General features: G+C 64.5%; 56 protein-coding genes (2 of these 56 running past the window's edge). 31 read left to right on the plus strand and 25 right to left on the minus strand.

Going from position 1 to position 56,787, the window contains the following annotated elements; all coding sequences use genetic code 11:
• On the minus strand, window positions 1-402 hold the 5' portion of the coding sequence (locus CHB96_RS29960; RefSeq protein ID WP_245865536.1) for a thiamine pyrophosphate-dependent dehydrogenase E1 component subunit alpha. The gene continues 627 nt to the left of window position 1, outside the view; only the first 402 of its 1,029 coding nucleotides appear in the window; its start codon is at window positions 400-402; its stop codon lies beyond the left edge, outside the window.
• A 206-nt stretch (window positions 403-608) separates the two neighbouring features.
• Between CHB96_RS29960 and CHB96_RS12210 the strand changes: the two genes are divergently transcribed.
• Window positions 609-2,156, plus strand: a complete 1,548-nt coding sequence (locus tag CHB96_RS12210) for an AMP-binding protein (protein WP_089246770.1) — start codon at window positions 609-611, stop codon at window positions 2,154-2,156.
• A 23-nt stretch (window positions 2,157-2,179) separates the two neighbouring features.
• Window positions 2,180-2,779, plus strand: coding sequence for a histidine phosphatase family protein (locus CHB96_RS12215; RefSeq protein ID WP_089246445.1), 600 nt, complete (start codon window positions 2,180-2,182; stop codon window positions 2,777-2,779).
• A 14-nt stretch (window positions 2,780-2,793) separates the two neighbouring features.
• On the opposite strand, the gene CHB96_RS12220 is transcribed toward CHB96_RS12215, so the two are convergent.
• On the minus strand, window positions 2,794-3,807 hold the full coding sequence (locus CHB96_RS12220; RefSeq protein ID WP_089246447.1) for an NADP-dependent oxidoreductase: 1,014 nt from the start codon (window positions 3,805-3,807) through the stop codon (window positions 2,794-2,796).
• Window positions 3,804-5,528 carry a PEP-utilizing enzyme gene (locus tag CHB96_RS12225; protein WP_089246772.1) on the minus strand — a complete coding sequence of 575 codons (1,725 nt, stop codon included), beginning with the start codon at window positions 5,526-5,528 and terminating at the stop codon, window positions 3,804-3,806. The genes CHB96_RS12220 and CHB96_RS12225 overlap by 4 nt, the downstream gene beginning before the upstream one ends.
• A 158-nt stretch (window positions 5,529-5,686) precedes the next feature.
• Here CHB96_RS12225 and CHB96_RS12230 point away from each other — a divergent pair, with 158 nt between their 5' ends.
• Window positions 5,687-6,463: an SDR family NAD(P)-dependent oxidoreductase gene (locus tag CHB96_RS12230; protein ID WP_089246449.1), complete on the plus strand. Its 777-nt coding sequence runs from the start codon at window positions 5,687-5,689 to the stop codon at window positions 6,461-6,463.
• Between the two features lie 33 nt (window positions 6,464-6,496).
• Entirely contained in the window at window positions 6,497-7,291 is a 795-nt protein-coding gene (locus tag CHB96_RS12235) for a maleylpyruvate isomerase family mycothiol-dependent enzyme (protein ID WP_089246451.1), read from the plus strand.
• On the opposite strand, the gene CHB96_RS12240 is transcribed toward CHB96_RS12235, so the two are convergent.
• The 5 genes from CHB96_RS12240 to CHB96_RS12260 form a co-directional block, all read right to left on the minus strand.
• A complete protein-coding gene (locus CHB96_RS12240) occupies window positions 7,284-8,087 on the minus strand; it encodes a ThuA domain-containing protein (RefSeq protein WP_089246453.1) in 804 nt (267 codons plus the stop codon). The genes CHB96_RS12235 and CHB96_RS12240 overlap by 8 nt on opposite strands.
• Window positions 8,088-8,106: 19 nt before the next feature.
• Complete coding sequence (lpdA, locus tag CHB96_RS12245) at window positions 8,107-9,507, minus strand: dihydrolipoyl dehydrogenase (RefSeq protein WP_089246455.1); 1,401 nt, start codon at window positions 9,505-9,507, stop codon at window positions 8,107-8,109.
• A gap of 7 nt (window positions 9,508-9,514) precedes the next feature.
• Window positions 9,515-10,276, minus strand: a complete 762-nt coding sequence (locus tag CHB96_RS12250) for an SDR family NAD(P)-dependent oxidoreductase (protein WP_089246457.1) — start codon at window positions 10,274-10,276, stop codon at window positions 9,515-9,517.
• A gap of 72 nt (window positions 10,277-10,348) precedes the next feature.
• Window positions 10,349-11,056, minus strand: coding sequence for a histidine phosphatase family protein (locus CHB96_RS12255; RefSeq protein WP_089246459.1), 708 nt, complete (start codon window positions 11,054-11,056; stop codon window positions 10,349-10,351).
• Window positions 11,057-11,117: 61 nt separating this feature from the next.
• Complete coding sequence (locus tag CHB96_RS12260; RefSeq protein WP_089246461.1) at window positions 11,118-11,759, minus strand: TetR/AcrR family transcriptional regulator; 642 nt, start codon at window positions 11,757-11,759, stop codon at window positions 11,118-11,120.
• Window positions 11,760-11,875: 116 nt separating this feature from the next.
• On the opposite strand from CHB96_RS12260, the gene CHB96_RS12265 reads away from it, so the two are divergent.
• From CHB96_RS12265 to CHB96_RS12280, 4 genes are all read left to right on the plus strand, one after another.
• Complete coding sequence (locus CHB96_RS12265) at window positions 11,876-12,646, plus strand: TetR/AcrR family transcriptional regulator (protein ID WP_245865539.1); 771 nt, start codon at window positions 11,876-11,878, stop codon at window positions 12,644-12,646.
• A 76-nt stretch (window positions 12,647-12,722) separates the two neighbouring features.
• The gene (locus CHB96_RS12270; RefSeq protein WP_089246776.1) at window positions 12,723-13,472 is read left to right on the plus strand and encodes a ThuA domain-containing protein; all 750 of its coding nucleotides are present in this window, start codon (window positions 12,723-12,725) and stop codon (window positions 13,470-13,472) included.
• A 99-nt stretch (window positions 13,473-13,571) separates the two neighbouring features.
• Window positions 13,572-13,877 carry a hypothetical protein gene (locus CHB96_RS12275; RefSeq protein WP_089246463.1) on the plus strand — a complete coding sequence of 102 codons (306 nt, stop codon included), beginning with the start codon at window positions 13,572-13,574 and terminating at the stop codon, window positions 13,875-13,877.
• Window positions 13,874-15,262, plus strand: a complete 1,389-nt coding sequence (locus CHB96_RS12280; RefSeq protein ID WP_089246465.1) for an aromatic ring-hydroxylating oxygenase subunit alpha — start codon at window positions 13,874-13,876, stop codon at window positions 15,260-15,262. Before CHB96_RS12275 ends, CHB96_RS12280 begins: the two co-directional genes overlap by 4 nt.
• Before the next feature lie 72 nt (window positions 15,263-15,334).
• Here CHB96_RS12280 and CHB96_RS12285 read toward each other — a convergent pair whose 3' ends face one another.
• From CHB96_RS12285 to CHB96_RS12295, 3 genes are all read right to left on the minus strand, one after another.
• Window positions 15,335-16,783, minus strand: coding sequence for an MFS transporter (locus CHB96_RS12285; RefSeq protein WP_089246467.1), 1,449 nt, complete (start codon window positions 16,781-16,783; stop codon window positions 15,335-15,337).
• Window positions 16,780-17,073 carry a hypothetical protein gene (locus tag CHB96_RS12290; RefSeq protein WP_089246469.1) on the minus strand — a complete coding sequence of 98 codons (294 nt, stop codon included), beginning with the start codon at window positions 17,071-17,073 and terminating at the stop codon, window positions 16,780-16,782. The genes CHB96_RS12285 and CHB96_RS12290 overlap by 4 nt, the downstream gene beginning before the upstream one ends.
• 116 nt (window positions 17,074-17,189) lie before the next feature.
• Window positions 17,190-17,393: a cold-shock protein gene (locus tag CHB96_RS12295; protein WP_019665340.1), complete on the minus strand. Its 204-nt coding sequence runs from the start codon at window positions 17,391-17,393 to the stop codon at window positions 17,190-17,192.
• Window positions 17,394-17,540: 147 nt separating this feature from the next.
• Between CHB96_RS12295 and CHB96_RS12300 the strand changes: the two genes are divergently transcribed.
• On the plus strand, window positions 17,541-18,263 hold the full coding sequence (locus CHB96_RS12300) for a GNAT family N-acetyltransferase (RefSeq protein WP_089246471.1): 723 nt from the start codon (window positions 17,541-17,543) through the stop codon (window positions 18,261-18,263).
• Window positions 18,260-19,267, plus strand: a complete 1,008-nt coding sequence (locus CHB96_RS12305) for a glutathione S-transferase family protein (protein WP_089246473.1) — start codon at window positions 18,260-18,262, stop codon at window positions 19,265-19,267. The genes CHB96_RS12300 and CHB96_RS12305 overlap by 4 nt, the downstream gene beginning before the upstream one ends.
• Here CHB96_RS12305 and CHB96_RS12310 read toward each other — a convergent pair.
• Together CHB96_RS12310 and CHB96_RS12315 are read right to left on the minus strand one after the other, a co-directional pair.
• Window positions 19,249-19,641, minus strand: coding sequence for a VOC family protein (locus CHB96_RS12310; protein ID WP_089246475.1), 393 nt, complete (start codon window positions 19,639-19,641; stop codon window positions 19,249-19,251). The genes CHB96_RS12305 and CHB96_RS12310 overlap by 19 nt on opposite strands.
• Window positions 19,638-20,477 (minus strand): helix-turn-helix domain-containing protein, encoded by an 840-nt coding sequence (locus CHB96_RS12315; RefSeq protein WP_176444264.1) that lies wholly within the window; start codon window positions 20,475-20,477, stop codon window positions 19,638-19,640. Before CHB96_RS12315 ends, CHB96_RS12310 begins: the two co-directional genes overlap by 4 nt.
• Window positions 20,478-20,559: 82 nt before the next feature.
• On the opposite strand from CHB96_RS12315, the gene CHB96_RS12320 reads away from it, so the two are divergent.
• The 6 genes from CHB96_RS12320 to CHB96_RS12345 all read left to right on the plus strand — a co-directional run bounded on the left by CHB96_RS12320 (window position 20,560) and on the right by CHB96_RS12345 (window position 31,711).
• The gene (locus CHB96_RS12320) at window positions 20,560-21,276 is read left to right on the plus strand and encodes a YbdD/YjiX family protein (RefSeq protein WP_089246477.1); all 717 of its coding nucleotides are present in this window, start codon (window positions 20,560-20,562) and stop codon (window positions 21,274-21,276) included.
• Between the two features lie 34 nt (window positions 21,277-21,310).
• Window positions 21,311-22,156, plus strand: coding sequence for an LLM class F420-dependent oxidoreductase (locus tag CHB96_RS12325; RefSeq protein WP_089246479.1), 846 nt, complete (start codon window positions 21,311-21,313; stop codon window positions 22,154-22,156).
• Window positions 22,157-22,194: 38 nt separating this feature from the next.
• Window positions 22,195-23,241, plus strand: a complete 1,047-nt coding sequence (locus CHB96_RS12330; RefSeq protein WP_089246481.1) for an ABC transporter ATP-binding protein — start codon at window positions 22,195-22,197, stop codon at window positions 23,239-23,241.
• Complete coding sequence (locus CHB96_RS12335; RefSeq protein WP_089246483.1) at window positions 23,238-23,993, plus strand: hypothetical protein; 756 nt, start codon at window positions 23,238-23,240, stop codon at window positions 23,991-23,993. Before CHB96_RS12330 ends, CHB96_RS12335 begins: the two co-directional genes overlap by 4 nt.
• A 38-nt stretch (window positions 23,994-24,031) precedes the next feature.
• Window positions 24,032-27,829 (plus strand): ABC transporter ATP-binding protein, encoded by a 3,798-nt coding sequence (locus tag CHB96_RS12340; protein ID WP_089246485.1) that lies wholly within the window; start codon window positions 24,032-24,034, stop codon window positions 27,827-27,829.
• A gap of 111 nt (window positions 27,830-27,940) precedes the next feature.
• Window positions 27,941-31,711 carry a multifunctional oxoglutarate decarboxylase/oxoglutarate dehydrogenase thiamine pyrophosphate-binding subunit/dihydrolipoyllysine-residue succinyltransferase subunit gene (locus CHB96_RS12345; RefSeq protein WP_089246487.1) on the plus strand — a complete coding sequence of 1,257 codons (3,771 nt, stop codon included), beginning with the start codon at window positions 27,941-27,943 and terminating at the stop codon, window positions 31,709-31,711.
• A gap of 247 nt (window positions 31,712-31,958) precedes the next feature.
• Here the strand turns inward: CHB96_RS12345 and CHB96_RS12350 are convergent, their stop codons facing one another.
• Entirely contained in the window at window positions 31,959-32,600 is a 642-nt protein-coding gene (locus CHB96_RS12350) for a TetR/AcrR family transcriptional regulator (RefSeq protein WP_089246489.1), read from the minus strand.
• A gap of 69 nt (window positions 32,601-32,669) precedes the next feature.
• Here CHB96_RS12350 and CHB96_RS12355 point away from each other — a divergent pair, with 69 nt between their 5' ends.
• The 3 genes from CHB96_RS12355 to CHB96_RS12365 are packed head-to-tail and all read left to right on the plus strand — an operon-like array spanning window position 32,670 to window position 36,008.
• A complete protein-coding gene (locus CHB96_RS12355; RefSeq protein ID WP_089246491.1) occupies window positions 32,670-34,238 on the plus strand; it encodes a flavin-containing monooxygenase in 1,569 nt (522 codons plus the stop codon).
• Window positions 34,235-35,065, plus strand: coding sequence for an SDR family NAD(P)-dependent oxidoreductase (locus CHB96_RS12360; RefSeq protein WP_089246493.1), 831 nt, complete (start codon window positions 34,235-34,237; stop codon window positions 35,063-35,065). The genes CHB96_RS12355 and CHB96_RS12360 overlap by 4 nt, the downstream gene beginning before the upstream one ends.
• A 4-nt stretch (window positions 35,066-35,069) precedes the next feature.
• Window positions 35,070-36,008 (plus strand): alpha/beta hydrolase, encoded by a 939-nt coding sequence (locus CHB96_RS12365; protein WP_089246495.1) that lies wholly within the window; start codon window positions 35,070-35,072, stop codon window positions 36,006-36,008.
• Here the strand turns inward: CHB96_RS12365 and CHB96_RS12370 are convergent.
• Complete coding sequence (locus CHB96_RS12370; RefSeq protein WP_089246780.1) at window positions 35,964-36,827, minus strand: glycine betaine ABC transporter substrate-binding protein; 864 nt, start codon at window positions 36,825-36,827, stop codon at window positions 35,964-35,966. The two genes, CHB96_RS12365 and CHB96_RS12370, sit on opposite strands and share 45 nt — an antisense overlap.
• Window positions 36,828-37,014: 187 nt before the next feature.
• Between CHB96_RS12370 and CHB96_RS12375 the strand changes: the two genes are divergently transcribed.
• Genes CHB96_RS12375 through CHB96_RS12390 form a run of 4 tightly spaced genes read left to right on the plus strand, consistent with a single transcriptional unit; the run spans window position 37,015 to window position 40,527 of the window.
• Window positions 37,015-37,962 carry an ABC transporter substrate-binding protein gene (locus CHB96_RS12375; RefSeq protein ID WP_089246497.1) on the plus strand — a complete coding sequence of 316 codons (948 nt, stop codon included), beginning with the start codon at window positions 37,015-37,017 and terminating at the stop codon, window positions 37,960-37,962.
• 46 nt (window positions 37,963-38,008) lie between these two features.
• Complete coding sequence (locus CHB96_RS12380; protein WP_089246499.1) at window positions 38,009-39,169, plus strand: ABC transporter ATP-binding protein; 1,161 nt, start codon at window positions 38,009-38,011, stop codon at window positions 39,167-39,169.
• Window positions 39,169-39,828 carry an ABC transporter permease gene (locus CHB96_RS12385; protein ID WP_089246501.1) on the plus strand — a complete coding sequence of 220 codons (660 nt, stop codon included), beginning with the start codon at window positions 39,169-39,171 and terminating at the stop codon, window positions 39,826-39,828. Before CHB96_RS12380 ends, CHB96_RS12385 begins: the two co-directional genes overlap by 1 nt.
• A gap of 3 nt (window positions 39,829-39,831) precedes the next feature.
• Window positions 39,832-40,527, plus strand: a complete 696-nt coding sequence (locus CHB96_RS12390) for an ABC transporter permease (protein ID WP_089246503.1) — start codon at window positions 39,832-39,834, stop codon at window positions 40,525-40,527.
• 422 nt (window positions 40,528-40,949) lie between these two features.
• Here CHB96_RS12390 and CHB96_RS12395 read toward each other — a convergent pair whose 3' ends face one another.
• The 3 genes from CHB96_RS12395 to CHB96_RS12405 all read right to left on the minus strand — a co-directional run bounded on the left by CHB96_RS12395 (window position 40,950) and on the right by CHB96_RS12405 (window position 43,455).
• On the minus strand, window positions 40,950-42,146 hold the full coding sequence (locus CHB96_RS12395) for an NAD(P)-dependent malic enzyme (RefSeq protein ID WP_371829007.1): 1,197 nt from the start codon (window positions 42,144-42,146) through the stop codon (window positions 40,950-40,952).
• A gap of 189 nt (window positions 42,147-42,335) precedes the next feature.
• Complete coding sequence (locus tag CHB96_RS12400) at window positions 42,336-42,596, minus strand: hypothetical protein (RefSeq protein WP_245865542.1); 261 nt, start codon at window positions 42,594-42,596, stop codon at window positions 42,336-42,338.
• 4 nt (window positions 42,597-42,600) lie between these two features.
• Window positions 42,601-43,455 carry a PHP domain-containing protein gene (locus CHB96_RS12405; protein WP_089246507.1) on the minus strand — a complete coding sequence of 285 codons (855 nt, stop codon included), beginning with the start codon at window positions 43,453-43,455 and terminating at the stop codon, window positions 42,601-42,603.
• A gap of 100 nt (window positions 43,456-43,555) precedes the next feature.
• Here CHB96_RS12405 and CHB96_RS12410 point away from each other — a divergent pair, with 100 nt between their 5' ends.
• Window positions 43,556-44,653 carry a magnesium and cobalt transport protein CorA gene (locus CHB96_RS12410; RefSeq protein ID WP_089246784.1) on the plus strand — a complete coding sequence of 366 codons (1,098 nt, stop codon included), beginning with the start codon at window positions 43,556-43,558 and terminating at the stop codon, window positions 44,651-44,653.
• Here CHB96_RS12410 and CHB96_RS12415 read toward each other — a convergent pair.
• Window positions 44,650-45,246, minus strand: coding sequence for a suppressor of fused domain protein (locus tag CHB96_RS12415; RefSeq protein WP_089246509.1), 597 nt, complete (start codon window positions 45,244-45,246; stop codon window positions 44,650-44,652). The two genes, CHB96_RS12410 and CHB96_RS12415, sit on opposite strands and share 4 nt — an antisense overlap.
• Window positions 45,247-45,279: 33 nt before the next feature.
• Between CHB96_RS12415 and CHB96_RS12420 the strand changes: the two genes are divergently transcribed.
• The 4 genes from CHB96_RS12420 (at window position 45,280) to CHB96_RS12435 (ending at window position 48,834) form a co-directional block, all read left to right on the plus strand.
• On the plus strand, window positions 45,280-45,993 hold the full coding sequence (locus tag CHB96_RS12420; RefSeq protein ID WP_089246511.1) for a metallophosphoesterase family protein: 714 nt from the start codon (window positions 45,280-45,282) through the stop codon (window positions 45,991-45,993).
• Window positions 45,983-46,840, plus strand: a complete 858-nt coding sequence (locus CHB96_RS12425; RefSeq protein ID WP_089246513.1) for a chromosome partitioning protein ParB — start codon at window positions 45,983-45,985, stop codon at window positions 46,838-46,840. Before CHB96_RS12420 ends, CHB96_RS12425 begins: the two co-directional genes overlap by 11 nt.
• Before the next feature lie 110 nt (window positions 46,841-46,950).
• Window positions 46,951-48,480 (plus strand): MFS transporter, encoded by a 1,530-nt coding sequence (locus CHB96_RS12430; RefSeq protein WP_089246515.1) that lies wholly within the window; start codon window positions 46,951-46,953, stop codon window positions 48,478-48,480.
• Window positions 48,481-48,570: 90 nt separating this feature from the next.
• Window positions 48,571-48,834, plus strand: a complete 264-nt coding sequence (locus tag CHB96_RS12435; RefSeq protein WP_089246517.1) for a hypothetical protein — start codon at window positions 48,571-48,573, stop codon at window positions 48,832-48,834.
• 62 nt (window positions 48,835-48,896) lie between these two features.
• Here CHB96_RS12435 and CHB96_RS12440 read toward each other — a convergent pair whose 3' ends face one another.
• The 6 genes from CHB96_RS12440 to CHB96_RS12465 form a co-directional block, all read right to left on the minus strand.
• Window positions 48,897-50,066: an ABC transporter ATP-binding protein gene (locus CHB96_RS12440; protein WP_089246519.1), complete on the minus strand. Its 1,170-nt coding sequence runs from the start codon at window positions 50,064-50,066 to the stop codon at window positions 48,897-48,899.
• 5 nt (window positions 50,067-50,071) lie between these two features.
• Window positions 50,072-50,905, minus strand: coding sequence for a carbohydrate ABC transporter permease (locus CHB96_RS12445; protein ID WP_089246521.1), 834 nt, complete (start codon window positions 50,903-50,905; stop codon window positions 50,072-50,074).
• Entirely contained in the window at window positions 50,905-51,846 is a 942-nt protein-coding gene (locus CHB96_RS12450) for a carbohydrate ABC transporter permease (RefSeq protein WP_089246523.1), read from the minus strand. The genes CHB96_RS12445 and CHB96_RS12450 overlap by 1 nt, the downstream gene beginning before the upstream one ends.
• A complete protein-coding gene (locus tag CHB96_RS12455; protein ID WP_089246525.1) occupies window positions 51,843-53,165 on the minus strand; it encodes an extracellular solute-binding protein in 1,323 nt (440 codons plus the stop codon). Before CHB96_RS12455 ends, CHB96_RS12450 begins: the two co-directional genes overlap by 4 nt.
• A 174-nt stretch (window positions 53,166-53,339) precedes the next feature.
• Window positions 53,340-53,831: a YflT domain-containing protein gene (locus tag CHB96_RS12460; RefSeq protein ID WP_089246527.1), complete on the minus strand. Its 492-nt coding sequence runs from the start codon at window positions 53,829-53,831 to the stop codon at window positions 53,340-53,342.
• A 17-nt stretch (window positions 53,832-53,848) separates the two neighbouring features.
• The gene (locus CHB96_RS12465) at window positions 53,849-54,799 is read right to left on the minus strand and encodes an HpcH/HpaI aldolase/citrate lyase family protein (protein WP_371829009.1); all 951 of its coding nucleotides are present in this window, start codon (window positions 54,797-54,799) and stop codon (window positions 53,849-53,851) included.
• A 68-nt stretch (window positions 54,800-54,867) separates the two neighbouring features.
• Between CHB96_RS12465 and CHB96_RS12470 the strand changes: the two genes are divergently transcribed.
• The 3 genes in view from CHB96_RS12470 to CHB96_RS12480 are tightly spaced (at most 20 nt apart) and all read left to right on the plus strand, a layout consistent with a single transcriptional unit that may run on beyond the window.
• Window positions 54,868-56,142, plus strand: coding sequence for a magnesium transporter MgtE N-terminal domain-containing protein (locus tag CHB96_RS12470; RefSeq protein WP_089246531.1), 1,275 nt, complete (start codon window positions 54,868-54,870; stop codon window positions 56,140-56,142).
• Window positions 56,143-56,162: 20 nt separating this feature from the next.
• The gene (locus tag CHB96_RS12475) at window positions 56,163-56,696 is read left to right on the plus strand and encodes a DUF1003 domain-containing protein (protein ID WP_176444276.1); all 534 of its coding nucleotides are present in this window, start codon (window positions 56,163-56,165) and stop codon (window positions 56,694-56,696) included.
• A gap of 11 nt (window positions 56,697-56,707) precedes the next feature.
• Window positions 56,708-56,787, plus strand: partial view of a lytic transglycosylase domain-containing protein gene (locus tag CHB96_RS12480; RefSeq protein WP_089246535.1) — the 5' end (the start) only. 904 nt of this gene lie beyond the right edge of the window; only the first 80 of its 984 coding nucleotides appear in the window; its start codon is at window positions 56,708-56,710; its stop codon lies beyond the right edge, outside the window.

Here is a 56,787-nt window from a genome sequence, read left to right on the forward strand (position 1 = left end):
TCCGTTCGCGCCGAGCATGCCGATCGACAGGTCGTTGATGTGCATCGAACCACCACGACCTTTGCAGTAACCGTCGACGCGGCCGAACAGTTCGGCGAACATCTGCCGAAACTGAGCACCCTTCGCAACAGCATGTCCATGCCCGCGGTGAGTCGAGGAGATCTGGTCCGAGTCGCGAAGATTGCTCATCGCTCCCGCTGCAACGGCCTCCTGACCGACGTAGAGATGGAGGAATCCGGGAAGCTTGCCGCCCTCCATGAGTCGACCTGCTTCGGTTTCGAACTGCCGGATACGAACCATGCGTCGGTGCAGATCCAGAACGATTTCCCTGCTGGGCGTCGGATCTTCGGATCCCACCGGCTCCACGGCCTCACGGCCGACATTCGTCGCGGTTGCAGTCACCACGTGCACCTCATCCTGATTCTCGGAAGGAGTTTGTTGACTTCACGTTCAGTATCACCCAAACACTAGCCCAGTGTAAGTAGAATCACTATGGAGTTAGTGGCCCAATCGGGCAAAAGTTTCTTACTTGACTTGATGTCCAGTAAAACGCACGATGAGCCCGGGCGGCGAACTCTCGTAGAACCTACCAAGTGGAGGACATCCAGATGCTCGACCGAATACGAGATCGAGCGGCCGCGGAACCCGACGGCGTGGCGCTTGTGGACGACTACCGTTCGCTGACCTGGGCCGAGGTGGCGAACACACTCGACGGTCTCGGAGATCAGCTTCTCGAACTGGCCCCGCACTCGGACGACCGAGTCGCGGTCGTCGGCGAGAACACCGTCGAAACACTGCTGTCGCACGTCGCGGGCATCGCGCGTGGCGTGGGAACCGTCGCAGTATCACGACAACTCAAACCACACGAGATGGCCGACCAACTGCTCGACTCGGGATCCGTCGCACTCGTGACCGGCCCCGGCGGCTTCGCTTCGTCCGCCCGAGCCGGTTCGAAGGTCGGGCTTCGAGCGGTCGTGGTCCACAATCACTCCGCCGACAACGGCACCGTGCCATGGTCGGATCTTGTTGTGCCGCTGAGCAACCAACCGAATTGCGAAGCTTCGAATGCTCGCCGTGCGCGACCGCCCTTGGTCTACACCTCCGGCACCACCGGCCGGGCGCGCGGAACCGAAGTGCGCTGGCTGCCTGCCCCGGCACAGACAGCGCAAGAATTCGCCGACGCCGTGTCGGCACGATCGGGGTATCCGGACGGCGTGCACCTGGTCGTCGGGCCGCTGCAACACAATGGCCCCTTGACCTCGGTTCGGCACCTGCTGTCCGGCCGCCCCGTCGTCATCATGGGCCGGTTCGACGCCGAACGCACGCTCGCACTGATCGACGCCCACCGCGTGACATCCACGCTGATGGTTCCCACTCACTTCCAACGCCTGCTGGCGCTCACCGACGACGTGCGATCCCGCTACGACGTGACCAGCCTGGACTACGTCGCGCACACGGGATCCGCGTGCGCTCCCGACGTCAAACGGTCGATGATCGACTGGTTCGGCCCCGTGCTGATCGAGTCGTACGGCGGCAGCGAGATCGGAACGGTCTGCCGGATCGACTCGACCGAATGGCTGGCACACCCCCGCTCGGTCGGCCGGACCGTGCCACCGTTCGAGGTTGTCGTCGTCGGATCCGACGGCGTGGAACTCGGCCGCGGGGAGGTCGGGGTGCTGGGATTCAGAACGCCACCCGATCGACGCGTCGAGTACCACGCCGATCCCGAGAAGACCGCCGCCGCATACATTCTCCCGGACGTAGCCACCCTGGGCGATGTCGGATACGTGGACGACGACGGATACGTGTTCATCACCGACCGAGTGGCCGACATGGTGGTCTCGGGCGGCGTCAACCTCTACCCGGCCGAGAGCGAACGCGTTCTGGCGGCCCACCCCGACGTCGCCGAGATCGCGATCATCGGGGTACCGGACGACGATCTGGGCGAATCCCTTCTGGCGCTCGTGGTCCCGCGACCCGGCTCTACGCTGGACGTCGACGGCCTCGCCCGTTTCGCGAAAGACGAGATGGCGTCGTACAAATGCCCGAAGAGGTACGTCGTCGTCGAGGAGTTGGCGCGCAACGTCATGGGCAAGCTCGACAAGAAAGCACTGCGTGCTCCGTATTGGAGTACCGATCGCACCATCGCCGGCTGATTCGGCACTCACGAGAGGCACACATGATCGAGGTTCTGTTCGTCCGGCACGGTCAACCCGTGTCCCATGTCCGTAACCCCGCCCTTGCACCTGCGGGAATCGCCGATGCCCGTCGACTCGCCACCTGGTTGCGTCACGAGCAGATCGACGCGATCGTCTCCAGCCCGTTCGTCCGCGCTCGACAGACTGCCGACGAGCTGGCGGCCGGGATGGAGCGCACCGTCGACCTCGTCCTGGAGGATCTACGGGAATGGGACGACGACATCAGCCCGGAGAACTACATGGCCCTCGAGGACATGGACCCGGACAACCCGCAACTGCGGGCGGTGTCGGAGGGTCGCTTCGAGGACTACGTTCCCGGCCTCGATCTGTCCAAGTTTCGCGTGCGGGCACGGTCGGCGCTCGAGCAGATCTTCGATCTATATCCGACGGGGCGAGTCATCGCCGTCGCTCACGGCGGCATCATCAATGCAGCTGTAGCCGACGTACTGGAGATGCCGAAGACGTTCTGGCACAACCCTGCCTACACATCGGTGGCTCGGGTGCAGAAATTGGACTCCGGTGTCGTGGTCGTGGCGTCGATCAACGACACCGCACACCTCCGCGGCACGATCACGCGGTGACACCGGCACTCTTTCTACAAGCGAACCAGCATCTTGCCGACATTGCCGCCGTTCAGCATGGACAAGAAGGCGTCGACCGCGTTGTCGAGCCCGTCGTGAACGGTGGACTCGGCTATCAGCGTGCCTGATGCCAGCCAACCGGTGACGCGGTCCTCGAATTCCGCTCGCAGATCCTCGTGGTCACGAACGATGAAGCCTCGTATGGTGATTCGTTTCAGAATGGCGCTCATCAGATGATCGATCCGGGGCTGGTCCGGTCCCCCGTTCGACATCATGCCGCACAGGGCCACCCGCCCACGTTGCCGAAGCGAAGACAGTGCGGCGACAAGATGATCGCCACCGACGTTGTCGAAGTAGAGGTCGAGGCCGTCCGGTGCCGCGGCACGCAGAGACGAACCGATCGGCCCGTCCCGGTAGTCGATGCTCGCATCGAAACCGAGTCGATCGGTCAACAGTGCCGCCTTGTCCGGTCCACCGGCGCTGCCGATCACACGTGACGCACCGAGCAACCGTGCGAATTGCCCTGCCGCACTTCCGACGGCACCTGCCGCTGCGGAGACGAACACCGTGTCAGCGGCCCGAAGCTCGCCTGCCCGTACGAGACCGCAGTACGCAGTGAACCCGGTCTGACCGAGAATTCCGAGCCAATGATGCAGGTCGGTTCCGCGCGGATCGATCACGGCGGCAGCGGAGAGGTCGACCACAGCGTGTTCGCGCCACCCGAGCCGATGACGCACGTACGACCCGGCCGGTACGTCGTCGGTACCCTCGAGAACGACTCCGAGCGCAGACCCGTCGAGCGGCGCACCCACCTCGAAGTTGGTGGTGTAGTGCATCTCCGACGTTCCGAGTCGCCCGCGCATCGACGGATCGACGCTCATGAACAGGTTGCGGACCAACACCTGTCCGGGGCCCGGCCGCGGGACAGCAAGGTCGCGGACCTCGAAGTGCTCGGGGCGAGGATCACCCGAGGCCGGCCGCTCGGCCAGGAAGACCGCGCGACTCGTGGTCGCCGTATTCGTCGTCATGGCAGTTCCACGATGGTGACAGTGCCCTTCGAGCCGTCGATCTCCACGAGCGCACCGTTCGGGATGCGACGCGTCGCATTGGGAACACCTGCTGCACAGGGTATTCCGAGCTCACGACTCACGATCATCGCATGTGAGCCCATCGCGCCGACGTCGGTGATCGCGCCGGCCGACACCATGAACAACGGAGTCCACGACGGATCGGTTTGCGGAGCGACGAGAATCTCCCCGGCTTCGAACTCGTCGAGCTTCGCCATCGATGTGATCACGCGAGTACGACCGCGCGTGATACCGGGTGATGCACCCGAACCGTGCAGCATCTCGCCTTGCTTCGCTGGTTCGACCGTCGAGTGACCTCGGCGGCCGAGTGTCGAGAGAGCCGGTAGTGGTTCACGTGTATCGAGGAACGTGGGCAGTTCGAGTCCGAACAGCTGCTTCCATTCTCGATGCCGCACTGCCAGAGTTTCTTTCATCGATTCCGGCGCGGTGGCGAGGGCGTCCAATTCGTCGTCGACCGCCATGAAGACGTGGTCTGCCGATTCGAGGTGGCCGTCGGAATGCAGTCGCCGTCCGAGTTCTACGAGCGGAACCCTGGCCTCGTGGAGAACCTTGATGCAGTTGGTCTTCGCTCGTTCGCGCCATGCCGCGAACCGACGTGCGGATGCAAGCGCAGCCGTGAGCGTGGCCTGCCCCTCGTCGTCTTCACCGACGATCGCTCTCGCCTGTGCGAGCGCGTCCTCGGTGCTCGCCGCATGATCGGCACGTCGGTCGGACGGCGAGGCGGAGTCGTCCTGTAGCCGCAGCCTCTCGACGAGGCCGAAGACGAGCTGAGGCTGCGTCTCCCACGACACGGATCCGAGGTCCCACTCGTTCGGCCCGCGGTAGCCGAAATCGAGCAGGAATCTGTCCACCATGGCGTCGAACTTGCTGTCGAGTCCGGCGATTCGAGCACCGATTCCGTCGAGGCCCGCGTCGAAGACCTCCATCAGTTCGTCGTTGCTCCGCACGAGACGGCCCAGCTCCCACAGCGCGTAGGACGGGAGCGCCGAGTCGACGTCACCGGCCGCGCCGATGAGCGCGACGACGAGGTCCTGCCGATCGGCGCCCAACAACTGTCCGAGAACGGCGGGGCCGACGGCCGCACTGTTGGTCGCAACGACCTCGCCGCGCCACGCCACCCGCTCGAGGGGCATCACCGACCGGGCCCGGGCAACGAGTGCTGCCGGGGTCAGAGTCGCAAGGTCAGGTCGTTCACTGCGTAGCCGATCTGCGAGCACTCGATCCTCTTCGAGCTCGGGAAATGTCTCCGTGGACAGCGCCCACGCGTTCCGTTCCTTCAAACGGGCTGTCGCGTCGGCATTCTCGTCGTCGGGATGGCCGACGTAGGCGGGGATGTTCGGATCACCGCCGTAGAAGAGCTGGTCGACGAGTTCGACCGGAAGCCCGCCTCTGATTCCGACCAAGCGCGACATCGACAGATTGATGTAGAGGTGGCCGTAGAAGATGCCCGACGACGCAGCCACGTCCGGCTTCTCCGCGAGCGAGTAGCTGCCGAGGCTCGCGTAGCCGAAGTTCCACCCTGGCAGAATGTTCTGGATCCAGCCGAGATCCGCACCGAGTGGGGTGATGGGATCGGACAATACATCGCTCGCATTGAGGCGCGTGTACACCGGCAACCGAGTACTGGGAACGGTATCGACCAACCAACGCTGTTCGGCCACTTCACTTCTCGTCTCTGTCGTCACCGTAGGCCGGCGAACCAGTTACTAGACATCGAATTCACAAAACACTGTGACGTCCGACACTCTACATGCAAGACTGTATCCGCTGGCAAGTTACTTGCCCGATTTCCTGACCGAATCTGCACAGGAGAACATCGATGAAACTTCAAGACAGAGTTGTTGCGATCACCGGCGGTACGCAGGGCATCGGTCGAGGAATCGCCGCAGCCGCGTTGGCGGAGGGAGCCAAGGTCTCGCTCAACGGCCGCTCGCGGGAGAAAGGCGACAAGGCCCTCGCCGATTTCGGCGTCGGAGATCGTGCTGTGTTCTTCCCCGGCGATGTCACGACACAATCGGACGTCGAGGACTTCGTCGAGCAGACGGTCGCCACATTCGGCCGCATCGACGTCCTGGTCAACAACGCAGGCGGCGCGAAAGACCTGCAGCCCACCGCCGAGCTCAGCGACGATGAGTGGACGCTCGTCATGAACTGGAATCTCAACTCGAACTTCTGGGCAACCCGGCGAGCACTGCAGCACATGCTGCCCAACAAGTACGGCCGCATCATCAACATCTCGTCGGTGGAAGGCAAGCACGGCAAACCCGTGTTCACCGCATACGTCGCGGCGAAGCACGCGATCAACGGCATGACCAAGTCGATCGCGCGTGAGGTCGGAACCGAGGGCATCACCGTCAACTCGATCTGTCCAGGGTTGGTGATCACCGACATCATCAAGAACAACGGACCCGGCACCGCGAAGGCCATGGGAATGACGTTCGACGAGATGGTCGCGCTGTTCGCCGAGGAGTCGGCGATCAAACGGCCGAACACCGTCGAGGAAGTCGCCGCGATGGCGATCCTTCTCGCCTCCGATGCAGGCGCCGGAATCACCGGAGCCATCCTCAGCGTCGACGGCGGCACCGCGTCGTACTGAGCAGACCCGACCGGCCATCGAACGGAGAATGGAATGAGCACAGCTGGACTGAGCGCCAGTCGCACACTCGCAGAACGGTATTCGGTCGTCGTCCGCAGCCTGACCGCCGCCGAATGGTCGGCACCCAGCCGGTGTCCCGGCTGGTCCGTCAAGGATCTCGTCGCGCACACGGGCTCCAATTTCGGCGCGTTGGTCGACCCACCCGCCGCTGACCCGTCGGTCCCTGCACCGTCGACCGCGGAGGAGTTGCAGAACCGGCTGGTCGATGCGCGTCGGGACTGGTCGAGTACACAGGTCGCCGACGAGTTCCTGTCCAACCTCGAGGGCGCGATGGGTGTCCTCGAAGCGATGCAGGGCGACGATCTGGCGTCGACCCCGATGGTTCTGACCGACCTGGGAACCTACCGTTCACATCAGCTTTCGGATGCATTTGCTTTCGACATGTGGTGCCACATGTATGTCGATCTACTCGGGCCCGAGGGCCCAGTCGTGCGCGAGGTACCCGATGCCGAGCACGAACTGGTCCACACCGCCGTCGAGTGGATGTGGTCGGGACTACCGCAGATGTGCACCCCGGTGAGCACGGTTCTGGGCAGCCCCCTCGGCGTGCGCTTGACGGGCGCAGGCGGTGGAGAGTGGACCCTCCTGCCCGGTTCGGATCTGCTGACCGTGGAAGCGGGACCGACCACTGCCGACACGGTGATCACCTCGACTGCAACGGATTTCGTTATGTGGGGAACGACGCGCAGCCCGTGGCGACAGCACGTGACGGTCGAGGGCGACTCGGTCTACGCCGAGAGGGTTCTCGATACCGTCGACATCATCTGACTTCGGGTGCACGAACCTCTCGCTGGGCCGTCATCTCGCCGGTGACGGCCCAGGAGATGCACCGCGCGAGAATGGCGCGATACTCGGGAACCGGCCAACTCCCCCGATCCACTCGTCCCAGGTCGTCGATGCCCAGGTCTTGCACGTCGAACCGCCCCCTGCAGTGGCCGAGCGTGAAGTAACACACGGTTCCCGCTCCATGGTCCTTCGTGTACAGCACCGGCCTCGGCTCGTCCACGGTAGTGTGGCCCTCCTCGAAACCTGTTGACTCACCGACGAATCGAGTGTGCGCCAGTACGCGGATCGGAGGATGTAGCTCGCTGACGTACAGCTCGTCGACGGCGTCGAACGGCGCAATACCGGCGACGAGTGGATGATCGGGCTCGGTGATCTCGACCAGATACGGTGCGATCGGTGGATGGCCGAGGAACTGGCTTCCCAGGACGCCTGGGAGTCCTCCCAGCGTTCGAGGCGTCACGTACTTGCTCGGTGAACCAGGCGGTGTGCGGACGATGGCCGAGTTCGTGCCGTGAAGCGCCAGCCAGCGCCCACCACGCTCGACGAAGTCAGCCACAGCGATCTGCTGGCCGGTGTCCGGGATTCGGTTGCAGGTGTACGTGATCAGCAGGTCGGCCGAAGCAAGGGCATCCAGACAGTCGTAGTCCTCGAACACCCGAGTTCGGACGTTCTCGAATTCGCTCAGCGCCGACAGCAGTTGCAGCCGCGCGTAGTCGAAATCGTGCCACTGGCCGCCGCATACCACCACCGCATCGAGCCGGCCTGCTGGTCCCGACATACTCGCCTCTTCTCGTACCTCAACCGTGCGCGTGCAACGCCTTGCCTGCCAACGCGAGATGCGCCTCGCCCAATGCTTCTGCCTGGGTCGGATGCGCATGAATGTGCTGAGCGACGTCCTGCGCCGTCGCCTCCCAGTTGTAGATGAGCTGCGCCTCCCCGATCAGTTCCCCGACGCGCGCGCCGACCAGGTGAATACCGACGACAGGCCCGTCCGAACCCGCTCGAATCACCTTCACACCGCCGGACGTCTTCAGGATTCGACTCTTACCGTTGCCTCCCAGGTCGTAGACGACCGCCGAGACCTCGCCATACGTCTCCGCGGCTTCGGCCTCGGTCAGACCGACCGAGGCGACCTCGGGGTTCGAATAGGTCACTCGTGGAATCCCCTTGTCGTTCACCGGAACACAGTCGAGCCCGGCCAGCTGCTCGGCAACGAGGATCCCGTGGGCGAATCCGCGATGCGCGAGCTGCGGTCCGGCCACGATGTCGCCCACCGCGAAGACTCCTGGTATCGACGTCTGCAGCCACTCGTCCACTGCCACGAACCCTCGATCGAGGTCGATCCCCGCTTCGACGAACCCCATGCCGTCGGTCCGCGGGCTTCTTCCGACCGCCACCAACATGAGATCCGCGTCGATACTGCTGCCGTCCGCCAAGTCGACCGTCACTCCGCCACCAGCGCGATCGGCTACCGCGGTGAACGCCGTCTGGGTCCGTAACGTCAACCCGCGCTTGCGAAAAGCTCGCTCGACTTGCTTCGACGTCCACGAGTCCTCGGTCGGCAACAGAGTCGGTGCCGCCTCGACGATGGTGACCGCGGCGCCGAGAGAAGACCAGACACTGGCGAACTCGCACCCGATGACGCCGCCGCCGAGCACCACGACACTGTCCGGAACCTCGCTCAGTTGCAGAGCACGGTCGCTGGTCACGACCGAGCCTGCGATGGTCAACCCCGGTAGCGATTTCGACTGCGACCCCGTCGCGAGAACGACAGACTCGCCGCGATACGTCGCAGTGCCCCCGGATGCGAGATCCACCTCGACGGACCGTGCGCCGACCAGCCTGCCCCAACCGGAAACCACCTCGATCTCGCGCGATGCGACGAGACCCGTCAATCCCCGGTACAGCCCGGCGATCACGTCGTCCTTGTAGCTGTTGACGGCGCTCATGTCGACACCGTCGAGCGTTGCCTTGATACCGAAACGTGCCGCCTCGCGCACGGAATCGGCGATCTCAGCGGCGTGCAGTAGCGCCTTGGTCGGGATGCACCCGTTGTGCAGGCAGGTTCCACCCAGTTTGTCGGCCTCGATCAAGATCACCGACAGACCCAATTGCGCCGCGCGGAGTGCGCAGGCGTATCCGCCCGAGCCACCGCCGAGAATCACCACGTCGGCTGTGCCGGTCGACTCGATGGTCATGCCGGACTCAGAAATCGAACCGGTTGGTGAATCCGCCGTCGACCACCATGTTGATTCCGGTGATGTGACCGGCTGCAGGTGAGGACAGGAAGGTCACCGCGTTCGCAACGTCCTGCGCGGCACCCAGTTTGCCGAGCGACGCCGATTCCAGCGCCGCCTCGAAGAGGGCCGGTCGACTGTTCTGGATGGTTTCCCATGCGCCACCTTCGAAGTAGATGGGCCCGGGCGACACTGCGTTGACGCGAATTCCACTGGGACCCAATGCACGTGCCTGCGCCGACGAATGCTGCAACACCGCGGCCTTGAGTGCACCGTAGCTGTTCGCTGTCGTGATCGGGCCCGCCTCCAGCGCGGACGTGGTGCTGATGGTGACCACCGATGCCGCGTCGCTCGCCTCGAGGTGGGGCGTTGCCGACGAGATGAAATTGACCAGACTCATCAGATCCACGTTGAAACTGTTCAGCCAGGCCTGCGGACCCTTGCCGGTGGCTGCCGACGCGTTGACCACGACGATGTCGATGCCCCCGAGTGCGGCTGCCGCGTCGTCGACGAACGATGCCACGGCCGCAGCGTCGCCGACATCGACCGCCTGATGGAAAACCGTTCCTGCACCGGATAATTCGTCGGCAACTTCGTCGAGATGTTCCTTGCCGCGAGCGCAGATTCCGACCGAGGCACCCTCGGCGAGCAGTGTTCTGGCAATCGACAGTCCGATTCCGCGACTCGCACCGCTGACCAGAGCGCGTTTTCCGGCGAGACCGAGATCCATGTGCTGACTCCTTGATTGCTGAGGGCGCTACGCGCGCCGAGTGACGACGGTTCCCTGTGGGTGCTGCGGGACTTACTGATTCATGGCTTCGACGTGGGTCTGGAAGTCGAGGACGTGAGAGAAATCGTTGATCGACTGCACGGCGCGGCGAGAGTCGGCCCCTCGCACCACACTGAGCGAGGTGTGATGTACACGCACAGGCATGTCGAGGCCGCTTCCGAGAGCATCTGCCAGCACCGCGTTGATGACTCCGCCGTGGCACGTCACCACGACACGCTCGCCCAGATGCGAGTCCACGATCGAGGCTATCTCGCCGAGCACTCGCGAACGGAACGCGTCTGCGTCCTCGGCATACGGGAATGCGTCGTAACGGCGGGTTCGGATATGGTCACGGAAGATCGTCGCGATCTCGTCGTGCGGAAGGACCTCGAACGGGGATCGGTCCTCTGGAAAGCGTTGCCACGGTTCGTATTCGGTGAGTCCTTGGCGTACGACGGGAGTCAGTGCATGGCGTTCGGCGATGGCAGTGCCGGTTCGGAGCGCGCGTCGGAGCGGTGAGCTGTACACCGCGTCGACGCGAGCGGTAGCCAGCCTGGTGGCGACCGCCCGAACTTGTCGTTCGCCGAGCTCGGACAGCGGCGGGTCCACTGTCTCTCCGACACTGAGTCCCTTGGTCAGTTTCTGCTCACCGTGACGGACGAGCACCAACTCGCACAACCCGGTCAACGGCGCGAACGGGTTGTCGAGATCGATGGACCGAGCGCGCGGCTGACTGAGCATGGTCCGAGTCAACCACAAACTATCGTCAGTCTAAAGATACTTGGAGAAAAAACTGCTGGAACTACACGCTCGCTATGTCGGCGGCCAGATCACGCACCTCGTCGGCGAATCGGCGACGGCCGAGGTTCGCCAACACAGCGTCCTCCGTCAACCAGGACGCCACCGACACCTCCAGCAGACTCGACAACGCAGTCGCAGCCGCGGCCTGCTTCGCGCGCGATGTGATGCCGTTTCGTGTGCGCAGCTCCGCCATCAGCACATTCAAGAAAGTCAACCGGACGTTGCGACGAAGCGCTTCGATGGACAGGCTCCAGCCAGGCGAATGGACGAAGTACACGAGCGACGCCGCACGGTGCCCATCGGTCCACTCGAGCAAGCCCACGATGATGTCGCCGAGTGTCGCGTCCCCGTCGCTCTCGATCCGGGCGTGCAGCTCGTCGAGCAAGCCCTCCGAATAGATACGAAGACCGCCGAGCAGAACGTCGTCTTTCGAGGGGTAGTGATAATAAACAGCGGCAGAGGTCATCTGAGCCTCGGCAGCGATATCGGCGACCGTCACGTCCTCGATCGAACGCACGGAATACAGATGCATGGCCGCATCGACGACCATCTCACGGCGCGACGGTCGATGAGCCGCCCGCTTGGCGCTCTTGTCCGCCGGGACCTTGCCTGCGGCTCTCGGCGTTCCTTTCTTGCCTGTCATGGACTAGATCATGACAGGCAGGAAGTCGGGCCGGGGCGGCGCGACTTGCTCCGCCGAGTAATTTGGGAGCAGATGCGGTTCTCGGACGTGGGGATCGACGAGTTCGGGAGGAAACAGTGCCACGACGGAGGACCACCGAACACGAGGGCGTGTCGCCGGACGAGAGCGACCAGGACGACAGTCCGTCGACGGGCTGTGACTCCTCGCCGGCGGCCGACGACGACGACATGGACTACGACGCGGCCGCTCATCCTGTTCGCGACACCGAGACGAAGGGTTCCGCACATCGACCGTCTCGCCGCCACCTCATAGTCCAGGCCGCGGTCCGCGTCTTCTCCAAGAAAGGCTTCGCGGAAGCCTCGATCCAGGAAATCGCGGAAGCGGCAGGCATGGTGGCCACCGCGGTGTACTACCACTTCTCGAGCAAGGAGGAATTGTTCGAGAGCGCCCTGGGGTACGCGATGGATGCCAGCTCCGCCGCAGCACAGAACACCAGGCCCGATGATGTCGAGGCCGACGCCACCTCCTTCAGAGCCGTGATCGGCGCCGTCTGGGACTGGACTGCCGAACATCCGAACGCGTCGCGCATGCTGTTCCTCCAGATCGCCGGCGGCGCTACTTCCGGCACCCGCCTGCTGACCAAGGAATACATGGAGCGTCACATCCGACGCGCGTTCGACTACTTCCCCGCCACCGATGTGCCTCCCAACAAGCGTGCGGCAGCAGCGCAGCAGGCAGCACGTTCCCTGAGAGTACGAACGATGATCGCGACCACCATCGCCATTCAGCCCCTGCGTATCGAGGGCGGTCCGCTGTCGAACATCTCGGTGCCACGGCTGCGCACTGCGACCAGCGACGTATGTTCGAAGATGATCGAGGGCCGCTGAACTTCGCTCGCAGCAGTCACCTTTCGAGTAACTTGACTGAACCATCAGTTGCTTGATCGAGTTCTGGAGTGTGTTCATGCGCATCGCAGCATTCACCGGAGGGCACTCGTTCGACCGAGATGCCTTCGCCGACCTGTTGCAGTCCCTTCCCGGTGACGTCACCTGGTTCGAGCAGCACGTCCACGACTTCTCTACGGCTGAGTTCGACGTCTTTCTTCATTACGACATGCCTGGGACGTTGCCCGAACCATCCGACCCGCCCGACGCCGTGCGTGACGCGGTCTTCTCCGCCCCGGAGTCGGGCCTGGGTTACGTAGTGCTCCACCACGCCATCGCATCGTGGGCGACGTGGGACGGGTGGGCCGAATTCGTCGGAGGAAAATACCTCTACAGACCGGGCACGGTACGCGGAGTCGACACACCCGATTCCGGTTACCGACTCGAGGTGCCCCAACGGATTTCGGTCGTCGACCCTGCGCATTCGATCGTCGAGGGCCTGCCCGAATCGTTCGATCTGGTCGACGAGACATACCTGTGCGAGGTGTTCGAAGAGGACGTGACGCCGCTGCTGCGCACCGACGCCGACATGACGGACGCCGTGCACTGGTCCACCGCACTCGCGATGGCAGGGAGAAGAGGAGAACGCGAGGGCTGGCGACACGCTCCTGGCTCGTCGCTGGTCGGATGGACGAAGACCAACGGCCGCAGCCGACTGGCGTACCTGCAGCCGGGAGATTCGGCTGCAACATTGTCCGACCCTGTGTACCGACGACTGGTGGCAGGCGCGGTTCGGTGGGCTTCTCGCCGTCCGAGCGACTTTATGTAGTCGAATTCAAGAAATATGTGTTCGGGGTCACTGGGCGCTGCTACAGTAAGTGTATTCGACACCAAGTAAGGCTTCAGTCACGCTCCGAGGAGACCCGCGATGCGACAGATCAAGCATCCGATGAGCCACGCAATCTACGAATTCGACGACGACTTCAACGTCTTGGTCACCACTCGCGACGGCAGAACCGGCACATTCGACCCGGAAGGTCGCTACCTCCACGGCGACGTCAAAGCAGTTGATCCCGAACTGGCCCGCTGGGTGGGACTCGGTCCGCGAGAGCCTGTTCCGATCACTCAGAACCGGCGCTTCATGGGAGCAGCCAAATTGCTGGAGAAGATGCAGGCCGACAGAGCCGCAGAGGAAGCCCGCGCCATTGCGCTGGAGCAGGGAGGGAAACTGTGACCGGAATCGAGGAACGCCCCGCATCAGCGGCGGACGACGGATTCATCGAGAACGGACTGGGTTACCAGCGTCTGCTGGACACCGATACGCATCCGGTTCCTCCGATCCTCCGGGAGGAGAGCCACGACCTGTACGAGGACCAGAACTTCGTCCCCGTCTCTCGATACATCAGTCGTAAATACCATGAGCTGGAACGCGATCGAGTCTGGTACAAAGTCTGGCAGATGGCCTGCCGCGAAGAAGAAATTCCGGAACCCGGCGACACCCTCGTCTACGAAATCTGTGAGAAGTCTCTTCTGATCGTGCGCGGGAAGGACATGAGTATCCGCGCGTTCTACAACTCTTGTCTCCACCGCGGCCGGACTCTCCGTGAGGAAGCAGGACCAGCCGGTAACGAATTGCGTTGTCCGTTCCACGGTTTCGCATGGAACTTCGACGGGACGTTGAAGTCCATGACGTGCGCGTGGGACTTTCCACAGGTCGATCAGGGCAAGATGGACCTGCCGCAGGTCAAGGTCGGCACCTGGGGTGGATTCGTCTTCGTCAACCTGGACCCCGAGTCCGAATCACTCGACAGTTTTCTCGGTGACCTCGGAAAGCATTTCGAGGCATGGCCACTCGAAGATCGCTACATCCAAGCCCACGTAGCGCAGGTGATTCAGGCGAACTGGAAGATCGCGCAGGAAGCGTTCTCCGAGGCTTTCCACGTGATCACCACGCATCCGCAACGCGTCGTGGGCACTGGCGACTCGAACAGCCAGTACGACAGCTGGGGAAACTTCAATCGCGGCATCACCGCGAACGGAGTTCCCAGCCCGCACATCACCTTCGTTCCCACAGAACAAGAAATGTTCGACTCCATGGTCGACGCGCGGATCGACGAGGATCCCATGGTGACACTGCCCGACGGTGTCACTGCCCGCGAGATGTCGGGAATGCTCGCCCGCGAAGGGCTTCGGGACATCATCGGAGATGTCAAGGCAGACAACATGTCCGACGCCGAATCACTCGACAGCATCTACTACACGCTCTTCCCCAACTTTCATCCCTGGGGCGCCTACCAGCGGATCGTCTACAGGTTCCGACCCAACGGCGACAATCACGAGACGTCGATCATGGACGTGTACCTGTTGGGCCCGTTCAAGGGCGAGCGCCCGAAGCCGGCCAAGACCCAATGGCTGGAACCGGAACAATCATGGTTGGAGGCGACGATTCTCGGAAGCTCGGCCCGAGTGTTCGACCAGGACGCCTACAACATGCCGAAAGTGCACAAGGGACTCAAGACGACTCAGGCCAAGACTCTGCCGCTCGCCCGGTACCAGGAAGTAAAGATAAGGCACATTCACCACCTACTCGCCCAGTGGATCGGGGAAGAAGTCGATTAGAGGGGCTGCGCCCATGTGCACGAAAATACATAGCTCGCTACGTATTTTCGTGCACGTGGCGGCGAAGCCGCCCTACTTGAACTCAGGCCGCTTGTAGAACGACACCGCCACGACACCGACGAGCAGGACGGCCGCCGGGAGGATCAGGGACTGAGCCATGGCGGTGGAGAAGCCGTCGCGCAACATCTCCGGGACCCGACCGCCGAACTCACTGGCACCCGCGGACGCGGAGCCGGGGATCTCGACGGCCAGGCGCGACTGGATCAACGCGCCGATGCCCGCGCTTCCGAGGACGGATCCGATCATCCGCGTGGTGTTGTAGACACCGGCTCCGGCGCCTGCCTGTGACAGTGGCAGATTCCGAGTTGCGGTGGCCGCCAACGGAGACCAGATCAGCGCGTTCGCGACGCCCATCACGGCGATGGGGATCAGCAGCTTCCAGATTGCCGTCGTGGGTGTCATCAACGCCGCGAGCGCGATCAACGCGATCGCCAACAGCAGCAGACCGGTTCCGGCGATGTACCGCGGGTGGGTGCGGTCGACGAGCTTGCCGACGTTGGGTGCCAACGCACCTGTCAGGACTGCCATCGGAACGAACAGGATCGCCGACCGTGTCGGGCTCAATCCGGTGACACTCTGAGCGTAGAACATGAACGGCAGCATCATGCCCGCCGTCGCGAATCCCATTGCGGCGATACCGATGTTGGACAGCGAGAAGTTGCGATCCTTGAACAGTGCGAGCGGAACGAGCGGCTCGTTGCGGTTCTTCGCCTGCCAGTACACGAACACGGCGAACACCACGATGCCCGCGACGATCAGGGTCCAGATGCGTCCGTCCCAGTCGTACTTCTGGCCCTCCTGGATGCCGAACACGACGCAGAACATCGCGATCGCACTCAGCACGACGCCCGGGATGTCGAACTTGTGCCGATTGGTCGGCAACACCGGAACGAACTTCAGCGCCAACGCAATTGCGACGACACCGACGGGCAAGTTGATGAAGAAGATCCACTCCCAGCCGAGCGAATCGACGAGCACGCCGCCGAGAATCGGGCCGACCAGAGTGGCCACTCCGGCCACAGCGCCCCAGGCACCCATCGCCGTTCCGCGCTTGTCCGCCGGGAACACTCGCGTGATGACGGCCATCGTCTGCGGCGTGATCATGGCAGCACCGAGTCCCTGCACCGCACGGGCGGCGATGAGCATCTCGATCGAACCCGACAGGCCACACCACGCCGACGCGGCCGTGAACACGACGAGACCTGCGATGTAGAGGTTCCGTGGGCCGAATCGGTCACCGAGCCTGCCGGTGACGAGCAGAGGCACCGCATAGGCGAGAAGGTAGGCGCTCGTCACCCAGATCACGTTGTTGATGTCGGTCTGCAGCCCTTCGAGAATCGCGGGCTGCGCGACGGCAACGATCGTCGTGTCGACGAGGATCATGAAGAATCCGAGACACAGCGCCCACAGGGCGGGCCACGGCTTGATATCTGAATCTGTTTGCTGCACTTGGGTTGTCATGCCGTGTCCTTCGGGTGTCTGGATAATGCTGTGTGCGCGTCGAGCCAAGAAATTCGTCCGCTCTCGACGTCGCCGACGAACTTCTGCAGCCACGTCACTTCCGCGTCGATGACGGCCCTCATATAGCCGATCCCGACGAGGAAGATCGGAGCGATGCCGCGCGACGCCGCAACGTTCTCGATCTCGGCGAGTTCGGTGTCCTCGACGCATTTGCGTTCGATCCGAGTGCGGAGAAGCGCGTGCGTCGCAACCCTCGATTGCCGCTGTGCACCAACCAGAGGCAGACCCACACACAACAAAGACCGGATACCCGAAGATTTCTCTCCGTGTATCCGGCCTTTGCTACCGGGAGTGAGACAGCGTCAAGCCGTCAGCCAAACCGGGTTTTGGCGATCCTTTTAGGGGATCAGATAGCGCGAACGCCCGTAGCCTGGGGGCCCTTCTGGCCCTGTCCAACCTCGAACTCCACGCGCTGACCCTCGTCGAGCGTCTTGAATCCGGATCCCTGGATCTCGGAGTAGTGAACGAACACGTCAGGTCCGCCACCGTCCTGCTCGATGAAGCCGAAGCCCTTTTCGCCGTTGAACCACTTAACACTGCCCTGCGTCATACCGTAAACCTTCTGTAGCGAGCTGGACCTTCACGGCGAAGTTCCAATCTCACTCGTGATCATGCCATCGAACTGAGCTTTGCGAAACGTCAGGGCACAAAAAGTCCGATAGCTTGGTTTCGTACAACGCCCGATAGTCTGTCGACGGTGGATTCCCATCATCACGACATCATCCGCCTCGCGTGGTCACGGCACCTGGGGCTGGAGGACTCCGCACTGCGCGACGGGCATCGACACATCTCCGTCACCCCCGATGAGACTTCGGTCACATTCGCCCGTTTCGGCGACGCCAGTGCACTGGTCGGCCCCGAGGACGCCGTCACTGCTGCGGCCGACTTGTCCGACGACGACCTCGCTCGACGCGGCACCTTGGCGTCCCTGACACGAGCATCGGGCCGTATCCAGGGGCCGATCGTTCTTTCCTACGCGGCCGACGTCGGGACGGACTTGGGCCGCCACGACCCGCTGATCTCGCACGACCTGTCTCACGTTCTCGAGCTCGAGTCCCGTTGTGCACCCGACGACGTGATCGCCGCGGACCTCACTCGCAGACGCTCCTGGTTCACGGTGCTCGACGACGACCGCCCTGCAGATTCCGCAACGCCGCTGGCGTGCGCCGCGTACCTCGAATGGGAAGGCGTGCTCGCCGACGTCGGCGTCCTGACGAGCCCGACCGCACGACGCCGGGGTAACGCCCAGGTGGTCGCTCGTCTGGCGACGAACGACGCGTTCGACGAAGGCATGATCCCGCAGTGGAGGTGCGGTGAGGAGAACGGCACCGCACGACGTCTCGCGGCACGCCTCGGCTACGAGGAATGGGGCGTATTCGTCTCCGTCGACTCGCCGAACTCCTCTACGTTGAACCTATGACCTACGTCGAGCCCGGCAAGGAATTCAACCGCGACACCAACTACATCGACACGCGCATCACCGCAGACGGCCGCGACGGCTATCCCGTGGAGCCGGGTCGCTACCGTCTCATCGCTGCTCGGGCATGCCCGTGGGCTCACCGCTCGATCATCGTCCGTCGGCTGCTCGGACTCGAGGACGCCATCTCGCTGGGCATTCCCGGTCCGACTCACGACCCTCGCAGCTGGAACTTCGACGAGGCGCCCGGCGGCGTGGACTCGGTCCTGCAGATCCCTCGGTTGCAGGACGCCTACTTCGCCCGGTTCCCCGACTACCCCAGAGGAATCACGGTGCCGGCGATCGTCGAGATCTCGACCGGGCAGGTCGTCACCAACAACTACCCGCAGATCACGCTCGATTTCTCCACGGAATGGACGCAGTACCACCGAGAGGGTGCACCCGATCTGTACCCGGAGGCGCTACGCGGCGAGATCGACGAGGTCGCGCACCGCGTCTTCACCGAGGTCAACAACGGCGTCTACCGCTGCGGATTCGCCGGATCTCAGGAGGCGTACGGCAAGGCCTACGACCGACTGTTCGACGCGTTGGACTGGCTCGCCGGTCGGCTGAGCAACCAGCGGTACCTCGTCGGCGACACGATCACCGAGGCCGACGTCCGCCTGTTCACCACGCTCGTGCGCTTCGACGCCGTCTACCACGGTCACTTCAAGTGCAATCGCAGCAAGCTCAGCGAGATCCCTACCCTGTGGAACTACGCGCGTGATCTGTTCCAGACTCCGGGCTTCGGCGACACGGTCGACTTCGACCACATCAAGCGGCACTACTACGTGGTGCACACCGACATCAATCCCACGTCGATCGTGCCGAAGGGACCCGAACTGCACGGCTGGCTCGAGCCCCACGGCCGAGAGTCACTCGGTGGACGTCCGTTCGGCGACGGTTCGGCACCCCATCCGCCGAGCCGGGACGAGCAGGTTCCCGCCGATCACTGGGTGCCGGCGTAGGTTCCGAAACTCCAGACGATGCCTTCGGGGTCGCGGCACGTGAAGCCGCGGCTCCCGTAGTCCTCCTCCTTCATCGGCCGGGTCACGCGAGCTCCTGCCTTCTCGACCCGTTCCAGGATGGCGTCCGGATCGGCTGTGACCACGTAGACGTTTCCGACGCCCGCGTCGACGACCGAGTCCTCGCGAATGCTCCCGAGCATCACTCCGCCGCCTTCGGGCCAGCGGAGTTCGGCATGTTCGACCACGTCACCATCGCCGTACACGGCAGCTTCGGTGAAGCCGAACACGTCGACGAGGAAGCGGATGGCAGCACGGGCGTCGGCATAGGCGAAGCACGGCCAGATTGCGGTTCCGATCTCTGTTCTCTGTGTCATGCCCGCGATTGTTCTCGCTCGGCTGCGTCGTCGTCTTGTACGAATGTGAACTTCTCGTCCCGACGCCACTGCGACGGCGAGACGCCCGCGAGATCTCGCCAGTCACGGGCCATGTGCGCCTGGTCGTAATATCCGCACTCGGCCGCGACGAACGACAACCGGGGACTCTCCGGTCGTCGCATCAGCCGGTGCGAGTGATGGAACCGGGAGATCTTCGCGGCATCTTTCGGCGCGACTCCGAACTCCGCGGTGAACCGGTTGATCAGGTGCCGTCGACTCCACCCGATGTTCGACGCCACCTCCCCCACTCGCGCCGAACCACCGCTCTCGACCAGCTGGTGCCAAGCCTCGACGAGCGTCGATTCGATGGGACGCTCGGTCACCGACCGACACAGGATCTCGTCGACGACGTCGAATCTGCTGTCCCACGACGCCGCCGTGGCAATCCGTTCCATCAGCTCCTGGGCGTCGGGCAGAACGTCGTCGAGATCGACCATCCAGCTGCCGAGGGCAGCAGTCGGGATGCCGAACAACGCCCGCGCACCGGCAGGAGTCAACGACAGCTGAATGCCGTGCTGGTTGCCGTCGTGCGCGATCGTGACAGGTTCCGCCGAGATACCGCTGGCCAACGACTCGAACGCGCAGGCCCCCTGCCGCGGCGACTCGGCGATCTCGAGCTTCTCCCCGATCGCCAGGATGACCGTCAGATACGGACTCGGCATGCCGATGTGTCGCCCCGGCTCGAAACCCGACAATCGGTAGCCGTCGTACGACGCCAGAAAAGGCCGCAGCCTCGCGCTCGGTGCTCTGCGCGCGCCGTCGGACACACCGCCCATGTAAGCAGGGTAGAACCGTGGTGCAACGGGTACCAGCGCACCAGGACCGAACACGGCACGAGGGCATCGATCGGAGCGGGCAGTGGCGAGGAAGAAGAACGACCAGGTCGACGTCGTCAAGGAAGGCGGACGGGTCGAGAAGGCGCTCGTCGGCATCCTCGACAACGCCAGCCGCCTGCAGGGACCGGCCGTCGAGAAGTACGTCGCGCACATGCGTCGCGCACACCCGAACGACACCCCTGCTCAGCTGATAGAACGTCTCGAGAACCGATTTCTGCTCGCGGTGACCGGCAGCGGAAGCGCGGTCGGAGGGGCGGCCGCGGTCCCGGCGATCGGCACCATCGCCTCGCTGACTGCCGTCGGCGCGGAAACCGCGTTCTTCATCGAGTCGTCGGCGCTGCTCACGCTGTCCGTCGCATCCGTGCACGGCATTCCCGTCCACGACCATCAGCAACGACGCGCACTCGTCCTCGCCGTCGCGCTGGGCGAATCGGGCATGCAGATCGTGCAGAAGACCGTCGGGACGTCGGCGAAGAACTGGGGAACGCTCGTGACGTCGCGCATTCCCGGCGGGGCGATGGCGAACATGAACCGATCGCTCGTCAAGAAATTCGTGTCGAAGTATCTCGCGAAACGCAGCGCGCTGCTGTTCGGCAAGCTGCTGCCTGCAGGAATCGGAGCCGTCATCGGCGGTGCAGGCAACCGGGCCATCGGCAAAGGCGTCATCCGCAACGCGCGCGATGCGTTCGGTCCGCCGCCTACAGCCTGGCCGGAGACCCGCATCATCGAGCCCGACTGAAATCTTTCGCACCGTTGCGAACGTTGGAGGAAACATGACCATCACCGACACACCCGCACTCGGCACCATCGGCATCTGGCGACACTTCTCGGGAATTCCGTCCGAGCTCGCGAAACAGATCGAAGGCGACGGCTACGGCACGATCTGGCTCGGCGGGTCGCCGCCCGCCGACCTCACGTCGGCGGAAGACGTTCTCGACGCAACGGAGTCCGTCGTCGTCGCAACAGGCATCGTCAACATCTGGTCCGCCGACGCCCGTGAGGTCGCCGACTCGTTCCAGCGCATCGAGAAGAAGCACCCGGGTCGATTCCTTCTCGGAATCGGCGCAGGTCACGCCGAGGCGACCCAGGAATACACCAAGCCGTACGACGCGCTGGTGACCTACCTCGACGCCCTCGACGAGGGCGGTGTCCCGGAGAGCCGACGCGTACTCGCCGCGTTGGGCCCGAAGGTACTGAAATTGTCGGCGGATCGAGCCGCGGGTGCGCACCCGTACCTGACGCCGCCCGAGCACACAGCCGAAGCGCGGAAGATCCTCGGCCCGGGCAAGGTGCTGGCACCGGAACACAAGGTCGTTCTCGAAACCGACCCGCAGAAGGGTCGCGACATCGGTAGGCCGCCGGTGAACAACCCCTACCTGCAGCTGCGGAACTACGTCAACAACCTGAAGCGCCTCGGCTGGCCGGAGGAGGAAATCCAGAACGGCGGCAGCGACCGTTTGATCGACGCCCTCGTCGCGCACGGTGACGCCGGCTCCATCGCGCGTCGCCTGCACGAGCACATCGACGCCGGTGCGTCCCACGTCACCGTGCACTCGTTGCCGGACCACGAGGATCCAGCGGTGACCTACCGCGAGGTCGCAGCCGCGTTCCTGGGCTGACTCCCCTGTGTCGGAGGGAAGCCGTACTGTCTTGACGCATGACCTACGGCTTCCCTGTCAGCGCACTAGAAGCGCAGGGTTTGACCAAGTTCTACGGATCCATCCGGGCGGTGTCGGAACTCAGTTTCGCGGTGCCGCGCGGATCGATCACCGGGTTCCTCGGACCGAACGGCTCCGGTAAGACCACCACACTGCGCATGCTGCTGGGTCTCGTGCGACCCACATCGGGCGCGGCGTTCGTCGCCGGCGCCCCGTTCTCGGAGCTCACGCACCCAGCCAGAACCGTCGGGGCTGTGCTCGACTCTCGGAGTCTGCACCCGAAACGGACCGCCCGCGGTCACCTCCGCATCTTCGCGTCGGCCATCGGTGTCTCGGACCAGCGCGCCGACGACGTCCTCGGCATCGTCGGATTGTCCGACGTCGGCAACCGGCAGGTCGGCGGCTTCTCGCTCGGCATGCGGCAACGACTCGCGTTGGCGACGGCCCTGCTCGGCGATCCCGAGATCCTCGTCCTCGACGAACCCGCCAACGGTCTCGACCCCGAGGGCATCGCATGGCTTCGGGACTTCCTGAAGTCCTACGCCGCAGGCGGCCGGACCGTGCTGATCTCGTCGCACCTGCTGCGTGAGGTCGAGGCAACCGTCGACCACCTGGTCATCGTCAGCGCAGGCTCGCTGGTGTACCAGGGCAGCGTCGAGCAACTGCGCGCGTCGCGGCCCAGCCGCACTCTCGTCGCCGCCTCCGATCCCGCCTCGCTCGCGTTGGCACTGGCGTCGAACGGCATCACCAACGCACAACTGCTGCCCGACGGTCGACTCGGCGTCGCGGGCAGCGACACAGACACCATCACCCGCATCGCTTCCGAGGCCCGAGTCACCGTCTTCGGCACCACCTACGAGCATGTCGATCTCGAGCACGTGTTCCTGTCGATGACCGCGGGCCAGTACACCAGCGCGCCCGTCGGTCCTGTCCATCACCCCGGTTACGGGCCACCGCCCGGCTACGGACCGCCCGGTTACGGGCCTCCTGGTTACGGGCCGCCACCGGCTCACGGACCCTCCCCCTGGAACGGAGGCCGACAATGACACTGCTGACCGCCGAGATTCGCAAGATCACGACGCTCAAGTTCTGGTGGGCGCTCGCGCTGCCGCCGGTCGTCGTCGGCATCTTCGCCAGTGCCATCGCGTCGGCGATCTCCGAGAGCGCCGGTGACCTCGACATCGAGGGCGGCTTCGCGATCTTCGGTCTGTATTCCTCGCTCGGCGCGGCCATGGTGTTCGCGGCCATCTTCGGATCGGTCAACGGCGGCACCGAGTTCCGGCACGACACCATCACGACGTCGTTCCTGACCGCACGAGGCCGCGACGTCGTCATCCTCGGCAAGATGCTCGTCACCGCGCTCTTCGCGTTGGGTTACGGGCTCGCCGTCGAGATCGGCAGCATCGCGTGCCTGCTGCTTTTCTCCCCGTCCACGTTCGCTTTGAACGCGCACGTCGTGGGCACTCTCGCCGCGGGACTGTTCGCGGTCGTGCTGTGGGCGCTGCTCGGCGTCGGCCTCGGGCTGCTGTTCGGGTCACCGACGTGGCCGTCGATCATCGTCGTCGCGTGGTTCCCGATGGGCGAGATCATGCTGGTCTCGATCCTCGCCGGACTCGGCATCTCGAATGCGTCGGTCCTGACTCCCGTCGCGTCGACGCTGGCAACGGTCACCGTCGGCGACACCGACGACGTCCCGTTCCTGATGCCGTGGCCGTGGGCGCCGATCGTTCTCGTGCTGTGGGCGGCCGGGATCGCGGCCGCAGGATGGTGGCGCACGAGGCAACGCGACGTCGCCTGACGAATCGGTGTCGGTAGCTCGGTCTACCTTTGAAGCCGATGGTGACTACGAGTAACGACACACGCGCAACGGGCAGACCGATCGGCTGGATTCGCCGGCTCGGCGCGCAGTGCTGGATCCATCGCAAGACCGCCGTCGGGGCACTGGCAGTCACGATGATCGCCGCTGTCATCGACATCTCGTTCCCTCTTCTGACGCGTATTGCCATCGACGACGCCACCGCCGGTGACAACAGCACGATCGCAGTCGTCGCCGCTGCCATCGCCGCGCTGGGCGTCGTCAGATTCGGTTGCCAGTTCGGCCGCAGATTCCTCGCGGGCCGGCTGTCGATCGACGTGCAGCACGACCTCCGGCTCGGACTCCTCGCGTCCCTGCAACGGTTGGACGGTCGCGGCCAGGACGACATCCGCACCGGACAGGTCGTGTCGCGGTCCATCACCGACCTGCAGCTCGTTCAAGGACTGCTCGCGATGGTTCCACTGTCGGCGGGCGCGCTGCTCCAGTTCGTCCTGGCTCTCGGCGTCATGGCGTACCTGTCCCCGCTGCTGACGGTCGTCGCACTGCTGATCGTTCCCGGCGTCGCGGTGATCGTGTACCGAATCCGGCCCACACTGTTCGCGGCCACCTGGTCCGCCCAGCAACGTGCAGCCGACCTCGCCCAACATGTCGAGGAAACTGTCACCGGCGTGCGCGTCGTGAAGGGGTTCGGGCAGGAGTCGCGGTCGGTGGATCGACTCGAAAGCCTCGGTCGCACGCTGTTCGCCGAACGTATGCGCTCGGCGAAGATCAATTCGCGGTTCGCCCCGTCCATGGCCGCGATCCCCCAGCTCGGACTCGTCGGCGTCATCGCCCTCGGCGGCTACCTCGCGCTGCACGGCCACATCACGATCGGCACGTTCCTCGCCTTCGCGACGTACGTGGCGACGCTGTCCGCGATCACCCGCACGTTGTCGTCCGTCGTCGTGATGGCCCAGCTGTCCCGTGCCGCCGTCGAGCGCGTCTACGAGGTGGTCGACACCGAACCGTCCGTTCCCGAACCGGCCCATCCGCGACATCTTCCCGACGGGCCACTCGGAGTCGACCTCGCCGCAGTGACGTTCGGCTTCGACCCCGATCGTGACGTCCTGCGCTCGCTGGACCTGACCGTCGCACCTGGGGAGAGCGTTGCCATCGTCGGGCATGCGGGTACCGGCAAGACCGCGCTGTCGCTGCTGCTCCCTCGCTTCTACAGTCCGGCGTCGGGATCGGTCGCGTTGACGTCCGACGGTGAACGGTTCGATGTGTCCGACGTGAGCGCCGAACAACTCCGCGGTGCCGTCGGTCTCGTCTTCGACGAACCGTTCCTCTTCTCCGACACCATCGCCGCGAACATCGCGCTGGGGCGGCCCGACGCCACTGCCGAGGAGATCGAACGTGCCGCCGTTCTCGCCGAGGCTCACTCGTTCATCGTCGACCTGCCCGAGGGCTACGACTCGACCGTCGGCGAGCGCGGCCTCACGTTGTCCGGCGGCCAGCGTCAACGCATCGCTCTTGCGCGCGCACTCCTGACCGACCCGCGCGTGCTGGTGCTCGACGACGCCACCTCCGCCGTCGACGCGGCCACCGAAGCGAAGATCTTCGACGCTCTCCGAGCGCAACGTGATCGGACAACCGTCGTCCTCGCGCATCGTCGATCGACGCTCTCGCTCGCCGACCGCGTCGCCGTGCTCGACGACGGCCACATCATCGACACCGGCACCGTCGACGAACTCGACGAGCGATGTCCGCTGTTCCGCATGCTGCTGGCCGGCGGAGACTCCGACGACCGATCCACCTACCCCGACGCCGACCCGTCCCCGGTTCGCGAGCCGAGCGAGGATGCGCTGTGGCCGACGACGGCTCCTGCAGGGCCGACGCGGGCGTCCGGTGGCACACCGTCTCGCGGAGGTCCGGTGTCGGGCGCACTCGGGAACGTCGCATCGACCCCCGAACTGCAGGCCGCGGTCGATGCTCTTCCCCCTGCCACCGAAGACCCCGCCGCCGGCGGGCCCGCACTACGCGCTGCCGACCCACACTTTCGACTCTCTCGATTGTTGAAGCCCGTCCGATGGCTGCTCGCCGTCGTCGTCGTGTTGCTCGCGTTGGATTCACTGTCGTCGATCGCGTTGCCGTCGATCGTGCGCTACGCCGTCGATTCGGGTGTGGCTCGTGGCGACGCCGGAGCACTCTGGGTAGCCACAGGAGTGGGCGTCGTCTTGGCCGTCGTGGGGTGGTTCGTCATCGCCGCGACCACCGTCGTCACTGCGCGAGCGGGTGAACGCGTGTTGTTCGGCCTTCGGGTACGTAGCTACGCACACATTCAACGGCTCGGACTCGACTACTACGAGCGCGAACTGTCCGGCCGCATCATGACCCGCATGACCACCGACGTCGACGCGCTGTCGTCGTTCATCCAGACGGGCGCGTCCACCGCCATCGTCAGCCTGCTCACCGTTCTCGGCATCTCCGCGGCCCTTCTGATCACCGATCCGACGCTGGGCCTCGTCGCCCTCGCGGTCGTGCCTCCGCTCGTCGTCGCCACAGTGATCTTCCGCAAGGTGTCCTCGGCCGCGTACTCGGCGTCACGCGAAAGGATCTCGGCAGTCAACGCCGACTTCCAGGAGAACATCGCAGGTCTCCGCTCGGCGCAGGCATATCGCCGTGAAGAGTTCGCGGCAGAACGCTTCTCCGAACGCGCCGACCACTATCGCCGCAGTCGCATGCGGTCGCAGCGCGCGATCTCGGTCTTCTTCCCGTTCATCACGTTCCTGTCCGACCTCGCGCTCGCGCTCGTCGTGCTCGTCGGCGCACATCAGGTCGCGACCGGGTCGACGTCCGCGGGCACCCTCGTCGCATTCGTTCTGTATCTCGGCTTGCTGTTCGGGCCGATACAACAGCTGTCGCAGGTGTTCGACGGATACCAACAGGCCAGCGTCGGAGTACGTCGGATCGGCGATCTCCTGCGCACTCCGAGTTCGATCGAAACGGCATCGGGACACGACGTCGTCGAGATCGAAGGAGGGCACCTTCGGAGTGACATTCGTCTCGCCGACGTCGCATTCCGATATGGCGGCGCAGACACCGATGCACTCACTGAGGTCAATCTCACAATCGCCCACGGCACGACCGTCGCGCTCGTCGGGCAGACCGGAGCGGGCAAGTCCACCGTCGTCAAATTGCTCGCTCGGTTCTACGATCCGACGGCCGGATCGGTGCGGGTCGGCGGCACCGATCTCCGTCGATATCGACTCTCCGACTACCGCCGCAGACTGGGTGTCGTACCGCAGGAAGCGCACCTGTTCACCGGTGACGTCGCGAGCAACATCGCTTACGGAAAGCCCGACGCGAGCCGCGAGGACATCGAGTCCGCGGCGCGCGCCGTCGGCGCTCTCGACACCATCGCTGCACTTCCGGGCGGTATGCACCAGCCTGTCGGTGAGCGTGGGCAAGGTCTATCGGCAGGGCAGAGACAGCTGATTGCATTGGCCCGAGCCGAGCTGGTCGACCCGGATCTACTGCTTCTCGACGAGGCGACCGCGACCCTCGACCCGGCCACCGAGCGCAAGGTCCTCGCCGCGAGCACCGCCGTCGTACGCAAGCGGACGGCGGTCGTCGTCGCGCATCGATTGGCGACCGCGGCACGCGCCGACATGATCGTCGTCGTCGACGCCGGACACATCGTCGAGGTCGGCACACACGACGATCTACGGGCGCTCGACGGCCACTACGCACGATTGTGGGATGCGGCCGAAACACGCGGCGGGAATAATCCGATAGTCCAAGGAGTCGTCAGCAGAAGAGCCGACAGTTACTCGTGAGTACATACCACAGCCAAGTCCCGGACGGCGGCAACTCACCGACGAGGTCTAGCCTGGACAAGTACGCGCGCTGATCGGGAACGAAGAGAAGAGAAGAGGCGAACTACTGCCGTGAGCAGCAGCTCTACTACCCAATTCGGACAAAACCAATGGCTGGTCGATGAGATGTACCAGCGATTCAAGGAAGACCCGTCCTCGGTGGACGCAAGTTGGCACGAATTCCTGACCGACTACGACCCGGACGCGCCTGCGGGTGACGACACCGCGTCGGCTCCGAACGGCAGTACAGCGCAGGGCAACGGCAAGACGCCTCCGACTCCGCCCGCTCCCCCGGCCAAGGCCGCTCCCAAGGCTCAGGCCGCCGCACCCAAGGCCGAGCCTGCGAAGGCCTCGGCCCCCGCTGCGAAGCCCGCGCCGACGTCCAAGCCCGCGACATCCAAGGCCGCAGGTTCCAACCAGCCGGCCGCACCGGCCAAGCCCGCCGCAGCCCCCGCGGGCGAGGCGTCGAGCAAGGTTCTCCGAGGCGCCGCTGCTGCCGTCGCGAAGAACATGTCCGCGTCGCTGCAGATCCCGACGGCTACCAGCGTTCGTGCGATTCCGGCCAAGCTGATGGTCGACAACCGCCTCGTCATCAACAACCACCTCGCTCGCACGCGCGGTGGCAAGATCTCGTTCACGCACCTTCTCGGTTACGCCATCGTGCAGGCCGTCAAGGCGTTCCCGAACATGAACCGCCACTTCGCCGAGGTCGACGGCAAGCCCAACGCCGTCACCCCGGCGTCGACCAACCTCGGTCTGGCCATCGACCTGCCGGGCAAGGACGGCAACCGTTCGCTCGTCGTCGCCGCGATCAAGGGCACCAACGAGCACACCTTCACGCAGTTCTACAACGCGTACGAGGACATCGTCCGTCGTGCCCGTGACGGCAAGCTGACCGGCGAGGACTTCCAGGGCGTCACGATCTCGCTGACCAACCCCGGTGGCATCGGCACGGTGCACTCCGTCCCGCGTCTGATGAACGGCCAGGGCGCGATCATCGGCGCAGGTGCCATGGAGTACCCCGCCGAGTTCCAGGGCTCGTCCGACGAGCGACTCGCCGAGCTGGGCGTCGGCAAGCTGATGACGCTGACCTCGACGTACGACCACCGCATCATCCAGGGTGCCGAGTCGGGCGATTTCCTGCGCACGATCCACAACCTGCTGATCAGCGACGAGTTCTACGACGAGATCTTCCACTCGCTGAAGATCCCGTACGAGCCCATCCGCTGGCGCAAGGATCTGCCCGAGGGCACCGTCGACAAGAACACTCGCGTTCTCGAGCTCATCGCGGCGTATCGGAACCGTGGCCACCTGATGGCCGACACGGATCCGTTGCAGTTCACGAAGGACAAGTTCCGGATGCACCCGGACCTCGACGTGATCAGCCACGACCTGACGCTGTGGGACCTCGACCGTGAATTCAAGGTCGGTGGCTTCCACGGCAAGGACAAGATGAAGCTGCGGGACGTGCTCAGCGTTCTGCGCGATTCGTACTGCCGCCACGTCGGCGTCGAGTACACGCACATCCTCGAGACCGACCAGGTCGGCTGGCTCCAGGAACGCGTCGAGGCCACACACGTCAAACCGACTGTGGCACAACAGAAGTACATCCTCAGCAAGCTCAACGCCGCCGAGGCGTTCGAGACCTTCCTGCAGACCAAGTACGTCGGCCAGAAGCGCTTCTCGCTCGAAGGTGCCGAGTCGGTCATCCCGATGATGGACGCCGTCATCGACCAGTCCGCCGAGCACGCGCTCGACGAGGTCGTCATCGGCATGCCGCACCGCGGTCGCCTGAACGTTCTGGCGAACATCGTCGGCAAGCCGTACTCGAAGATCTTCACCGAGTTCGAGGGCAACATGAACCCGGCAGCCGCACACGGCTCCGGCGACGTGAAGTACCACCTCGGCGCCGAGGGCACGTACATCCAGATGTTCGGCGAGAACGACATCGCAGTCTCGCTGACCGCCAACCCGTCGCACCTCGAAGCTGTCGACCCGGTCCTCGAAGGACTGGTTCGCGCCAAGCAGGATCTTCTGGACAAGGGCGCGGGCGAGGGCGGCTTCTCCGTGCTTCCGCTCATGCTCCACGGCGACGCGGCCTTCGCGGGCCAGGGCGTCGTCGCGGAAACCCTCAACCTCGCACTGCTGCGCGGCTACCGCACCGGCGGCACCGTGCACATCGTCGTCAACAACCAGGTCGGTTTCACCACCGCCCCGGAGCACTCTCGTTCGTCCGAGTACTGCACCGACGTCGCGAAGATGATCGGCGCGCCGATCTTCCACGTGAACGGCGACGACCCCGAGGCCTGCGTTCGTGTCGCACAACTCGCTGTCGACTTCCGCGAGAAGTTCAACAAGGACGTCGTCATCGACATGATCTGCTACCGCAGGCGTGGCCACAACGAGGGCGACGACCCCTCGATGACGCAGCCGGCGATGTACGACGTCATCGACACCAAGCGCAGCGTCCGCAAGAGCTACACCGAATCCCTCATCGGCCGCGGCGACATTTCCCTCAAAGAGGCGGAAGACGCACTGCGCGACTACCAGGGCCAGCTCGAACGGGTCTTCAACGAGGTGCGTGAGCTCGAGAAGTACACCCCGGAGCCCAGCGAATCGGTCGAGCTCGACCAGGTTCTGCCGTCGAAGCTCACCACCGCGGTCGACAAGTCGATCCTGCACCGCATCGGCGACGCCTTCCTCGAGGTTCCCGAGGGCTTCAACGTGCACCCGCGCGTCAAGCCGGTCCTCGAGAAGCGTCGCGAGATGGCATACGAGGGCAAAGTCGACTGGGCATTCGGCGAATTGCTCGCGCTCGGATCGCTCGTGGACGAGGGCACCAACGTCCGCTTCTCCGGCCAGGACACGCGTCGCGGCACGTTCACCCAGCGTCACTCGGTCATCATCGACCGCAAGACGGGCGCCGAGTACACCCCGCTGCACAACATCGGCAGCGAGAACCCCGGCAAGTTCATGGTCTACGACTCCGCGCTCAGCGAGTTCGCGGCCGTCGGCTTCGAGTACGGCTACTCCGTGGGCAACCCGGACGCACTCGTGCTGTGGGAGGCGCAGTTCGGCGACTTCGTCAACGGCGCACAGTCCATCATCGACGAGTTCATCTCGTCCGGTGAAGCCAAGTGGGGACAGCTGTCCGACGTCGTGCTGCTTCTGCCGCACGGCCACGAAGGCCAGGGCCCGGACCACACGTCCGGCCGCATCGAACGCTTCCTGACGCTGTGCGCCGAAGGCTCGATGACGGTCTCCGTTCCGTCGACTCCGGCGAACTACTTCCACCTGCTGCGTCGCCACGCACGGGACGGAATCCGTCGCCCGCTCATCGTCTTCACCCCGAAGTCGATGCTGCGCAACAAGGCCGCGGTGTCCAACATCGAGGACTTCACCGACGGCAAGTTCCACTCGGTGTTCGACGAGCCGACCTACGAAACCGGCACCGGTGACCGCAGCAAGGTCAAGCGTGTCCTCATGGTCAGCGGCAAGCTCTACTACGAGCTGCTGGCTCGCAAGCAAAAGGACAACCGCGAAGACGTCGCCATCGTGCGCATCGAGCAGCTGTACCCGGTCCCGACCCGTCGGATCACCGAGGCCATCCGCAGCTACCCGAACGCAACCGAGTTCCGTTGGGTCCAGGAGGAGCCGGCGAACCAGGGTGCATGGCCGTTCTTCGGCCTCGCGTTCCCGGAGCTCATGCCCGACGTGCTGAGTGGCATCAAGCGCGTCTCGCGTCGCGCGATGTCGGCTCCGTCCTCGGGATCGAGCAAGGTCCACGCGGTCGAGCAGCTCGAAATCATCGACGAGGCCTTCTCGGGCGTCGGCGAGGACTAGTAGTCCGGTTTCAATCGGAGCGAATGGCGCCTTCGGTCACTCTGAGTGACCGAGGGCGCCATTCGGTCTTTCGGGGGGGTGGGGTGGGCTGGCGGGCCGGGGCGGGTGGGATGGGGCTGGCTGGGGCGGGGTGGCCGGGGGCTGGCCGACCTACCGCTTGAATGGCACATTCATACGATCAGATGGCGTGGAGGTCACATTCAAGCGGCCGCCAAGGGCCCATCGATACCGGACGTACGCCGAAAAATCAGGCGCTGGGAGCCTGCGCACCCAGGAGAGTAGCGATCATCGCGGGCGCGAGAGCGACGGCAGGCAACGCTCCGACTTCGAGGTCGATGAGCTCGTCGCGCGTGATCTTGGGGTCCTGCAGCCACGAGATGGTTGCTTCTTCGACGAACGCGATCCACCCGCGCACAGCGAGTTCGGTGGTGGGGTTGGCCTCTACATCGAGTTTGTACAGATTCGCGACGGTTCGCTCGGCCATGGAACTGCGAGTCTCCTCGAACACCGCGCGCATGTCGGGGTCGCCCGTCGCCGATCCGCGGAGCAGCGAAATGAACGTCTCCCGGTTCTCGGTGACGTAGTCGACGTAGTTCGCAATGGAGTCGCGCAGGATGTCGTATGGATCGAGTGTCGTGTCGGGGGCTGTACGTTCGAGCATCTCCCGACTCGCCTCACGCACGATGGCCAGGTGAAAGTCCTGCTTGGACGAGAAGTAGTGGAACAACAGCCCCCGTGACACTCCCGCCTGATCGGCGATGTCCTCGACAGACACCTGTTCGAGGGGACGCTCGGACAGCATCTCGGTACCCAGGGCGATCAGCTGCGCGCGACGCTCCTCCGGGCTCATGCGCGTTCGCTTCACTGCTGCGTTGTTCACACCGGCCATGAGACCAGCCTACTGAATAGTAGTCAATAACTATTGACTCACACTCAACAAGCTCCTACTCTCGCTTGCATGAGTCTTTCGGTAACAGATACTTCCGAGCGCGTGACGGCACCGCGCCAAGTCGACACCGTGATCATCGGCAGTGGATTCGCCGGGCTGGGTGCCGCGATCAAGCTGACCCAGAAGGGCAAGAGGAACTTCCTCGTCCTCGAGCGGGGTAGCGACGTCGGTGGTACGTGGCGCGACAACACCTACCCCGGTGCCGCGTGCGATGTGCCGTCGCACCTGTATTCGTACTCGTTCGCGCTCAACCCGGACTGGACTCGGTCGTTCTCCACTCAGCCGGAGATTCAGAAGTACATCTCGTCCGTGGCACGGAAGTACGGCGTCCTCGACAAGCACGTCTTCGATTCCGACGTCAAGACCGTCGTGTGGAACGCCGACACCCATCGCTGGGACATCACGGCCAGCACCGGCGAGTACTCGGCCAAGGTCGTCGTGACCGCCGTCGGTGCGCTGTGCGAGCCCAACCTTCCCGACATTCCGGGTATCGCCGGCTTCGAAGGCGACATCTTCCACTCCGCGCAGTGGAATCACGACGTCTCGCTCGCAGGCAAGCGCGTGGCCGTCATCGGGACCGGGGCGTCGGCGATCCAGATCGTGCCGTCGATCGTCGACAAGGTCTCCCATCTCGACGTCTACCAGCGCACCGCCCCGTGGATCCTGCCTCGCTTCGACCGCGAGTACACGGGCATCGAGAAGTTCGCGTTCAAGCACATTCCGGGCTTTCAGCGTCTGTCGCGCACCGGCATCTACGCGGCGCGCGAGACTCAGGTCGTTGGGCTTGCCAAGAAGCCTGCACTCATGAAGATCTTCGAACTGATCGCCACGCAGCAGATCAACAAGGGCATCAAGGACAAGGCGCTCCGCAAGAAAGTCACGCCGAACTTCCGCATCGGCTGCAAGCGCATGCTGATCTCCAACGCCTACTACCCCGCGCTCGATCGCCCCCATGTCGACGTCGTCACCGACGGCATCGCGGAGGTCAAGGCGAACTCGATCGTCACCGCGGACGGCACCGAACGCGAGATCGACGCACTCGTCGTCGCGACAGGATTCCACGTGACCGATTCGCCTGCGTACCAGGGCATCTTCGGCGAGGGCGGCAAGACGTTGGCGCAGACGTTCGAGGAAGAGGGGCAGCAGGGTTACAAGGGCTCGGCCGTCGCGGGCTTCCCCAACATGTTCTTCCTCGTCGGACCGAACACCGGCCTCGGCCACACGTCGATGGTGTACATGATCGAATCGCAGCTCAACTACGTCGTCGACGCTCTCGAGACCATCGAGAAGCACGACATCGGCGTCATCGAGGTTCGCAAGGACGTACAGGACGACTACAACGCCGACCTTCAGGACCGCATGGCCAAGAGCGTGTGGATGAACGGCGGGTGCGCCAGCTGGTACCTCGACAAGCACGGAAACAACACGACGCTGTGGCCGGACTTCACGTTCCGCTTCCGTCAGCTGACCAAGAAGTTCGATCTCGCGGCGTACCGTAGCGTCGCAGCGTCGGATCTCCCCGCCCCTGCCGGTGACCTCGTCGTCGCCGACTCCGAGACCAAGGTGGCCGTACAGTGAGCGCTTTCGCAGGCAAGGTCGCCGTCGTCACGGGTGCCGGTTCCGGCATCGGACGAGCCCTGGCTCTGAATTTGGCCCAACGCGGCGCCAAGCTGGCGCTCTCGGACGTCGACGTCAACGGACTCGCCGAGACGGTCCGCCAGGTCGAGGCGCTCGGCGGCGAGGTCGAGTCGCAGTTCCTCGACGTGACGCAGCGCGAGACCGTTCTCGACTATGCGGAGACCGTCAAGGCACGCTTCGGCAAGATCAACCAGATCTACAACAACGCAGGCATCGCGTATCACGGCGATGTCGAGCAGTCGTCGTTCAAGGACATCGAGCGCATCGTCGACGTCGATTTCTGGGGAGTCGTCAACGGCACCAAGGCTTTTCTTCCGCACTTGCAGGAGTCGGGCGACGGCCACGTCGTCAACGTGTCGAGCCTGTTCGGTCTTCTCGCGATGCCGTCGCAGGCCGCCTACAACGCAGCGAAGTTCGCGGTCCGGGGCTTCAGCGAGGCACTGCGCATGGAACTGCTGATCTCGAAGGCGCCCGTGAAGATGACCGTCGTGCATCCGGGCGGCATCAAGACTGCCATCGCGCGCAACGCCACCGTCGCGGAGAACTACGACCAGGCGTCGGTCGCCAAATTCTTCGACGCGAAACTCGCGAAAACCACCCCGGACCAGGCCGCGAAGACCATCCTGAAAGGTGTGGAGAAAGGCAAGGGACGCGTCCTCGTCGGTTCCGACGCCATCGCGCTCGACCTGTTCCAGCGCATCACCGGATCGAAGTACCAGCGCGTCGTGGCCACCATCGCGAACCGTGTCATGCCCAGGAAGAAGTAGCCCCATGAGAAGCGTCTACCTTCCGCTACCTGTCGTCTCGGCACTGTTGAAGCCGTTCTACCGAGTCGCACTCGACGCCAGACTGCCGGTCACCGTTCAGCGGAGAATCCTCGAGATCGGCGCACCGATACAAACCCTGCCCGACGGCACGGTGGTGCAGAAGCTCCAGCTGGGCGGCAGGCCCGCGGAACGCGTCACGGTCGGTGCTACCGAGCGCACCACCGCGATTCTGTACCTGCACGGCGGCGCGTTCACGATCGGGTCGATGGCAACGCATCGATCGCTCGCGGCCCATCTTGCGCGCGAATCAGCAAGTGCCGTATACGTTCTCGACTACCGACTGGCCCCCGAGAACCCCTTCCCCGCAGGCCTGAACGACTCGGTCGCCGCGTATCGCGAACTGTTGCGCAGACATGGGTTCACAGCCGATCGTGTTGCGATCGCCGGAGATTCGGCGGGCGGCGGACTGACTGTCGCGACGGCACGGAGACTCGTCGACGACGGCGTGACACCGGCTGCGTTGGGCCTGATCTCGCCATGGATCGACCCCGCCGCTCGTGACGCTCAGATCCAGCGCGACCTGGTCGTCAACACCGCCTGGTCGTTCGCGGCGGCGGAGGCGTACCTGGGCGACGGAGACCCGCTCGACCAGGGCTACGCGCCGCTTCAAGGCGATCTCGGTGGCCTGCCGCCCGTCGTCCTGCACGTCGGGACCTCCGAAGTGTTGTACCCGCAGATCGTCGCGTTCCACGAGAAACTGCTGCTGTCCGGTGTCGACGTCGACTACGTCGAATACGAGAAGCTGTGGCACGTCGCGCATCTGCAGGCCTCGATCCTGCGCGAGGCCGCCGAGGCGGTACACCATCTCGGTGCGTTCCTCGGTGCCCACGTCCGCACGTCAGAGGTTGTGCTCACCGAGCCAGCGAGCAGCGACATCGCCTGACGACGCCCCACCGCGGACCTCGCCGATCATGTCGGCGAGGTCCGCGGTCGTCAGTTCCCCCGCGACGACGCTGAACGAGCGAACCTCACTGTCGCTCAACACCCCATCGCGGAACAGAGGCACGACGTTCTGCGCAGCGAACACGTCGTCGGTATCCGTCAGGGCTGTCAGATCCTTCACCCCCGGACCTGCCGACGCCGTGCGTACGACGGCGACATCCGCCGAACCGTCGGCCACCGCGTCGACGACGGCATCGCCGTCCGCCACGGTCGTCACGGATCCAAAGGTGCACCCGTATCCGGCACTCAACACGTCGACCGCGGCGATATCGGCGTCCGCGACCACGAGAGTCGAGGCCCCGCATCCGGGCACGATGTCGTCGACGGCCGTGGCGTCGGCGAAGGGGCCCGACGACGCGACCGCGACGGCCTGCCTGTCCTCGGCGGTCGCGTAGTCGGTCACCGAAAGTCCGGCCGGGAGAGACTTGTTGAGATCGACGAAGACGTCGTCGGCAGTCGTGGCCGTCGACGTCGAGTCGAACGACGTCATCAGCTCGCCGGTCAGGTCCGGTACGACATCGACATCACCTCGGTCGAGCGCAGCGAGGTAGTCCGCTCGGTCCCCGATGCGGGTGTCCGTGTCGACGTGTGCGCCCACCGAACGAAGTGCGCCCGCGTAGATCTCGGCGACCAGTTCGTCTCGCACGTCGTTGCCCGACCCGACGACGATCGTCGACGCCTCCTGCTCGGATCCGCTGCACGCCACCGCGACGCAGGACAACAGAACGACGACGGCCAGTTTCGGGCCACACGCTCTCACGAAGAACACTCCATTCCGGGGGAACTGTCGGTGGGCAGGTTTATGGTTCTCGCACGCCGGGAAACATGGGGCGAACGAGATGACCACCGGGGCAACCTTATGGCTAAGCTTGCCCCGATCACCATCCCGAGCGTCCGTGCAGAGCCAGCGGAAGCCGTTGGCGAGCCGGTACAGATGGAAGGAACCCATGAACATCACCCGTACCACGCGCGCCCTGGCTGCGCTCACCCTGTCAGCCCTGGCATTGACCGCGTGCGGCGGCAATTCCGACCCACTGTCCAGCGGCGGTGGTGAGAGCAACGGCGATCCCAACTCGATCGTCGTCGGTTCGGCCAACTTCACCGAGTCCGAGACCATCGCCAACATCTACGCCGAGGTCCTGCGAGTCAACGGCTTCGACGTCAGCACCACGCTCAACATCGGCAGCCGCGAGGCATACATACCGGCCGTCAAGGACGGGTCGATCGACCTGATTCCCGATTACACCGGCAACCTTCTTCAGTACCTCGATCCCGAAGCCACCGCGACCTCCGCCGACGACGTCGAGGCAGCGCTTCCCGACGCACTGGGCTCCGAATTGGTCACCGCCGACCCCGCGCCCGCCGAGGACAAGGACTCGATCGTCGTCACCCGTGCGACGGCAGAGCGCTGGAACCTGAAGACCATCGAGGATCTGGCGCCGCATTCGGCCGAGATCAGCATCGGCGCACCGCCCGAGTTCCAGGAGCGCGCATACGGTCTGCCCGGTCTGAAGACCAACTACGGCGTCGACATCGACCCGAGCAAGTTCGTCCCGATCGCCGACGGCGGCGGCCCGGCAACGGTCGCAGCTCTCGCCGAAGGCCAGGTCACGGCGGCTGACATCTTCTCGACGTCGGCGTCGATCGCACAGAACGACTTCGTCGTGCTCGAGGATCCGAAGTTCAACTTCGCCGCACAGAACGTCGTCCCGGTCATCAATGCCGGCAAGAACTCGGAGAAGCTGACCGACGTTCTCAACGCCATCTCGGCAAAGCTGACCACCGAGGGCCTACTTGCTCTCAACCAGTCGGTGTCGGGCGACAGCAAGACAGAGCCTGCGGCCGCTGCCAAGCAGTGGGTCGAGGAACAGGGACTCAGCACTCCCATCAGCTGACAACTTTCGTCCGCGATTTCCTTCCGACGACCGGAGAGCACTACCCGTGATCACGTTCGACAACGTCACCAAGCAGTACCCCGACGGCACGACGGCAGTGGACACCCTGAACCTTCGAATCGAACCGGAGTCGTTCACGGTGTTCGTCGGTCCGTCCGGCTGTGGCAAGACGACGTCGATGCGAATGATCAACCGCATGATCACGCCGACGTCCGGCGTGATCACCGTGGACGGGAAGAACATCGCCGACACCGATGCCGTGGCACTACGCCGCGGCATCGGGTACGTCATCCAGAGCGCGGGGCTCCTCCCCCACCGAACCGTCGTCGACAACGTGGCGACGGTGCCGGTGCTTCGGGGCGAGTCTCGACGGTCAGCGCGTAAGGCCGCGCTGACGGTACTCGAGCGGGTAGGCCTCGATCCGGCGATGGCGTCGCGGTACCCGGCGCAACTGTCCGGGGGCCAGCAGCAACGCGTCGGTGTTGCGCGGGCGCTTGCCGCCGACCCACCGATCTTGCTGATGGACGAGCCGTTCAGCGCGGTCGATCCCGTCGTACGCGAGGATCTGCAGACCGAAATGTTGCGTCTGCAGGCCGAATTGAAGAAGACCATCGTCTTCGTGACGCACGACATCGACGAGGCCGTGCGTCTCGGTGACCGCATCGCCGTATTCGGCACGGGCGGTCGTTTGCAGCAGTACGACCGTCCGGAGACCGTACTCTCCTCTCCTGCAACGGATTTCGTGGCGTCGTTCGTCGGACGCGATCGCGGATACCGCGGCCTGTCGTTCCGAACCGCGAATTCCGTTCCGCTGCACGACATCGAGACGTCGACAGCCGAAAATCTGAAGAACCTCCGCCTCGAACAGGGCCAATGGGTCCTCGTCGTCACCGACGAGCGCACTCCCCTCGGATGGATCGACGTCACCGGCGTCGAAGGTATCCGCGCCGGACGCACGGTGGATCAGAGCACCGCGGCCGGAGGCTCGCTGTTCAGTGTCGGCGGCGATCTCCGCCTGGCACTCGACGCGGCGATCTCGTCGCCGTCCGGCATCGGCGTCGCCGTCGACCACGAAGGCCGCGTCGCCGGTGGTATCGACGGATCCGAGGTTCTCGAACACCTTGCAACACAACGCAAAGCGGAAGATCAAGAACGCAACAGGCACCATTTCGACGCGGTACCGCTCAGCAAAGACGGTTCCAGCTGATGCGTTGGCTGATCGACAACTTCGACACGGTCCTCGGACTGACGAAGACGCACCTGTACCTGTCGCTCGTTCCGCTGCTCATCGGCCTGCTCATCGCTGTTCCGGTCGGGACGCTCATCCGGAACGTGTCATGGGTTCGTCGAATCACGTTGACGGTGGCCAGTATTGCGTTCACCATCCCGTCGCTCGCGCTGTTCGTCACCATTCCGGCCATCATCGGAACGAGGGTGCTCGATTCGATCAACGTCGTCGTCGCACTCGCGGTCTACTCGACGGCACTGCTGATACGCGCGGTCCCCGAAGCGTTGGATTCGGTGCCCGCCGCAGTCGTCGACTCCGCCGAAGCGATGGGGTACACGCCGCTGCGTCGCGCCATCGGTGTCGAACTTCCGTTGGCCCTGCCGGTTCTCGTCGCGAACGTCCGCGTCGTTGCAGTCACCAACATCTCGCTCGTGTCCGTCGGGTCGGTCATCGGCATCGGGGGGCTCGGTCAACTCTTCACGCAGGGTTATCAACGTGACTACCCGGACCAGATTCTCGCCGGCATCATCTCGATCGTCTTCCTGGCGTTGGTCTTCGACGCGGCGCTCTACCTGGTCGGTCGTCGACTCACTCCGTGGACGCGGCTCGGGTCGACACCGGCGAAGCGGAAGGGGTGACCGGTGAACATCTTCTCTGGAGCGTTCTCCTACATCTTCGACGCCGCGAATTGGCAGGGCAGCACCGGAATCGGCGCCCGCCTCCTCGAACATGTCTGGTACAGCCTGCTGGCCGTCGTCGTGTCCGCAGCGATCGCCGTTCCGATCGGCCTGCTCATCGGACACCTCCGACGCGGTGAAGTAGCGGTCGTCGGACTCGTCAACGCATTGCGCTCGCTGCCGACGCTGGGCGTGCTCGTGTTCCTGGTCCTGCTGATCGGGCTCGGGCTGGTGCCGCCGATCATCGCTCTCGTCCTGTTGGGCATCCCCCCGTTGCTCGCGGGAACGTACGCGGGCATAGCGAACGTCGACGACAACGTGGTCGACGCTGCCCGTGCGATGGGGATGACCGAGCTACAGGTGTTGTTCCGCGTCGAGATTCCCAACGCGCTCCCGCTGATCCTCGGGGGCCTGCGGAACTCGACGCTGCAGGTGATCGCCACTGCCACCGTCGCCGCCTACGTCAACCTCGGTGGACTCGGCCGGTACATCTTCGACGGCCTCGCGCTGTACCAGTACGACCGTGTCCTGGTCGGCGCCATCCTCGTCGCTGTGCTCGCACTGATCGTCGACGGTCTGCTCGCGCTGGCGGTCTACGCGTCGGTCCCGGGCACCGGTCGACTGCGCCGGACGCCGTCGGGGCTCGCGAAAGTCGACTGAAGCCTGTCCGGCTGGGAGCGAGGGCGTCCCTCGGTCACCTCACTGGGAGCGAGGGCGTCCCTCAGTCACCTCACTGGGAGCGAGGGCGTCCCTCAGTCACCTCACTGGGAGCGAGGGCGTCCCTCAGTCACCTCACTGGGAGCGAGGGCGCCCCTCAGTCACTCTGAGTGACCAAATGTCACATTCGCTCCGGACCGGAGGTGCACCCACTGGGAGCGAGGGCGCCCCTCAGTCACCTCACCGGGAGCGAGGGCGCCCCTCAGTCACTCTGAGTGACCAAATGTCACATTCGCTCCGGAAATAGGGAGGGTCGGCCGGTCCGGAAATAGGCGGCCGGCCGGGAGCGAGGGTGGACGGACGTGTGAAAACACCCCGAACCGTAGCCCTGGTGGGGCCGGCTCGGGGTGCCTCCCCCTACTGTCCTACGCGACGCCTTCTGCTCGCGCTGCTGCCGCGACTGCGTCCGCAACGGCTGGGGCGACGCGTGGGTCGAGCGGGCTCGGGACAATTTTGTCCGTTGCCAGCTCGTCGCCGAGAACCGAGAGGATTGCCTCGGCAGCGGCGAGTTTCATGCCTTCGGTGATGCGGCGTGCGCCGGCGTCGAGTGCGCCTTTGAACACGCCGGGGAAGGCGAGCACATTGTTGATCTGGTTCGGGAAATCGCTGCGCCCGGTGGCCACGATCGACGCATACAGACTCGCCCGCGACGGGTGGATCTCCGGGTCCGGGTTGGACAGGGCGAACACGATCGACTCGGGCGCCATCGACGCGATGTAGCTCTCGTCGATCTGGCCTGCCGAGACGCCGAGGAAGACGTCGGCGCCGGCGAGGGCGTCGGCCGCGGTTCCGCTCAACGAGCGCGGGTTGGTGCGCGAGGCGAGGTCGGTCTTGACGCTGTTGAGGTCGGTGCGACCGGAGGACACGATGCCCTTCGAGTCCAGTACGACGACGTCGGGGATCCCCGCAGCGAGGAGGATGTTGGCGCACGCGACGCCCGCCGCACCTGCACCCGAGATGACGACCTTGAGTCCGGCGGTGCCACGCCCCTGCACCTTGGCCGCACCGTTGAGGGCGGCGAGGACGACGATGGCGGTGCCGTGCTGGTCGTCGTGCATGACCGGGCAGTCCAAGGCTTCGATGACGCGACGTTCGATCTCGAAGCAGCGCGGCGCCGAGATGTCCTCGAGGTTGACCGCTCCGAAGCTGTGGCGCAGACGCACGATGGTCTCGACGATCTCGTCGACGTCATTGGTGTCGAGAACGATCGGGATGGAGTTGAGTCCGGCGAAGTTCTTGAACAGCGCGGCCTTGCCTTCCATGACGGGCAGTGATGCGCGTGGTCCGATGTCGCCGAGGCCGAGGACCGCCGATCCGTCGGTGATCACGGCGACGAGGCGATCGGTCCACGTGTACTGCTTGGCCAGCGCCGCGTCCTGCGCGATCGCACGCGACACCTGGGCGACACCGGGGGTGTAAGCAATGGACAGATCGCGCTGCGTCTCGAGCGGCGCCGTGAGCTCGACCGAGAGTTTTCCACCGACGTGGCCGAGGAAGATCTCCTCCTCGGTGATGGCGGACAAATCGGCGGCATTGTTGGTGGGTTGCGTCACAGTCGTCACGTTATAGCTCCTGAGAAGGAATCACCTCACGCCGACGCGCACGATACGACGAAAAGATGATTCGAAGAAGATGTCTCGGTGCGCGCCGTCGGTTGGCTGCAACTACCGAAAACCAGGATGACGTGAGGCGGGTGTGCCGTCACAAACGATCGTGGCGCTGTGGCGCCCATGATGTCGGCCAGCCTACATTCAGCTCCACCACTGAGTCCACAGCAGTACTCCGGCGATCACGAACACCAGCAACGATGCGACGACGGAGACCACGCGACGCCGGTGGTCGGCGATGTGCTGAACGATCACCGCGAGGACCGCTGCACCGATGTGCGCGGCCACCGACACCGTGCCAGGCCCGGGAAATCCGCGCTGACTGCCCAGATACTGCGTACCGACCACGACGACGGCCAACACGACCAGCCCGGCCGTGACTGCTCCACTCAGACCTCGAAGCAACCCGTCATCCTCCTGTTGTGGTCGTGGCTCGGGACCGAGCTACGAGCCTGTCGTACTGGTCGACGGCAGTGGTGTGCTCGCCGAGCTTCAGTGTCTTGTTCTCGCCGTGGTAATCCGACGAGCCGGTGGCGATGAGGTCGAGTTCCTCGGTCAACTCCCGCAGAATCTTCGTGTCCGAGGCGTCGTGGTCCGCATGCTCGACCTCGAGGCCACCGAGCCCATGTCCGACGAGTTCGCGGATGTGGTCGAGGTCGAGCAGTCGACCACGCAACCGCGCACGAGCATGCGCGACGACGCTGACGCCCCCTGCCGCACCGATCAGTTCGACGGCGCGTTCCAGCGGCGTGTCGATCTTGGCGACGTAGTACGGGCTGTCGGTCTTCAGCGGGCCGTCGAACGCTGCTTGTACGGACGCCACGGCGCCCAGGTCGACGAGCGCACGCGCGAGGTGCGGCCTGCCCGCGGACGGTCCGCATGCCGCGAGGATGGCGTCGGGCTCGATCGTCGGGTAGTCGACGGCGAGCCGCTCTGCCATCACGCGAATGCGGGCGACACGTTCGGCGCGCAGCCTGCGTCGTTCGGCGGCGAATGCCGGGTCGTTCGGGTCGAACAAGTACGCGAGCAGATGGACTGCGACGGGGTTGCCGTCCTCACCGCGACCCTCGCACGACATCTCCATCCCACGTACGACGGTCAGTCCCGCCGGTGCTGCGGCGACCGCCTCGTCCCAGCCGGACGTGGTGTCGTGATCGGTCAGCGCGACGACGTCCAGGCCCGCAGCCGCGGCTGCGTGCACGAGCTCCGTGGGGGTGTCGGTGCCATCGGATGCCGAAGAATGGGTATGGAGATCGATACGCACGAGAGTCAGTGTCTCAGGCGCCCGAGCCGTACATATGTCAGGCGTACGATTGCGCGTCGCACGAGACCAGCGCTCGCTCGACGAAGAAGGAGAGCAGCCCATGCCATCGTTACCGCCGCGTCCGTCGCTCCCGTCGCTGCATTCCCTTCGCCCGTCGTCCCGCGGCCAGACGACCGGGCCGAAGGTGCCGGTGCCGACTGCCCGCGCGATCGTCGACTGCGCTGTGTACGTCGACGGGCACAGACTTCCGGGCAAGTTCACGCACTCGGCCGCCATCGAGGAGGTGCGTCGTCGCGGCGAGGGGTTCGTGTGGGTCGGTCTGCATGCTCCCGACGAGGGCCAGATGAACGGCGTCGCCGAGCACTACGGCTTGCACGAACTCATGGTCGAGGATGCGGTTCACGCACACCAGCGCCCGAAACTGGAACGCTACGACGACGTCGCATTTCTCGTTCTGCGGACGGTCAGCTACGTCGAGCACGAGTCGGTGACGACGGCGAACGAGATCGTCGAGAGCGGCGAGATCATGGTGTTCCTCGGCCGCGACTTCGTCGTGACGGTGCGTCACGGCGAGCACTCGGGACTGTCCGGCGTCCGGCAGGCGCTCGAGCAGAACCCGGAGCGGTTGGCGCTCGGGCCGTCGTCGGTGCTGCACGCCGTCGCGGACCATGTCGTCGACGAGTATCTGGCGGTGACGTCGTCGATCGAACGCGACGTCGACGCGATGGAGGAAGAGGTCTTCTCCCCCGATCATCACGTGCCGATCGAGAACATCTACATGCTCAAGCGTGAGGTCGTCGAGCTACGACGGTCCGTCACTCCGCTGTCGGCGCCGCTCGGCAGGCTCGTGCAAGGGGTGGACACTCCGGTGCCGAAGGCCGTCCGGCGGTATCTACGCGACGTGCAGGACCATCACACGACGGTCGCGGACCGCGTCGCGGAATTCGACGAGGTACTGAGCTCGCTCGTCGATGCGGCGCTGGCTCGCGTGACGATGCAGCAGAACATGGACATGCGCAAGATCTCGGCGTGGGTCGCGATCGCGGCGGTACCGACGATGGTCGCGGGCATATACGGAATGAACTTCGACAACATCCCCGAACTGCACTGGTCGTACGGGTACTACGTCGTGCTCGGGCTGGTCGCAACCGTGTGCGTCGGGTTGTTCGCGACGTTCCGACGTAACAACTGGCTCTAGAGCGTCACGGCCGATCTGGCCGGATCCCGGACGTCGACGCCTGCCTCGGCCCACGCGTCGCGCAACGCGTCGGCTCCGCGCAGACGCACCCACGCGGCTTCGGTTCCTGTCAGCGGCACCACGGACAGGAACCGAACCGGGTCCGACGGTTCGGGCAGCGCAAGATCGGCGACGTCGCCCGCCCCGAGGAGCACTGCAGTGAACGGGGCATTCGTCCACAGGGGCTCGCCGAGATCGAGAAGTGCATCCTCGACGAGCACGAGCCCCTCGACGGCAGGCGACGCGGCCAGAACGGCGAGTGTCTTGTGCACTCCCGACGCGATTCCCGCGCCGCCGAGGAGGGTCAGGATCAGTTCGGCCCGTGGGCCGCGATTGGGGTCGGCGACCAGTTCGTTGGGGTCGGCCATGGGATGCCTCGAACAGCCGAGGGTGGCATATCGGACCAGGTCGTCGTCGTTGTCGGCGAATCGAAGCACGTCGAGGGGTTCGAGGCCGAGAAAGGTGACGGATGCCGACGAGGGATTCTCGTCCCCGATCTCGGCAATCAGATGTGCACGGACCCGAGCAATGACACTGTCGCTCACGAAGTACATCCAACACCACACTCGCCCGGTAGCGTCGTCCGCGTGGTCTCTGTCCTCGCCGTCTCCGACGAAACGATCGAGAGTCTGTGGAATGCCCAGGTTCGCTCGATGGACGTCGACGTCATTCTCGGGGCCGGGGACCTTCCGTTCGACTACCTCGAATATCTGACCGACGCGTTGAATGCCCCGTGCGTGTTCGTGCCCGGCAATCACGACCCCGATCTGACGGGGTACTCGGCAGGCCGGGCCGGCTGGATGCGGGCGGGCCTTCCGACGACGTGGCCGGGGCCCGTGGGCGCTGTCAACGCCGATCGCAAGATCGTCTCGGCGGCTGGGCTTCGCATCGCAGGACTCGGTGGGTCCATTCGATACAACGGCGGGCCGAACCAGTGGACGCAACGTCAGCAGCGCCGCCGCGCCAGGTCCCTGACGCGCACCAAGACATGGGCGGAGAAGGTCCGCGGCGATCAGCGTGGCGTCGACATCCTGTTGACGCACAGCCCGCCCTTCGGCGTCGGCGACGACACAGATCCCGCGCACGTCGGGTTCGAGTGCCTGAGCGACGTCACCCGGATACTGCGTCCACAGGTCCTGCTGCACGGCCACATCCATCCGCACGGCCGTACACCCGACGACCTTCGGTTGCACGAGTCCGACGTCGTCAACACCGTCGGCTACACGTTGCTCGAGATCTTCCCGGGCGGGGAACACCCAGAACACGCACCCACGATCGTGAGGCGACGCCATGGCACGTGACACCGGTTTCCCTGCCGCCGACGCCGAGAACGACTTCACCCGGCAACGACGCCGAGCCGACATCGCGCGTCTCGTCGGTTGGCTACGTCGCCAGCCCGACGACGTCAACACCATCCTGCCGTTCGACGAGGTGGTCGCCGCGCTGGGCAAGGTCGGCGAGCGATACCTCGGCGTCCAGGTGATCCGCGTCGACACGATCGTCGGCAGCGTCGACCGAACGCGTGACTTCGACAGATTCTTCCGGCCCACCTCCGCACGCACGCGCGAGCGTTGGCAGCGGCTCGCCGCGGCGCAACGACGCGGCGAATCGATGCCGCCGATCCAGGTGTATCGCGTCGGATCGATGCACTTCGTGCTCGACGGCCATCACCGCGTGTCGATCGCGTTCGCGATGCACCGAACGACGATCGACGCGGCGATCACGGAGATCGTGACAAGGATCTCACCGGAGGGAATCACACGTCGCGGCGACTTGCTCATCAAGGATCACCGCCGCATTTTTCTCTCGCGGGTTCCCCTGACCGGCAAGGCACGCGAGGCTGTGACCGTCACCGATCCGTTCGACTACGCCGAGCTGAGCGAGTCCGTCGAAGCGTGGGGTTTTCGGCTGATGCAGGAGCTGGGCGAGTTCGTCGACCGAGCGACCGTGGCCAGACGGTGGTTCGGCGAGGAGTTCCTTCCCGTCGTACGCATGGTCCGTGCCGCCGACATTCTCGAGGGCCGTACCGACGCCGAGGCCTATCTCTGGATGAGTCGTGAGCGGTACCGCCTGGTTCGGGAGCACGTCTGGAACGACGAGATCGTCTCGGAACTTCGCGAACGCGCGCAGGCTACCCGCGGGCTCTGACGTCGTACCCAGCTTTCGCGACGGCCTCGAACCTGATAGGTACTTAGATGCATATATCAAGCATTTGCATCTTTGTGTCTTTCGGTTGAAACGTAACGAGGTAATTTCATATGTCGACCCCGGCTCGCCCCGGATTCCTTCTTCTGCCCGGGCTCTGTTTCGTGGTCATGACCCTTGCGGTCCTGCAGACGATGGTGATCCCGATCGTCGGCACCATCGGTAGCCAACTCCAGGTGAGCACCACTGCCGCCGGGTGGGTCCTGACCGCCAACCTGCTTGCTGCCGTCGTCGCGACGCCGGTCATCGGTCGGCTCGCCGACCTGTACGGCAAGCGGCCCGTGCTGATCGCGGTGCTCGGCCTCGTGCTCGTCGGGTCGCTGATCGCGGCACTGACTCATTCCCTGCCGCTGTTGATCCTCGGACGCGTCCTGCAGGGCGTCTCCTATGCTCTGTTCCCCATCGCGCTGGCCGTACTGCGCGACGAGATGCCGCCCCGGAAGCTCGTAGGCGCAATGGCGATTCTGTCCGGGACCTTGGGCGTGGGCGGCGGGTTCGGGCTCGTCCTCACCGGACTCCTCACCGCGGACGGTGCCGACTATCACCGCGTCTTCTGGCTGACGGTGGCGTTCGTCGCGGTCGCGATGACCCTCGGATGGTTCGGCATCCCCGCGCGCCGACGCACCGGCAGCGGTTCCGTCGACTGGTGGGGTGCGGCGTTGCTCGCCGTCGCGCTCGTACTGCTGTTCCTCTCCCTGACACAGGGACGCACGTGGGGCTGGGGATCGGCTCCGACCATCGCGTGCGCCGTGATCGGCGCGCTCGTTCTGGCCGGCTGGTGGGTCTTCGAGAACCGCGTCGACGCACCGCTCGTCGCGCCCCGGATGTTGACGCACGGACCGTTGCTCGCGACCAACGTCGCCACCTTGTTCGTCGGTATCGGCATGTTCGTAAACTTCCTGGCGTGCAGCTATTTCGTGCAGACACCGCGCGCGGTCGCCGGCTACGGATTCAGCGCCGACGTGCTCTCCGCCAGCATCGTGTATCTGTTGCCGGGTGCGGCCGTCGGCGTCGTCGCGGCGACGGTCAGCGGCGGGCTGATCCGACGGTTCGGCCCGCGACCGGTGCTGATCGCCGGTGGCCTCGTCGGGATCGTCGGTTTCGTGTTGTTCGTGTTCTTCCACGCAGCCACCTGGCAGGTGATTCTGGCGTCGTCGATCATCAACGTGTTCGTCTCGCTCGCGTTCGCCGCGATCCCGAATCTGTTGATGGCCGAGGTGTCCGCCGCCGACACCGGCGTCGCCAACAGCGTCAACTCCATCGTGCGCACCGTCGGAACCTCCATCGCGAGTGCCGTGTTGACCACGATGCTGGCGACGTACACGATTGCGGGCACTTCGGTGCCGCGCGAGGTGGTCTACACCGCGGCGTTCGTCGTCGGTGCGATCGCGTGCGCGATAGTGACGTTGTCCGCGTTGGCAATTCGCGTTCCGGTCCGGACCATCGCCGAACGCAGTACCGTCGTCGTACCCCGGCGCACCGAGCCCACCAGACTCACAGGAAACTGTGTGGATCAGCGTGTTCCTGCCCAGGGCAAAAGGAACGAAACCGCAGGTCGGAGCATGCTGGCAGAGGACTGCTGAACCTCTGGGAGTACCTGGTTTTCCCTTTCGCGTCGACCGATGTCTCTCGTAGTTTCGAGTCGTACATCAGTTACGCGAAAGGGAGAACCCATGAACACTCGAAAGATCTTGACCCGCACCGCCGTTACGGGTGCCCTCGTCGCAGTTCCGCTCGTGGCCGTCGTCGGAACCGCGTCAGCTGATCCGGTTCACGACAACCGCGGTCAGCAGAACCAGCCGCAGTTCGACCTGCCGCAGTTCCAGTTGCCCCAGCTCGCCCCGCAGCCCGAGCCCGCACCTTTGCCTGCACCGACGGCGCTGCCGCAGTTCGGGCCGAATTTCTGGCAGGGATTTTCCACCGGCTCGGCCGGCTAGCCGGCTCGTGAGTGAAAATGTATAGCGGGCTATACATTTTCACTCACGAGCGGCGAAGCCGCTTAAATCGTCAGATTCGCGCCCGACGCCTGGTCGAACACCGATACCTTCGCGGGGTCGAACCACAGTTCCACCTGACGCCCCTCGGCGGCCTGAGACTCCGCGGCCAGACGCGCAACCACCTGTGCGCCACCGAGATCGGCGATTCCGGCGTCGGCTGCGAGTTCCTGGAGCTCGGCGGATTCGACTTTGCTGCCCTTCAACGTGAAGTAGGCATACTTGTCGCTGCCCATGGATTCGAGGACGTCGACGTCGGCGGTGATCGTCGTACCGTTCATCTTCTGGTACGAGTCGATCAGCGCGGCGTCCTCGAAGTGCTCGGGACGAATGCCGATGACCACTTCCCTGCCCGGATTCTTCGACTTGATGGATTCCATACGGTCGGACGGCAATTCGAACTCGCCGAGGTCGGTCTTCACGCCGTGCGCCGTCAGCTGTCCTGGCACGAAGTTCATCGACGGCGATCCGATGAAGCCGCCCACGAACAGGTTTCGCGGCTTGTCGTAGAGCTCCTGCGGCGAACCGATCTGCTGCACCAACCCACCACGCAGCACCACGACACGGTCGCCGAGCGTCATGGCCTCGGTCTGATCGTGCGTGACGTAGACGGTCGTCGTGCCGAGCCGCTTCTGCAGCCGCGAGATCTCGGCGCGCGTCTGCACACGCAGTTTCGCGTCCAGGTTGGACAGCGGCTCGTCCATCAGGAACGCCTTCGGCGTACGAACGATGGCTCGTCCCATGGCAACTCGCTGTCGCTGGCCGCCGGAGAGGTTCGACGGCTTGCGGTCGAGGTGCTGGCTCAGGTCGAGGATCTTCGCAGCCTCTTCGACCTTCGAGTTGATCTCGTCCTTGGACAGTTTCGCGAGCGTCAACGGAAACGCGATGTTCTGACGCACTGTCATGTGCGGATACAGCGCGTACGACTGGAACACCATCGCGATGTCGCGATCCTTCGGTGCACGCTCGTTGACGCGCTCCCCCGCGATGCGCAGCTCACCGGACGAGATGTCCTCCAGACCGGCGATCATGTTGAGCGTCGTGGACTTTCCGCAACCCGACGGCCCGACGAGGATGATGAACTCGCCGTCGGCGATGGTTATGTCGACGTCGCTGACGGCGGCGGCACCGTCGGGGTAGAGCTTGGTGACTTTGTCGAGAACGATTTCGGCCATGACGGTTATCCCTTCACTGCGCCGGACGTCAAGCCCGCCACGATACGTCGTTGGAAGAAGAGTACGAAGATGATGATCGGAATGGTGATGACGACGGCCGCCGCCGCGATGGAACCGGTCGGTTCCTCGAACTGAGAACTACCGGTGAACTGAGAGATCGCGGCGGGCACCGTGATCGACCGTTCCGTCGCCGTCAACGAGATGGCGAGCAGCAGGTCGTTCCACGCGAAGATGAACACGAGGATCGCGGCGGTGACGATGCCTGGCGCGGCGAGCGGTGCGATGACCTTGCGGAACGCCTGTGCGGGCGTTGCGCCGTCCATCTTCGCGGCCTTCTCCAGCTCCCACGGGATCTCGCGGAAGAACGCGGACAGCGTGTAGATCGCCAGCGGTAGCGCGAAGGTGATGTACGGAATGATCAGACCGGGCCAGGTGTCGAACAGTCCGAGTGCACGTTCGATGTCGAACAACGGTGTCACCAGCGAGATCTGAGGGAACATCGCGATGAGCAGCGCGGCGCCGACGAGGAGCTTCTTGCCCGGAAAATCCAGTCGCGCAACGGCGTACGCGGCCATCGTGCCGATGACGACGGCGATGACCGTGGTGATCAGGCCGATGCCGATCGAGTTGATCAGCGCCGACGTGAACTGGTTGGTCGAGAAGATGCCCTTGTAGTTGTCGAACGTGATGGAGCTCGGTATGAACTTGCCATCGGCGATGGTGGCCGTCGATTTGAACGACAGGCTGATGATCCACGCGAGCGGCACCAGTGCGTAGAGCAGCACCAGCACGTTGATGACGGTCCAGCCAACTTTCTTGCGAGGCGTTACGGTCGTCATTACTTACGGCCTCCGTCGTCCGAGCCCGGAGCCGAAGCACCGAACAGCTTGATGAACACGAACGCGATGATGGCGACGCAGAAGAAGATCAGCACGCTGATCGCCGAGCCGAGTCCGAGATTGAATGCACCGAACAGGTTGTCGTAACCGAGGATCGAGACCGATCCTGTGCCGTTGCTGCCCTTGGTCAACACGTAGATGTTGTCGAAGATGCGGAAGGCGTCGAGCGTGCGGAACAGCACCGCGACGAGGATCGCCGGTTTCATCAACGGAATTGTGATGCGTATCAACCGAGTCCATGCTCCGGCACCGTCGACCTGTGCGGCCTTCAGCAGATCGTCGGGCACCAGCGCCAAACCTGCGAGAAGCAGCAGAGCCATGAACGGCGTCGTCTTCCACACCTCGGCGAGTACGACGATCGCGAGCGACGGCAGTTGCTCGGTCAGCGGCGCGCTGCCGTCGGGAAGCAGATTGGCGAGGTAACCGGTGCCGGGCGTCCACGCGTAGTACCAGCTGTACGCAGCGGCGACGGTGACGATGCCGTACGGGATCAACACGACGGTTCGGACCAGTCCGCGCCCGAAGATGGTGCGGTGCATGATCAATGCGACCGCGAGTCCGAGTACGAACTCGATGATGACCGACACGATCGTGATACCGGCGGTGACGCCGAACGCCGTCCACCAGTACCCGTCGGACAGGACCGTGACGTAGTTGGACAGGCCGACGAATTGACGGTCGTCGGGGAATGCCAGGTTGTACTTCTGCAGGCTGAGCCAGAACGCGTAGACGATCGGATATCCGGTGACGGCGAGCATCATGATCGCGGCAGGTGCGATCAGCAGAAGCCCGAGTCGACGCTCGGCCTTCTTGCCGTCGGACATCTGTTTCAGGACTGCTTCTTTGTCGATGCTCTCGCGCTCGGCGGTGGGTGCGCTCATGGAATCAGCCCTTCGGAATTGACTGCCTTGGAGACGAGTTCGGCGAGCTTGTCGACGTCGGCGACCGGGTCGATGTTCTGAGGCGGATTGAGCGCGTCGGCGAGCAAGATCGAAATACTCTGGTACGCAGGCGAAACCGGCCTCACCGCGGCGTTCTCGATGGAGTCGAGCACGCCCTCCCACGCCGGGTAGACCGCCTGGAATTCAGGATCGGAGTACAGCGACTTCAGTACCGGTGGAACACCGCCGTTGACAGCGTTGTTGCGCTGGTTCTCCTCGTTGGTGAGGCACGCGACGGCCTCCCATGCGAGGTCCTCGTGCTGCGTGGTCTTGGCTACTCCGATGTTGAAGCCACCGATCGTGACCTTCGCGGGCGTATCGGGAATCACCGCGGGATACGGTGCGCTGCGGAACACTTCGGCGACCTTGGCGTCCTGCTGGTCGGCGGGAACATTCGTCAGGTCGAGGAACGGCACAGCCCCTGCTGCCGCGTTCTCCTTCAGACCGGGAAGCACGAACGGGTAGTTGACCTGGAACGCGGAGTTACCGGCTTCCATGCCCAGACGTGCTGTGGCTTCGTCGGTCTGCGAGATCGACGGGTCGTGCCCGTCGGCAGTCGCGACGCGTTTCATGATCTCGAGCGTCTTCTCCGTCGCGGCCCGATGCTCGGGTGTGTCGTTCAGCGTCACGGTCGTGCCGTCGTCGGCGACGACCTGGCCGCCTGCGCTGACGAGAAGACTGTTGAACCACACCATCAGGCCCTCGTACTGCTTGGCCTGCACGCCGATGTACGCGGGCTTGCCCTGGGCCGCGTTGGCTTCGGCTTCGTCGATCATCTGATCCCACGTCTGCGGCGGTTGGCCGCCGGGAACCTGATCCGGGCGGTACCACAGGAGCTGCGTATTCGAGTTCAGCGGAACCGCGTACAGCTGGTCCTGCCACTCGGCCGTTGCGAGTGGGCCTTCCAAGGTCGCGCCGCTCTTCAGTTCCGCGGACAGGTCCTCCGGAACCGGCAACGCCCACCCTGCTTCGGCGAACTCGGCGGTCCAGACGACGTCGAGCGTCATCAGATCGAGCGAATTGTCGTTGCCCGCGAGCCTGCGTGCCAACTGAAGTCGCTGATCGTTGGCGCTCTTGGGGAGCGTGCGCTGCTCCACCTTGTACCGGCCGTTCGACGCCGCGGTACACGCTTCTGCTGCTTGGGCATACTGTTCGGCGCCGTCGGCGGCGGTGTAGAAACTCAGCACCGGAGTGCCACCGTCCGACGATCCACACGCCGTGAGCAGCGGGCCGACGATCAGCGTGGCCGCTGCCAACACGCCTATCCTGGTTGCGTTTCTGGGCCTCGGACCACGCTGTCTCGGCACTTCGCCTCCATATATTCGACTACCAGTGCAGTAAGTTCGTTATCTAGTGCCCTGCACGTAAAGAAACGTAACCGAATAGAGGGGCCTCGAGGCGAAATTGGGACTATTCCGTAATACAGTCCAAAGTCAGAGCGACAGTTTCGCGAGCATGTCTCGCGCCTTCTCGGCGCTCTTCGGTTCGCACAGAACGTCGTAACGCCCCGCGACCAACTGCATGCTCGATGCGAAATCCCGTTGCCCCTTGGTTGCGGCGTACGGGATGGCCGTCGAAATGAGACCGAAGATTATGCCGCCGACGATGCCGATGACGAGTGCGCCCAGAATGTTGCCGTTGGTGAAGATTCCCAACACCAGGCCGAGGAAGACTCCGAGCCAGGCACCCGAAACAACTCCTCCACCAATGACTTTGGGCCACGTCAAGCGACCGAGAACTCGCTCGACCTGCATGAGGTCGACGCCGACGATGGTCACGTCCTGCACCGAGAACTGTTGGTCGGACAAGTAGTCGACGGCCTTCTGCGCTTCTGCGTACGTCGGATAGGAACCGATCGGCCAGCCCGACGGCGGCGTCGGAAGCCCTTGGCCACCGCGGCCGGGTTGCGAAAGTGGGTTCGTCATTCCCCTATTGTGCCTGGTTATGTCCGATTCGCGGCATCACTGCGTGTCATCGAAGCGGCGCGTCCCTTTGCCGAGACGACGAGAGCCATCTTGCGGCTGGCTTCGTCGATCATCTCGTCACCGAGCATGACCGCACCGCGTGCGCCGCCGGCTTCGGACGTGTGGAACTCATAGGCCTCGAGAATCTCCTCGGCCTTGTCGAAGTCCGCCTGGCGCGGGCTGAAGATCTCGTTCGCGGCGTCGATCTGCGTCGGATGCAGTACCCACTTGCCGTCGAAACCGAGGCCTGCGGTGCGCCCGGCCGCGCGTCGGAACGCGTCGAGGTCCCGTATCTGCAGGTACGGGCCGTCGATGGCCTGCAGACCATGCGTGCGCGCCGCGAGAAGAATGGTCATCAGGATGTGGTGGTACGCGTCGCCCGTGTCGTACCCCTCGGGCTGTTCGCCGACGACGAGGGTGCGCATGTTGACGCTCGCCATCATGTCGGCAGGCCCGAACACCAGCGTCTGGACGCGCGGACTCGCGGTCGCGATGTCGTCGATGTTGCGCAGGCTTCTCGCGCTCTCGATCTGCGGCTCGATCCCGATGGCGCCGACGTCGAGACCCGCGTTCTTCTCCACCTGCGTCAGCAGCAGGTCGAGCGCCTGAACATCCGACGCCGTCTCGACTTTCGGCAACAGAATCGCATCGAGGTTCGCGCCTGCGCCCGACACGACGTCGACGACGTCGAGGTACGTCCACGGCGTCGTCCAGTCGTTGACGCGTACGACCTTGATCTGGTTGCCCCAACCACCCGAGTTCAACGCATCGACGACGCGTCCGCGAGCCTCGGCTTTGGCGATCGGCGCGACGGCGTCCTCCAGATCGAGGAAGATCTCGTCGGCGGCGAGTCCTTTCGCCTTCTCGATCATCTTCGCGGAACTGCCGGGAACGGCGAGAACCGAACGACGAGAACGACCGATTTCCAACGCACTCACCTTCGCTGCACTCCCTACGGATTCTCCGGATGGTCATTCGAGCCTCTAACCTTGCCATCATGGCAGCACTGAGCAAGGTATTCGCGGCCAGGCTCGCAGGTCTGGTGGTTCTCGGACCGGACGGTGAATCGATCGGCCGGGTCCGCGATCTCGTGGTCACGATGAGGGTCGGGCGCGCGCAACCGCGTGTGCTCGGCTTGGTCGTCGAACTCGCCACGCGCCGAAGAATTTTCGTGCCCATGCTGCGAGTGACGAGCATCGAGCCCAACTCGGTGCAGCTCACCACCGGCAACGTCAGTCTTCGTCGATTCTCGCAGCGCGCGAACGAGATTCTGGTGTTCGCGCAGATTCTCGATTCGAAGGTGCGCGTCGACGATCCCGAACTCGAGGAACTGCACGACACCGATTCCGTCGTCGTCGACCTCGGTATCGAACTGACCCGAACGCGTGACTGGCTCGTCGCCCGCGTCGCCGTCCGACGCCTCCGGGGGCGCCTTGCTCGTCGTGGTGCGATGCACGTCGTCGACTGGCAGCACGTGCAGGGGCTGACGCAGAACGCACTGTCGCTGCCGGGCCAAGGCGTCGCACAGTTGTTGATGCAGTTCGAGGACCTTCGGGCCGCCGACGTCGCGAACGCGATGCGTGAGCTACCGGTGAAGCGACGCATGGAGGTGGCTCTCGCGCTGGACGACGAACGTCTCGCCGACGTCGTGCAGGAGCTTCCCGACGACGACCAGGTCGAGATGATGCACTACCTCGGTAGTGAGCGCGGCGCCGACGTGCTCGAGGCCATGGATCCCGACGACGCCGCCGACCTTCTCGGTGAGCTGCCCGAGCCCGAGGCCGAGTCGCTGCTGCGCTTGATGGATCCCGAGGATTCCGCGCCGGTGCGTCGTCTGCTCGAGCACTCCCCCGACACCGCCGGTGGCTTGATGACGACCGAGCCGGTCGTACTGTCCGCGTCGACGACGGTCGCCGAGGCCCTGGCTCGGGTGCGCAACCCGGACCTGACGCCTGCCCTGTCGTCGCTCGTGTTCGTCGTGCGTCCGCCGACGGCGACTCCGACGGGTGCGTATCTGGGCTGCGTCCACCTGCAGCAGTTGCTGCGCGAGCCGCCTGCCAGTCTGGTCGGCGGTGTCATCGACAAGGCGCTGCCGAGGTTGTCGCCCGAGGACAGCCTCACGGCCGTCACGCGATATTTCGCGACGTACAACCTCGTCTGTGGTCCCGTCGTGGACGACGAGGATCATCTGGTCGGCGCGGTCACCGTCGACGACGTGCTCGATCACCTCCTCCCCGAGGACTGGCGAGATCAGGAGGTAGCAGGACAGTGAAGGAATCCGCCCGCGCCCGGATGGACACCCCTCAGGGGTCACGCTTCTTCAACTGGCACCTCGACGTCGACCTCGGCAGTTCAGGAGAACGTGCTGCACGTTTCCTCGGCACCGGCCGCTATCTGGCGATTCAGACGATCATCGTCGTGGTCTGGATCTTCCTCAACGTCGCTGCAGTCCGACTGCAGTGGGACCCGTATCCCTTCATCCTGCTCAATCTCGCGTTCTCGACGCAGGCGGCCTACGCTGCGCCGCTGATCCTGCTCGCGCAGAACCGTCAGGACGACCGCGACCGAGTGTCGCTCGAAGAGGACCGAGCGCGCGCTCAACAGACGAAAGCGGACACCGAATTCCTCGCGCGTGAGCTGGCGTCGCTGCGTCTGGCCGTCGGTGAGGTCGCCACTCGTGACTACCTGCGCCGCGAGCTCGACGAGATTCGCGAGATGCTGGAACAGATGACCGACCAGCCGCCGTCGTCGAAGAAGTCACGGAAGAAGTCGGGACGGCAGAATCAATCCGCCGAATCCATCCTGGGAGAGCATCCCGAACTGTAACGTGTGTCAGAATGCGGACCCGGGGGAGAATTCGCAGGCGATCGAGCGCTCCCGTCGTGTGCGCAATCGTCGTCGGCGGAATCGCCGGAGC

The sequence above is a fragment of the Rhodococcoides kyotonense genome, from assembly GCF_900188125.1.
GTDB lineage: Bacteria > Actinomycetota > Actinomycetes > Mycobacteriales > Mycobacteriaceae > Rhodococcoides > Rhodococcoides kyotonense.

Bases quoted from the DNA above. Each gene is read 5' to 3' on its own strand.
- CHB96_RS12210 (WP_089246770.1), top strand. From the start codon at position 609: ATGCTCGACCGAATACGAGATCGAGCGGCCGCGGAACCCGACGGCGTG.
- CHB96_RS12215 (WP_089246445.1), top strand. From the start codon at position 2,180: ATGATCGAGGTTCTGTTCGTCCGGCACGGTCAACCCGTGTCCCATGTC.
- CHB96_RS12220 (WP_089246447.1), bottom strand. From the start codon at position 3,807: ATGACGACGAATACGGCGACCACGAGTCGCGCGGTCTTCCTGGCCGAG.
- CHB96_RS12230 (WP_089246449.1), top strand. From the start codon at position 5,687: ATGAAACTTCAAGACAGAGTTGTTGCGATCACCGGCGGTACGCAGGGC.
- CHB96_RS12235 (WP_089246451.1), top strand. From the start codon at position 6,497: ATGAGCACAGCTGGACTGAGCGCCAGTCGCACACTCGCAGAACGGTAT.
- CHB96_RS12240 (WP_089246453.1), bottom strand. From the start codon at position 8,087: ATGTCGGGACCAGCAGGCCGGCTCGATGCGGTGGTGGTATGCGGCGGC.
- lpdA (WP_089246455.1), bottom strand. From the start codon at position 9,507: ATGACCATCGAGTCGACCGGCACAGCCGACGTGGTGATTCTCGGCGGT.
- CHB96_RS12250 (WP_089246457.1), bottom strand. From the start codon at position 10,276: ATGGATCTCGGTCTCGCCGGAAAACGCGCTCTGGTCAGCGGTGCGAGT.
- CHB96_RS12255 (WP_089246459.1), bottom strand. From the start codon at position 11,056: ATGCTCAGTCAGCCGCGCGCTCGGTCCATCGATCTCGACAACCCGTTC.
- CHB96_RS12260 (WP_089246461.1), bottom strand. From the start codon at position 11,759: ATGACAGGCAAGAAAGGAACGCCGAGAGCCGCAGGCAAGGTCCCGGCG.
- CHB96_RS12270 (WP_089246776.1), top strand. From the start codon at position 12,723: ATGCGCATCGCAGCATTCACCGGAGGGCACTCGTTCGACCGAGATGCC.
- CHB96_RS12275 (WP_089246463.1), top strand. From the start codon at position 13,572: ATGCGACAGATCAAGCATCCGATGAGCCACGCAATCTACGAATTCGAC.
- CHB96_RS12285 (WP_089246467.1), bottom strand. From the start codon at position 16,783: ATGACAACCCAAGTGCAGCAAACAGATTCAGATATCAAGCCGTGGCCC.
- CHB96_RS12295 (WP_019665340.1), bottom strand. From the start codon at position 17,393: ATGACGCAGGGCAGTGTTAAGTGGTTCAACGGCGAAAAGGGCTTCGGC.
- CHB96_RS12305 (WP_089246473.1), top strand. From the start codon at position 18,260: ATGACCTACGTCGAGCCCGGCAAGGAATTCAACCGCGACACCAACTAC.
- CHB96_RS12310 (WP_089246475.1), bottom strand. From the start codon at position 19,641: ATGACACAGAGAACAGAGATCGGAACCGCAATCTGGCCGTGCTTCGCC.
- CHB96_RS12315 (WP_176444264.1), bottom strand. From the start codon at position 20,477: ATGGGCGGTGTGTCCGACGGCGCGCGCAGAGCACCGAGCGCGAGGCTG.
- CHB96_RS12325 (WP_089246479.1), top strand. From the start codon at position 21,311: ATGACCATCACCGACACACCCGCACTCGGCACCATCGGCATCTGGCGA.
- CHB96_RS12330 (WP_089246481.1), top strand. From the start codon at position 22,195: ATGACCTACGGCTTCCCTGTCAGCGCACTAGAAGCGCAGGGTTTGACC.
- CHB96_RS12335 (WP_089246483.1), top strand. From the start codon at position 23,238: ATGACACTGCTGACCGCCGAGATTCGCAAGATCACGACGCTCAAGTTC.
- CHB96_RS12340 (WP_089246485.1), top strand. From the start codon at position 24,032: ATGGTGACTACGAGTAACGACACACGCGCAACGGGCAGACCGATCGGC.
- CHB96_RS12350 (WP_089246489.1), bottom strand. From the start codon at position 32,600: ATGGCCGGTGTGAACAACGCAGCAGTGAAGCGAACGCGCATGAGCCCG.
- CHB96_RS12355 (WP_089246491.1), top strand. From the start codon at position 32,670: ATGAGTCTTTCGGTAACAGATACTTCCGAGCGCGTGACGGCACCGCGC.
- CHB96_RS12365 (WP_089246495.1), top strand. From the start codon at position 35,070: ATGAGAAGCGTCTACCTTCCGCTACCTGTCGTCTCGGCACTGTTGAAG.
- CHB96_RS12375 (WP_089246497.1), top strand. From the start codon at position 37,015: ATGAACATCACCCGTACCACGCGCGCCCTGGCTGCGCTCACCCTGTCA.
- CHB96_RS12385 (WP_089246501.1), top strand. From the start codon at position 39,169: ATGCGTTGGCTGATCGACAACTTCGACACGGTCCTCGGACTGACGAAG.
- CHB96_RS12410 (WP_089246784.1), top strand. From the start codon at position 43,556: ATGCCATCGTTACCGCCGCGTCCGTCGCTCCCGTCGCTGCATTCCCTT.
- CHB96_RS12415 (WP_089246509.1), bottom strand. From the start codon at position 45,246: ATGTACTTCGTGAGCGACAGTGTCATTGCTCGGGTCCGTGCACATCTG.
- CHB96_RS12425 (WP_089246513.1), top strand. From the start codon at position 45,983: ATGGCACGTGACACCGGTTTCCCTGCCGCCGACGCCGAGAACGACTTC.
- CHB96_RS12430 (WP_089246515.1), top strand. From the start codon at position 46,951: ATGTCGACCCCGGCTCGCCCCGGATTCCTTCTTCTGCCCGGGCTCTGT.
- CHB96_RS12435 (WP_089246517.1), top strand. From the start codon at position 48,571: ATGAACACTCGAAAGATCTTGACCCGCACCGCCGTTACGGGTGCCCTC.
- CHB96_RS12440 (WP_089246519.1), bottom strand. From the start codon at position 50,066: ATGGCCGAAATCGTTCTCGACAAAGTCACCAAGCTCTACCCCGACGGT.
- CHB96_RS12445 (WP_089246521.1), bottom strand. From the start codon at position 50,905: ATGACGACCGTAACGCCTCGCAAGAAAGTTGGCTGGACCGTCATCAAC.
- CHB96_RS12450 (WP_089246523.1), bottom strand. From the start codon at position 51,846: ATGAGCGCACCCACCGCCGAGCGCGAGAGCATCGACAAAGAAGCAGTC.
- CHB96_RS12460 (WP_089246527.1), bottom strand. From the start codon at position 53,831: ATGACGAACCCACTTTCGCAACCCGGCCGCGGTGGCCAAGGGCTTCCG.
- CHB96_RS12470 (WP_089246531.1), top strand. From the start codon at position 54,868: ATGGCAGCACTGAGCAAGGTATTCGCGGCCAGGCTCGCAGGTCTGGTG.
- CHB96_RS12475 (WP_176444276.1), top strand. From the start codon at position 56,163: ATGGACACCCCTCAGGGGTCACGCTTCTTCAACTGGCACCTCGACGTC.